Source organism: Nocardia sp. NPDC056952 (genome assembly GCF_042674185.1).
Classification (GTDB): Bacteria; Actinomycetota; Actinomycetes; order Mycobacteriales; family Mycobacteriaceae; genus Nocardia.
Genome location: NZ_JBHURA010000002.1, coordinates 57,672 through 111,601, shown reverse-complemented (window position 1 = coordinate 111,601; position 53,930 = coordinate 57,672). Strand labels below are relative to the sequence as shown.

Here is a 53,930-nt window from a genome sequence, read left to right as displayed (position 1 = left end):
ACCTGCGTAGACAGCAGGTAAACGGAGATAAATTCCCGCAGAGCGAGAAGTCGGTTCGGCGCGTCTGGCGACAAGGATCTGCCGGTGGAGTTGCCGCAGGCCACGGTGCGGCATTCCTGATCCTCGCAAGTTCGGTGCGCGGCGATCTGCAGGGCGACAGCCTATTTCCTGTCGATCGGGCTGAATTCAATGGTTGACGTCGCCGCAGCGGACCGGTCGTGTTCACCCGGCCACCCCCGCTGGCCACCGGTGATCGTTGCCGGCATCGCTGTGCCGCCCGTATTCCGACTGGCCGCCCGGACCCGTCCTACTACTCGGTGCCCGGCATGGGACGTTGCATCAGGCACCGTTCACCGAACCACAGAAATGGCAGACGATGGCACCGAACCCACTGCACCTGGGTGTCGCGCTCGACGGCGCGGGCTGGCACCCGGCCGCCTGGCGAGCACCGAACTCGCGGCCCACCGAATTGTTCAGCGCCCGATACTGGGCCGACCTTGTCGGCACCGCCGAGCGTGGTCTGCTCGACTTCGTCACGATCGAGGACAGCCTGCGTGTGCCCGGTCCGCTGCACACCCGCGACGACGAGGCCGTAGACCAGGTCCGCGCCCGTCTCGACGCACATCTCATCGCCGCGACGCTCGCGCCGACCACCCACCACATCGGTCTCATCCCCACGGTGACGACCACCCACACCGAACCGTTCCACGTCTCCACCGCCATCGCCACCCTGGACTACACCTCCCGTGGCCGCGCGGGCTGGCAGGTTCGAGTCTCGGCCGGTGCCGAGGAAGCCCAGCACTTCGGGCGCCGCGAGATCACCGACCCGACACCCGCCGAGTTCGCCGACATCATCGCGACCGGCAATCTCCCCGTACACGCCGAAGCACTGTTCGAGGAGGCCACCGACGCCGTCGAGGTGGTGCGGCGACTGTGGGACAGCTGGGAGGACGGCGCCGAGATCCGCGACGTCGCCACCCGCCGCTTCATCGACCGCGACAAACTGCACTACATCGACTTCGAAGGCCGCTTCTTCAGTGTCCGCGGTCCCGCCATCACCCCGCGCCCACCGCAAGGTCAGCCGGTGGTCACAGCACTCGGCCACGCCGAGCGTGTCTACGAATTCGCTGCCGCGGCAGCCGATCTCGTCTTCGTCACACCCACACGCGAGCACGGACCGGCGGAGATTCTGCGACAGGTCGCGACCGCCGCCGCGACCAGGGTGGGCGAACCGCTGCGGGTCTACGCCGACGTGGTCGTCTTCCTCGACACCGACGAGGACACCGGCGCGCAACGCCTGTCCCGGCTCAACGACCAGTCCGGTGCCGAATTCACTTCCGACGCGGCCATTTTCACCGGCAGCGCCGAGGAGCTCGCCGATCTGCTCGCCGACTGGGATGCCCAGGGTGTCGACGGGTTCCGGCTGCGTCCCGGTGTCGCGGTCGATGACCTGGCCGCGATCGCGGGCCGACTCGTGCCCGCCCTGCAGCATCGCGGATTGTTCCGCACCAGCTATCTCGAGGCTTCCCTGCGCGGACTGCTCGGCCTGTCGACCACCGTGCCCAACCGTTACGCCAGAGTGTGAGGTCCCACCGATGAGTACACCCCGCAAGCAGGTCATCCTCGGCGCCTACCTCGGCGGCGTCAACCATCACACCGCCTGGTGGCACCCGCAGGCGGGCAGCCAGATCGATTTCAGCTCCTTCGAACACACCGCGCGCACCGCCGAACGGGGCAAGTTCGACTTCTTCTTCCTCGCCGAAGGTCTCATCCTGCGTGAACGCGCGGGCCAGATCTTCGACCAGGACATCATCGGCCGTCCCGACACCTTCGGCGTGCTGGCCGCCATCGCCTCGGTCACCGAGCACCTCGGCCTCGCGGGCACCATCAACGCGACGTTCAACGAGCCCTACGAACTCGCCCGGCAGTTCGCCACTCTCGATCACCTCTCCGGCGGGCGCGCCGCCTGGAACGTGGTCACTTCCTTCGACGCGTTCACCGGACAGAACTTCCGGCGTGGCGGCTTCCTCGACCCGGCCGACCGGTACGTGCGGGCCGAGGAGACATTGAATGCTGTTCGAGCCCTGTGGGATTCGTGGAACGTCGACGATATCGCCGCCGACAAGGACAGCGGGCGATTCCTGGCCCGGCCCGATGCCGGTGCGTTCGAGTTCCGTGGTCGGCAGTTCGACATCTCCGGCCGGTTCACGGTGCCGCGCAGCCCGCAGGGCAGGCCGGTGATCCTGCAAGCCGGCGTCTCACCACAGGGACGCGATTTCGCCGCTGCCAATGCCGACGCCATCTTCTCCCCCTACGGCAAGCTTCCCGAAGCCGCGGACTTCTATCGCGACATCAAGGCTCGCGCGGTAGCGGCCGGGCGCTCGCCCGACGACATCAAAATCCTGCCGTCGGCGAGTTTCGTCCTCGGCGACACCGAAGCCGAGGCGATCGAGAAGTACCACGCCATCCGCAACGAACAGGTCACCGGACAGACCGCGCTGATCCTGCTCGAACAGATCTGGAACCGCGACCTGTCCGGCTACGACCCGGAGGGCCCGATCCCCGATATCGAGCCCGATCCCGATGCGGCACCGTTCATCCAGGGCCGCGCCTTCCTGCACCAGGACCGTTTCGCCACGGTCGAACGGTTGCGCGAGGTCTCCGAGGCCAAGAAGCTGACCCTGCGCGAAACGGTGATCGACCAGTTCGAGCGCGGTCCGATCGTCGGAACACCGGCCCGGGTCGCGGAGAAGATCGACGATTTCGTCAGCAGCGATGGCTCCGATGGTTTCATCCTCGGTTCCCACCTCGTCCCGACCGGCCTGGACGAATTCGTCGACCGCGTGGTCCCGCTGCTCCAAGACCGCGGCGCCCTCCGCACCGAGTACACCGGAACCACCCTGCGAGACAACCTCGGCCTGCCCGACCTCCGATCGGCCACCGTATCCGTCGATGCCTGAGTGATGGTGCTGCTGTGGGCATCTCGTGCCGGTGCCCACAGCAGACCGCCCGCACCTGGCCGCGATCTCACGGATCCGCGGCGTCCCCTGGGTCCTAACAGCACTGGCCGCCGGCGCGGTACTCGTCCTTGCCGCGCCGGATAGGACTACGACACAGGCCTTAGGGTGCCGAGCAGGCGGCAGCGTCCAAAGCGCGCGAGCCTTCCTGGTAGCGGTCATCCATCAGATCCTGGTTGAGGGCGATCGTCATGGCACGGCCTGTGGTGAGGACTACGCCGTCATAGGTCACCATGCCCGAGAGACCGCCGGTATGGCCCCAGAGCTCGTTGCCGCACGACATGGTGATTCGCGCCAGGCCGAGACCGTAGGCCCATTTGCTGTCCACTCCGGTTGGCCGGACGTTCTTCATCTCCGCCAATTGCGCGGGCGGGAGCAGCTTTCCGTCCAACAGGGCGAGGAAGAAGTGGTTCAGGTCCGCGCCGGAGGCGACCATCGCACCGGCCGCGCCGGCCCACGATACGTTCTGGCTGGTGTAGTCGACTCGTACGCCACCAATTTCGGTGTACCCCTTCGGATGTGGGCCACGGATGTCGACTTCATCAGAACTCGGATAATAGGTGTTCTGCAAGCCGAGGGGCTCGATGATGCGGTGAGTGACCTCAGCGCCCACCAGGTTTCCGGTGATCTGCTCGATCACCATGCCGGCGATGGCGTAGTTCGTGTTGGAGTATGCCCATCGCGCACCAGGCTCGAAATCGGCGGGCGCGGTGAGCGCGTTGCGGACCACTTGGGCGATATCCGTTATCCCCCACCGGACTTGCTCGGTGAGGCCCGCGACCTGGCCCGGCTTGGGCGGCGCCCCGAACTCGGCCGCATATTCGGGCAGTCCACTGGTGTGCTGCAACAGGTTTCGGATCGTGATCCGATTGCCGTCGATGCCCGGCCCGTGCACCGCCCCCGGCAGATACCGTTCCACCGGCGCATCCAACTCGACCTTGCCCTCAGCCACCAACTGCAGCATCACGGTGGCGACGAACGGCTTGGTGTTACTGGCAATCCGGAGCCGATCGTCGTCGGAAAACGGCCTGCCGGTATCCAGGTCGGCCACACCTGCGGTGACTGTCCAGGTATGCCCGCTATCGGTGATCACCGCCTGAGCCCCCGGATAGCCCTGGCGCACCGCACTGTTCAGCGCGTCCGTGATCTCTGCCCGCCCCGCTTCCGTGGCACCGGGCGAAGTATCCACGCCGCACGACGTGGCTATCAAGACCGTCATCCCCAGCATCGCAAGTTTCATCCGCATCCCATGAAACTAGGGAGAACGCCCTGCCACGAGAAGCCTGCCGACTCCCCAAAACCCGGTAGTGCTGACACTACTGCCGCTGACTACGCGCACTGAGATCCCAAGGTGGAACCCAACACCACCAGATAGTCGCACCCGATACCCAAGTCATTGCTTGATCTCAGAGCACTTCCCCCGCCGGGCGCGACGGGGACAATTCTGGAATGCCCGAGTTGATGTCGGCAGTAGTCGATTCCGCTGCGTTCGCCACCGATCAGCCCACGCTCACCGCGGCCGATGGGCTGTCACCAGCAACGGAGAAGTCGTCGGACGCATCGGATTGCGTTCGACCGGATCGAGCTCACCCACTCGGTCCACAATCTGCCATCGTGCCGGGTCGCAGCCAAATGCGGATTCCCCTTCGAGGGCACACTGCGTGGAGCCGGCCGCCACAGTGACGGCCGCCATGACATGCACCTCCACGCCCGACTTCGCACCGACTGATACCCGACCCGGTCAGCGAGAACACGCGAGGGCGGGGCAGGGCTACTCAGTCGAGACAGAACTCGTTGCCCTCGACGTCCTGCATCACCAGACACGACTCGTTGACGCCATCGGCACGCAGTAGTCGCAGGCGCACCGCGCCGAGTGCGATCAGCCGTGCGCATTCGGCTTCGAGTGCGGCGAGGCGCTCCTCACCCACGAGCCCGGTGCCCACCCGCACGTCGATGTGAAGCCTGTTCTTGACGACCTTCCCCTCGGGCACGCGCTGGAAGTACAGGCGCGGGCCCACACCTGAGGGATCGACACATGCCGAGCCGGTGTGCTCGTACCCCAATACCTCGGACCAGAAACGAGCAACACGCTCGGGCTCCGCGCAGTCGAAGGTGACCTGGATCTGTTTAACCGACACCATCGATCCACCATAGAGAGCAAGTCTCGAGTCGTCTCCACTTCGGATCGTCACGCTCACAACACGGGCAGTGCGCGGCCCCAATGACAACTCAGGTTGTCACTCTTGGCAGACTGAGTTTCCGTCGTCGAAGTCGCGCCGATCGTTGACAACTTCAGTTGTCAACGGCCTGGCAGTTGGCCACCGTTTGCGGGCCGCCTGTCGGCTGATCCCGACCAGTCGGCCCACATCACCGTAGGACGCGCCGCCGGCCAGCGCGATCCTGGCGCACTCGTCGACCCGTTCAGCAGCAGCCCGACGAGCGGCGTCCGCTTCGGCCAGCGCCGCCAGGGCCGCGCCCGGCTCTTTCGGCTCCGGCGGCAAACCATCCATCACCAGCGGGCGCAGGCACGGTCCGACCAACTCGACCAACCGTTCCGCCGGCGCATCGGATACCCCGGGAATGTGCACCATGTAGCGCGCGACCAGCACTCCGAGCACCAGCGTGCCGATCAACGCGGACCGCCGCTCAGCATCCGGGCCGACCAGCACGCGCGTCCACGGGCTCGTTTCCGGATTCACGATCGCGCAGCGCACGGCATGGGCGGCCTCCGGATGAGTGAGCATCGACCGCAGTACCGGCATCGTCCGGTCGTCCTTGCGGTCCACATCCGCCAAGGCGTGCCGAAGCAGGCGTTCACCGAGTTCCTCCGGCGGGCCTTCCAACGCGTCGTCGAGGGTGATCGGAATGCCCGAGACCGCATCGAACAGCGCGTTCTTCGCACCGAAATGCTGCATCACCAGCGCCGGATCGACATCGGCGCGCTGCGCGACGGCCCGAATCGTGGTCTCGAGGTAACCACGCTCGGCGAAGAGCTCGCGCGCCGCGTCCAGGATCAGTTGCCGGGTCTGGCTGCGCCGCTCGGCCCGGCTGACGGGCGCAGACGCCGCGTCGAGTTCGTGCCCTGTCATCGCAACCTCACTCAACATCTGTAGACGAAATAGGTGGGCGTGCCTATGCTGATCTCAGTCTACAAGCGTAGAGCAGAGGCGCAGTGCCGCGCAGCAGCTCGACCTTTCCCGAATCCTTCGAACGGATGTCGATGACCAGCCGAGATACCCAGCCCGCCACCCGAGCTCACGACGAGACCGCGCAGACCGCGGGCAGACACAACCGCCGCCTGTCGATCGTGTTGGGCATTATCGTGACCTGCCAGCTCATGGTCGCGGTCGACAGCAATGTCGTCAATATCGCCCTGCCCGAAATCCGCTCCGGACTCGACATGTCCGGACCGGCACTCGCCTGGGTGTTCAGTGCCTACTCACTGGCCTACGGTGGCCTGCTGCTGCTGGGCGGCCGGGCCGGCGACCTTCTCGGCAGGCGCCGGATGTTCATCTGGGGACTCGGCCTTGTCGTCGCCGCCTCGATCCTCGGTGGCGTCGCGCCCGATGAGAGCTTGCTGATCGCCGCGCGGGCGCTGCAAGGCGTCGGCTTCGCGTTCGCGAGCCCCGCCGCCCTGTCGATGATCGCCGCCACCTTCGCCGATGGGCCCGAACGCACGCGCGCGCTCGGGGTGTTCTCCATGGTCACCGGATTCGGTATCACGCTCGGCTTGATCCTCGGCGGCATCCTCACCACCCTGAGTTGGCGTCTGGTGTTCTTCGTCAATGTGCCGATCGGCGTGCTGACCATCGTGCTCGCGCTGCGCTACCTGACCGAAACCGAGCGCCACACGGGCACATTCGATCTGCTAGGGGCGATCTTGTCCACGCTCGGCATGGTCGGTGTCGTCTACGGGCTGACTCACGGGTCCGACGGTTGGGCCGAGCCGGTCACCGTGGTACCGACCGTTGTCGGCATCGTGATCATCGCGGCGTTCGTCCGCGCCGAACGGCGCGCCGATCACCCGATCATGCCGTTGCGGCTGCTCGGCGATCCGGTTCGGGCCGGCGCCTACCTCACATTCGTTCTGCTGATGGCGGCCATGGCGGGCACCTACATCCTGCTCTCGCTCTACATCCAGGAAGCGCTCGGTTTCAGCCCGCTGATCGCCGGAATCGCCTTCCTTCCCATGGCTTCGGTCCAGTTCGCCGTGGCGAAGGCGGCGCCGAGACTGATCGCCCGATTCGGCCGCAAGCAGGTATTGCTCACCGGGGTGGTCCTGATGATGCTGGAAGCGATCTGGCTGACCACCACCCATGAAACGACCAACTACTTCACCGGCGTTCTCGGCCCCTTCGTTCTGCTCGGCGCCGGTCTGAGCCTGGCCTTCGTCACGCTGAACATGACCGTGCTCGGCGGACTCGAGCCTCGCGACATGGGCGCCGCGTCCGGGCTGCTCCAAGCGACCCAGCAGCTGGGACTTTCGCTGGGCGTGGCCATTCTGACCACCATCTATCAGTCGGCCCGAGCCGAACGGGCCCAGGAAAACACCGGGGCCGCGGATATCCTCGCGCACGGCATGTCCAGCGCCGTGATCGCTGCCGTGATCTTCACGGCGGCGGCCCTGCTGATCAGCCTGTTCGTTGTCAAGGTACCCGAGCAGGCGGTCGCGGCCTGACGTCCGTTCGGCCCCTGCGGACGTAGTTCGACAGCGACCAGACGAAGTGCTTGCTCCCGCACCTGACCCGCGACCGTAATTGTTGCGGGTGAATGCCGATTGCCGCCTCTCGTCGGACCGCGCCTTGTTAAGAGGAATCCACTCCGGTAAACTCTGAGCAACCCACGAAATGCGGATACTGCACCCCCGCAGACAATTTCGCTGGGCATGTGATCCTCGATGATGCACCGCGACACCGAGCAAACAGTCGCGCACGAATAGAACCCCTCATCGCGACGATATCCACCACACGTGGTCCACGGACAGACGATTCGAAAAGTAGAAGTTTCCGACAGGACCTGCTTCCATTCAACCGCGTCGAGTGGGCGGTCCTCAGTATCACCGAGGAGTCGATCATGACCGGCAACCCGTCACCGGTATACAACGCCCCCGAGGAAGAGCCCTTCCAGCGGGAGGCGGTCGCCGAGGGCATATCCATCGCCGCCGCGTTCATGCTTGTCATTTTGGCGGCGGTCTCCATTCTGCAGGGCATCTCCGCGATCGCGGACGACAAGTTGTATGTCGCCGGAATCGAATACGTCTACGAGTTCGACACCACGACGTGGGGCTGGATCCATGTCGTGCTGGGCGCCGTCGCGCTGATCTGTGGCGTCGGACTCGCGATCGGATCGACATGGGGTCGGTACGGCGCGCTGGGGATCGCCGCACTGGTCATCGTCGCGAACTTCATGTCCCTGCCGTACTACCCGGCATGGTCCATCGTGATCATCGCGCTGAGTGTCGTGATCATCTGGGCTGTCTCCACCTGGCGACCCGAACGCTGAGTCCTCGTCGGATCTCTCCCCGATAGCTCGTCTACCGGTGGGCGCGACGCCGACCAGGAGGAACGATGGCGTCCCTGTCGATCGACCGACGCGATCGGTCACACCGCAACGATCTGCGCGCGTTCACCGTCGGCGTCGAGGAAGAGTTCGTGCTGATCGACCCCGCCACCGGGCGCCCTTGCCTGACCAACACCACCGTCGCGGCCGCCGGGACCGACGTCGAATTGCAGCTGGAACTCTCGCGATGCCAGATCGAAACCTGCACTCCCGTCTGCGCGAGCATCGAGGCAGTACACCGCGAGGTTCGGCGAGCCAGAGTCACGATCATCGACGCCGCGGCTCGCTCCGGCTCGCTTCCGCTGGCGGTGGGGGTACCGATCTGGGGGCCGCCTGCCGGTTCCATCACCGACACGCCGAGATACCAGCGCATAGCCGAACACTTCAAGGCACTGGCCGACCAGGTGACCTGTGGTTGCCATGTCCATGTCTGTGTTCCCGAGCGCGACCTCGCGGTGCAGGTCAGCAATCACCTGCGTCGTTGGCTGCCCGCGCTGTTGGCGTTGACAGCGAATTCCCCGATCGCCGAGGGCACCGATACCGGGCACGCCAGTTGGCGCCACATGGTGTGGGCGCGGTGGCCCAGTGCCGGCCCACCACCGTATTTCCAGTCGGCAGCGCACTACGACGACATCGTCGCGGGACTCGCCGAAGACGGGCAGATCCTCGACCCGGCGATGGTCTATTGGGATGTCCGATTGTCGGCTCACCTGCCGACGATCGAGATCCGGATCAGCGACGTGCCCGCGACCGTCGCGGAAACGACATTGTTGGCGAGTCTGATACGGGCCCTCGTTATCACCTCGGTCGCCGCCATCGGCCGTGGGCACCTCGCCGATCCGATCGCCCGGACGCACCTGCGCTCGGCATGCCGCTACGCGGCCCGCCACGGGCTCTCCAGCCCACGATTCCCCACGACCATCGTGGGTCGGCACGATACCCGCCACGCCCTGACCCAATTGCTCTGCCACGTCCGTTCCGCCCTGGAGGAATCCGGTGACTACGAATTCACCCGCGATGCGTTGGCGGCAGTGCTCACCAGCGGCAACGGCGCCGTCCGGCAACGCGGTGCACTACGGGCAGGCGGCCTGGCGAACGTCTTCGCTGTGCTCGCACGACTGACCGTCGAAGGGTGCGAATAGACCGGCGATTCCCAGCGGAGCAGATGACACGACCGGCGAGTTGAGAGCGAGCAGGCGGGTGGATGATGCGCGACGACAATGAATCTGTGCAGATCGATCAGGTGATCGAACGCTTGATCGCCCGTTTCCCGGCAGAGTCACCGGCGGGGATCGAGCTCCTGGTTCGCCGTATTCATGAGCGATTCGCCGACGCCCGTGTCCGCGATTTCGTTCCGCTGCTCGTCGAGAAGGCCGCTGTGCAAACTGTCGGCGTCTACCCGATCGAGGTCACCGGTGAGGACCCGCACAGCTCCGAGGCGATGGCCACGATCTAGCGCGGTTTCACAGATCTCGATTCGCCGGCTCAGACCGGCGAAATGGGCTCGAACCCCAGGAGTTCATCCGCCCCGGCCCGCACGATTCCGGCACACGATTCGGGAACTTCGTTCCACGCGCCGGGAAGGTCGCGCAGCGGTTCGGAAACCACGAAACGGGTGTGGTCGCCGAGACGGTGCAGCACTTCCACCTCGGGGTGCAGTGCGCGCAACTGAGCGATCTTCGTCGAGAAGAACAGCGATCTCGACTGACGTTCGCTGGAGTAGCGGAAGACCCACAGTGACTGTCCATCGGTCGTCGCGACCGTCATCTGGACCGGATTCTCCACCTGGTGCGCGCGACCTACGTCTTCGACGAATCCGACCGCGCGGGCGACCGCGCCGAGTGGATCTTCGGTGAGACCGAAGGTCAACGCCAGATAGAACAGTGTTTCCGAATCCGTCGATCCTTCGAGGTCGGGAAACAACGCCGGGTCGATCGCGGTGACCAAGTCACGGCGGACCTCGCGAAAGCCACGCAGTGCTCCGTTGTGCATCCACAGCCACCGACCGTGCCGGAACGGATGGCAGTTACTGCGCTGTACCGGCGTCCCGGTCGAGGCGCGAATATGGGCGAACAACAACGGCGTACGGATCTGACCGGAGACCTCACGCAGATTTCGGTCGTTCCACGCCGGTTCGATGCTCTTGAACACCGCGGGTTCTGCACCCTCCCCATACCAGCCGATACCGAAACCGTCACCGTTGGTCGTCGTGGCTCCGAGTCGGGAATGCAAACTCTGGTCGATCAACGAGTGCCGCGGCGTGAACAACAGTTCTTCCGCGAGGATCGGCTCCCCCACGTACGCCATCCATCTGCACATATATCCATTCAAGCAGACCGGATCGCCGATGTTAAGGAGTCGAATCCGACAGCAGTTTCGAATTCACCGCAATGAATTTCGTCTCCGCCAGTGCCCGATTGTGGCTGCCGGCCCGCTACCGGTGGAGTCTCGGCGCTACGCGCGTGACCGATGCTGTCGGCGAAGACCGCTTCCGGGTATTCCGCGATCCCGCAGGTCATACGTTCTGCCTCGGGTGGGGAATTACGGCGGGCGATACCTGAGCGATCGCTCGAGTTCGGAGACGCTGGAGCGCGCGACAAGCGCGTGGTGACGACACTCTTCTCACCAGATCGACACTTCCGATCGCCGGACAGCGATTGGGCTCCGTCGCCGGGGGTAGGCGCACCGTATGACCACCACCGTGACAGGAGACCAGCGCCGATGATCGATATGCACCGTGTCGCCGAACTACCGAATACCGTTGTCCGCACCACCTTCCAGACCGGGGCTCGGTTGCGGCACGCACGGGTGTTCCACCCGCGCGGTGTCCGCCTCGCGGGCCGATTCCGTGCCACCAGCGCCTACGAGCCCTGGTTCGGACCCGGCGACCGCGCGGTCATCGCCCGGCAATCGAAAGGCATCGGCAGCCCCGGCGGCGTGCCCGACGTACTCGGGCTGGCTTTCCGGGTCCTCGATCGCGACGAACGTCCCTGGGACTTCGCGCTGGCGACCACCGGTCGCAGTGCGATGGGCCGGTTCGTCATCACCCCCGCACGCGCCTGGGCCACGGCCCGTTTCGGCACGCTGCTGCCCTACCGATTCGCCGACGCGTCACCGGTCTGGCTCTTCGCCGAACCGCTCGACACCGACGACCTGCCGAACACAGCGTCCCTGCGGGCCCTCGACGACCACCTCGACGACCGGGTGCTCCGGTTCTCGATCACCGCCGATGGCATCGGCCGCCCACCCGAAACCGTCGGCGAACTCGATCTACGGCGAGCCGAGCCGGGCGAATACCGCACCGACTTCTTCGATCCGATCCTCAACCATCCTGCCGACGTCACCTTGATGCCTCAGGTGGTGAACTGGCTGCGCGAAAACGCCTACACCGGAAGCCGCCGCGGCCGCACCGACGACGGCGCCCAGCCCGCGATCTGATCGGCGAGCCGGTCACGTCAGCTCGGACGTGAATAGAAGTGGATTGTGGCGAACTGAGAGTCCCGAACGATCGTCACCCCGGGGTAGTCGGGGCTGATGTCGCCATAGGGCGCGCTGGCGAACAGTTCGATTGCGTTCGCGCAATCGAACTTCCAGTCCTTGCGCTCGGTCGTCGGCTGGAATCCCAGGCGCTTGGTCAGCTCGGCGCAGGTAATCTTCTGCAGCGGTTGGGTATACGTCGAATCAGTGTACATCGCCCGGTAGTCCGGGAAATGTTCCGCTGGTGCGACATAGCTGCCCGCGTAGCCGCACATCCCCGCCAACGGCGGGCACCCGAATCGGCGCATGCTGACCAACTCGAACGAGTCAGGTATCCAGATACTTCGCCGTTCCATGACCCGTCGCGCCTCCTCGGCGGAGAGGTCCTTGTCCAGTTTCGGTATGACAACGGAGGCGGCGCACCCCCACAAGAGCGCTCCACACGTCACGAGCGTGAGGACGGACCAGAACCACCGTAAATTCGGGCTTTTCGACACGACCTTCTCGCTTGTCAGTGGGCACGTAGCCGGTTCGAGGCGGGAAAGTACTCGAAGGTGCCCTGGGCGCCGATCGCGACCAGCATACGTCGCTGCGGGGTCGGACCGTCGGCTCGCAAATCGCCTTGCCCGGCTCGGTGTTGCCAGTCGACGTGGCGCGAGCGGCACAGCGTCGCTCGGCCACGCCGACCGGCATGCCGCTCGGGCGCTGCGCAGTCAGCCACCGAGCATCAGTGATTCGCAGTCGGGGTCTCGCCGGATCGGCGTCGTCGCACGTCAGGCCGCCAGGGCCTCGACCGGTACGCCATCGACCTCGTTGTCGACATCCAAGGAGCCGACCACCACCCCGAGGGTCGCGAACCCAGCGCATGTTAGAACTGGACATATGCCGCATACGAGTCCTGTTGCCGCCTGGAAGACCCTCCGCGAGGGAAACGATCGCTTCGTCGAAGGACGACTGCAGCATCCCAACCAAGGCGCAGCGAACCGAACCGAACTCACCACCGGGCAGCACCCGTCCGCGATCCTGTTCGGGTGCGGCGACTCCCGAGTCGCCGCCGAGATCATCTTCGACCGCGGCCTCGGCGACATGTTCGTCGTGCGCACAGCCGGCCATGTCGTCGACGGCTCCGTGCTCGGATCGATCGAATACGGTGTCGAGGTCCTGAACGTTCCACTGATCGTCGTCCTCGGGCACGACAGCTGCGGTGCGGTCCGCGCGACGATCGACGCCCTCGATTCCGGCGCCGTGCCCGGTGGATTCATTCGAAGTGTCGTCGAACGAGTCACCCCGTCGATCCTGCTGGGCCGCCGCGAAGGACTGAGCTCCGTCGACGAACTCGAAGCACGGCACGTGGAGGAGACCGGCCTGTTGCTGACGCAACGGTCGAGCGCCATCGCCGAGAAGATCCAGGCCGGAAAACTCGCCATCGCGTGTGTCACCTACAACCTTTCCGAGGGAAGGGTCCAACTGAACCGGGTGATCGGCAACATCGGCGAACTCGAGTAACCGCGGCGGTCCGCGTCGGATCCGCTACGGCGGCAACGTCTCTCAGTGCGGATCAACCGCCGCCGCTCGCAACCGAGTCAGCCGATGAAGCGGGCCGAAGGCGATGCCCACGATCACGCTCGCGGTCCGAAGAACTCGGCTCGGGCGGCGGCGATACGTGCCTGGGCCTGGGCGGCGCCTTGGAAACTGACCACGGCCGATCCGCCGCCGGCGAGCCCCAGAGCGATGAGGCCACCGATCACCGAGAGGAGATTCGGCTCGGGGAGGATCCCCGTGTCGCTGGTGGGTCGGACCTCGTGGGCGGGAACCGCCGCACCGCCGCCGGGCGCGGGCGCGGCGGGCGGATCCCCTGCTCCGGCGGGGGCCGGTGACCGGGGTGACTCTCCGGCTCCGTTGGGAGCTGATCCGGCCGGCGGTGCGGCGCCGCCACCGCCCGGTGAGTCGCTGCCCGGTGCACCGCCGGGTTCGGCGGTGTCGGGCTGGGCGCTCTCGGACTCGGGGCTTGCACGGGGCGCCGGGGCTTCGGGGGCGGATTCTGGGGCAGGCGCCCACGGTTCGGGTGCATTACCGGGGTTCGCGTTGCTGCCCTGGTTTCCGCCGCCGTTTCCCTGGTTGCCGTTACCGCTGCCGGGGTTCTGATTCCCGTTGTTGCCCTGGTTTCCGCCGCCGTTTCCCTGGTTGCCGTTACCGCTGCCGGGATTCTGATTCCCGTTGTTGCCCTGGTTACCGCCACCATTTCCCTGGTTGCCGTTACCGCTGCCCGGGTCCGAATTCCCGTTGTTGCCGCCGTTGCCGTGGTCTCCCGGACCTGCGACCAACCGAAGAGTGTCGCCGTCGGCGAATCCGTTACCGCCGGGAACCTCGGTGAAGCCCAGTCCCTCGGTGACGCCGATCTTGTCCCTGGGGACGACGGTCGGCTCACCAGCCGCAAGCCCGCCGAAGCCGAGCAGCCCCAGAGCGCCCACCGCCCCTGCCACCACGGCTGTCCGTCTCATCCGACCGACTGTCACGCGCCTCCGACCTGTCCTCGATAGCCCTGCTCCCACCATTGCGGTCGCATCCGGCTCCCCCCGCGTTACGCATCGCCGCGCCCGAGCACCGGCAACCCGGCGGATCACACAGTTCGAGGGAACCGCGTGAGTCAGGGAGGTCCCTGATGTGGAATCAGGGCTGTCGCCGGATGTCGTCGCCTCCGAGCCTGCCTACTGTCGACAGCAGAACTTCAGAAAAAGGGCGCTCCATGCGAAAACTTACCGCGGCACTCGCAGCCACCACCCTGTATGCGGCACTGGCGACCTTGGTGTTCTGCACCATGATCGCCGAAACCGTCTTCTTGTACCCGAACTACTTTCACGACATTCCGGCGTCATTGATCGTGGCCGACGAATTCACCGCCGTCGTCTCGGTCGGCAGCGTGATGCGTCCGCTGGGCGCTGCGCTGATGCTGACCGGCGTGGTCGCTGTCGCAGCCACTCTGTGGTCGAAGACATCACGAATCTGGACGCTTGCCTCGATGCTGTCGCTGGTCTCCGGACTGTTCCTGCTCTCAGCGCTGTACTTGTGGCCGCGGTGGACGGTTCTGTTCGATGATCGCGCGTTGTATACCGTCGACGAATTGCACCGCACGGCCCACGAAATCGGGGTCGCGCACTCGGTGCGTGTGGTGCTGGGAGCACTCACCGCGTTGTTCGCTGTCGTCGCGGCACTGCGGGTCTACCGCGACCGGATTCTGCAGGCTCAGTGCCAGCGCTCGGAATCGTGATGTCGAAGTGACCGGCCCCGATGACTCGATTCCCGGTGACCCGTCGATTCGTGGGATTCCGCAGGCCGGTGCCAGGCGTACGATCAGCGAACAACATGAGGCGGGGGCTTGCAGCGCGAGGTGATGTCGCATGTTCGATACCGATGTTCTGATCGTCGGCGCAGGTCCGGTGGGCTCGGCCGCCGCCGTCGAGGTGGTCCGGCGCGGCGTCCGGTGCCGGATCATCGACGCGCAATCCGATCCGCCGCGGTACGCGAAAGCGGTCGGCGTCCAGCCCCGCACGCTGGAACTGTTCGAGGCGATGGGCATCCTGCGCGAGGTCCTCGACGCCGCGATCCTGTTGCGCGGCCAGATCGTGTACGTCAACGGCGCCGAGACCGACCGCATGGATCTGGCGCTGCCCTCCGAGATTCCTTTCGGGTTTCTCGGACTCCCCCAATACGAGACCGAGCGGATCCTGCGCCAGCACCTGGAATCGCTGGGCACCCGAGTTGAGCGTGGAGTTCGGCTCGTCGGGTTCACCCAGGACGAGGACGGCGTCGCCGCCGTGCTCGCCGGACCCGAGGGCGAGCACACGGTGCGGGCACGGTATCTGGTCGGCTGCGACGGTGCGCACAGCACCGTCCGCAAGACGCTGGGCCTGACGTTCGAGGGCGCGGCCTTCGCCGAGCAGTACATGCTCGGCGATGTCGAGCTGGATTGGTCACAACCGCACGGCTACACCGTGCGGTCGATGCACCAGACCAACGGCGTCACCGACGACGTGCTGGTGTGTGTCCCGCTGCCCGGCCACCACCGCTACCGGGTGTCGATGCGGGTTCCCCCGGAACTGACGTCCGACAACTCCGTCGGCGGCGACAAGGTCGAACACGGACTCGGCACCGGGCCCGGACCTGCACTGGCCGATATTCAGGCGGTGCTCGACCGGCTCGCGCCCCAACCGACGACTGCCTCGCACTTGCGCTGGTCCTCGGTGTTCCGGATCAGCCATCGCATCGTCGACTCCTACAGTCGGGGAAGAGTTTTCGTCGCGGGCGATGCCGCCCACATCCACCCGCCCACGGGCGCCCAGGGCATGAACACCGGCATCCAAGACGCCCATAACCTCGCCTGGAAGCTCGCCCTGGCCGTCGCGGAGCTGGCCGCACCGACACTGCTGGCCAGCTACGACGCCGAACGCAGACCGATCGGCGAGGAGGTGGTCGGCCGCACCGTCCGCGACGCCCGCGACGGAATCGGTGCCGGCGAATCGGACCCCGAACGCGTTCTGCTCCGCGAGGCGCAACTCCTGATCGACTATCGCGACAGCCCTATCGTCACCGAATCCCCCAGCGGCGCAACGTCTCCCCTTGCGGGCAGCCGCGCTCCGGACGCGATCGGACTGACCCGGGACGGCGTGACGTCGCCGTTCCGGCTCTTCACCTTGCTCACCGGCCCCGACCACACCGTGCTCTGGTACGTCGGCAACACCTGTGACACAGCCACTCTCACCGAAATCGAACGCCACGTCGACCTGCTTCGAAAACTGACCGACGGCCACCTCGACACCTACCTTGTCGCGAGCCCCCGCGCCACCGTCGACCCGACGATCCTCCCGGTCATCCGTGACAGCGACGGCGACTTCGCCCGGCAGTATCACTGTGCCGCCGGCGCGGCCTACGTCGTCCGCCCCGACGGCTACCTCGGCTGTGCCGCCTCCCCTGCCGCCCCGGACGACCTCATTCGACATTTCGAGTCGACCTTCGCCCCGTCCCCCGAAAGTGTTCTGGGCACCGCCTGATTCGCCAGCCCAGCAACAACATTCGCTCCCATCAGCAAGGACACACGGCTCTTACAGCGGCCCAGATGAGGACAAACCGATGATCCAGTCGAGTACGACGCGAGAGCGGTTTCGAATGCGCGACGCGTCAGCTTCTTCGGGCACTATGCGGGCGAATCAGCCTGTGCCACTGAGGTTATCCAGAGTCCGATCATGTCGGCGGTCTGATCGATCACCGCGTCGCGGTCCATGCCCTCTTCGTCCATCTTGACCGAGCGCAGCGCGGTGGAGAAGCCCGCGTTGAGCACGATGTAGGCCATGGTGTCGACGTCGAGGCCGTGGGTCGGACCCAGCGACTGGATCAGGTAGAGCTTGATGAGCATTCGCAACCGCGGTTCGAATTCGGGGATCCCGCTGCCGTAGAACTGCAGGTCCGCCACCAGGGCGCGCACGAGCGGGCCGTTGGCTACGAGGATTTCGACGCCGACACGGATGATCTCGGCAACCGTATCGCGCCGAGGTTTGTCGGCGACCGACTTGGTGAGCAGCCGAGCGTATTGTTCCTCGGCCTGCACGAACAGGCTGTCGGTGAGTTCCTTGACGATCTCTTCCCGGTCGGTGAAATACCGGTACAGCGTGCCGATGCTCATGCCGGCTTCGGCGGCGATCCGGTTCGTCGAGGTGTTACCGATACCTCGATCTCCGAAGAGCTGAGCGGCCACCTCGAGAATCCGCGCCTTGGTCTCCTTCGCGCGATCCTGCTGAGGGCGTTTGCGCTGTTGATCGGCGTGGGTTGGCATCAGGTAGACCTCGAGAGCAGGTGGAACAACAGTGAGCGAGAACTCACACCGCCATGATCACGAAAACACCGGAATCGGTCAATTACCACCCCGAAATCCGGATGCCGCACTCCTGTTTGCACTTTCGGGCCCCGGGTAGGCCGCCACTGTACGAGTTGCAGCGCCTCGAAGGCGTGCAGCTGCGAACGAATCCAGTCTGTGGCGGCGACGCAGGCAGGCTGGGGAACGGAGTACTCGTGAGCACAGTAGCCGCAACTGTCGATGTAGACGTCCCGATCCGCACCGCCTACAACCAGTGGACGCAGTTCGAGACCTTTCCGCAGTTCATGGAAGGCGTCGAACAGGTCAGTCAAGTCGACGACCGACACACGCACTGGCGCATCCACGTCGGACCGTCGACACGGGAATTCGACGCCACCATCACCGAACAGCACCCGGACGAGCGGGTCGCGTGGAGGTCCGACGATGGACCCAACCACGCCGGGGTGGTCACATTCCACCGTCTCGACGACACCCATACCCGGATCACCGCGCAAATGGATGTCGACCCGGAGGGTTTCGTCGAAACCGCCGCCGACAAGCTGGGCGTGCTCGAACACCGAGTGAACGGCGACATGAAGCGCTTCAAGCAGTTCATCGAGAGCGAGGGCCGCGCAACCGGAGCTTGGCGTGGCGATATCCCGCGCCCCGACGCCGGGATCTGAACCGCGACGCTTTCCGGTGGAGCATGACAGGCCTCTCTGTTGGGCCTCGGGGGTAGGACCGGTAGCCGTGAAGATCGTCCGGCCGCCGACTTCCACCGTGTGATCGGCGACCGCTCGCAGTAGCGGCCCGACCAAGTCACGTCGACAACCACCGCCTGACTGCCGTGCTCGTCGTCGGCGAGCACGGCAGTTCGCGGTGTTGTCGACTTCGACGCCGAACCGGCTCGCGGCCGCCGCATCGACCAGGGCCAGGCGCCCGAGCCGAACCCGTCCTTCCCCCGAGAGACGCCCGCCCCTGGTCGGCGCGGGTCTGGGACTGCTCGGCAAAAGAATGTCACCGACGCCGCACCACCTGTCCCGCGAGAAGCGGTGCAAGGCGTCAAAGAAGACATCGAGATCGTGAAGGACGGGAGTAGACGATGACTGAGCCCAACGACCCGAAGGCTCTCCGCAACGACCGCGAACAGGCACGTCAGGAGCTCAGCGAGACCGTCGCCGAGCTCGCCGACAAGCTGGACGTGCCCGCACGCGCGAAGGACAAGGTCCACGAAACGGCCGAGGTGGCCAAAGAGCGGGTCACCGCCGCGAAATTTCAGACGCTCGCCGCCGGTGACCAGGCGCGGGACAAGGCAGAGCAGGCACAAGCCGTTGCCAAGGAGAAGACCCTGCAGGCAGCTGAGAAGATAGAGTCCTCCGTTCCCGAGCCGCTGGCCGAACGAGGCAAGCAGGCAGCGGGGGTGGCGCGCCGGAACCCGGTGCCGGTAGCTGCCGGCGCAGTATCCGCGGCGGCACTGATCTGGTGGCTCGCACGGAGACGGCGGTCATGAAGACGCTGTACCGTGCGGGTGCAACCGGCTACAAGTCCCTGACCGGAACCTGGCCCGGCAATTAGGCGCGAGCCCGAGCTCAGAAGCTTCGGGCGTATCGTCGGCTTCGAGGTCAGGTGAGGCGCGATGCTCCGCAGCAGGAATCAGAGCTCTTCGGTATTCCGCAATGCTTCGGCTACCGCTTCGAGCCGCCACTGAGCCCGGCTGGATAATCCGGCGGCGCACGTACACAGCCTGCGCAGACCCCGGTCTTGGAGGTGGGCGACAAGCTGGTTGTCGTGCGACACCATCGCCGCAGCGGTCTCGATATCACCATTTTCCGGAGTTCTGACGAGCTGCTGAGCTGGACCAGAAATCGGCATGAGCGGTCTCCTCGTGTCCCGCACGGCAAGGCCACCGGCGCGGCGAAAGTTCTTCTGTTGGGGTGCACACGGAATTCCCTTCTCCGACAACATCAAACAGCCAGAAATCGACCCGAGATCACAAACTTCGGGCTATTTTCCGGCGCGTGGACACCCCGTTGGGCACTGCCGCCGCGCCTCGAGCGCAAGCAGTGTTCGTCACCGCACCCGGCTACGAACGCACGGTCACAACGACAGCGACGACGCCAGGCGGCGGAAATCCGTGCCGGGTGCAAAGCGCCGACGCCGACGCGATCAGCGCGAAGACACGGCGGCCAGCAAATACTTGACTGATTCCAGAAAACGCGCAAAACTGCTGGTGTGCCCACGGACGCGGAGTTCCAGCAGATGCTGCGGGGAGTTTCTGTGCGGGTGACAGCACCGCGCGTGGCGGTGCTGAGCGCCGTGCACGCCCACCCGCACTCCGACACGGATTCGATCATCCGTGCCGTTCGGTCCCGCCTGTCCGCGGTCTCGCATCAGGCCGTCTACGACACCTTGCGCACGCTCACCACTGCCGGACTGCTCCGATGCATCCAGCCTCGCGGCCTGCTGGCCCGCTACGAGGCGCGAGTAGGTGACAATCACCACCACCTGATCTGCCGAACGTGTGGCGCGATCGCCGACGTCGACTGCGCGGTCGGCGAAGCACCCTGCCTGACTGCCTCCGACGACTTCGGCTTCGTGATCGACGAGGCCGAAGTCATCTACTGGGGTCTGTGCCCCGAATGCGCGAACTCCGCGCCCAGCGAACACAACTCCGCTCCCAGCCTGTAAGACCCGTCCAGGAAGGAATATCGTGACCTCCGATAGCCGCCCACCCGCTCCTGACGCCGAAACTCTCAGCAACAGCGAGAGCGAGAACCCGGCGATCCCCTCGCCCACCGCGGACACCGACCACCGCCCCCACTCCAACAAGGACTGGTGGCCCGAACAGATCGACGTCTCGGTTCTGCACGCCCACTCGTCCAAGTCCAACCCGCTGGGCGAGGACTTCGACTACGCCGCAGCATTCGCCGAGCTCGACGTCGACGCCCTCAAAGCCGATATCGCCGCGGTCCTGACCGACTCCCAGGACTGGTGGCCCGCCGACTACGGCAACTACGGTGGCCTGTTCATCCGCATGAGCTGGCACGCGGCCGGCACCTACCGCATCGCCGACGGACGCGGCGGCGGCGGTCAGGGCGCCCAGCGTTTCGCCCCGCTCAACAGCTGGCCCGACAACGCCAACCTCGACAAGGCTCGTCGGCTGCTGTGGCCGGTCAAGCAGAAGTACGGCGACAGCATCTCCTGGGCCGACCTGCTCGTTTTCACCGGCAACGTCGCGCTCGAGTCCATGGGTTTCCAGACGTTCGGCTTCGGCTTCGGCCGACCCGATATCTGGGAGCCCGAGGAAGTGTTCTGGGGCCCGGAGGACACCTGGCTCGGCGACGAACGCTACAGCGGCGACCGTGAACTGTCGGGCCCGCTGGGCGCGGTCCAGATGGGCCTGATCTATGTGAACCCGGAAGGGCCCAACGGCAGGCCCGATCCGGTGGCAGCGGCACGCGATATCCGCGAGACCTTCGCTCGGATGGCGATGAACGATGAGGAGACCGCCGCCCTGATCGTCGGTGGCCACAGCTTCGGCAAGACCCACGGTGCGGGCGATCCGAGTCTGGTTGGCGCCGAGCCCGAGGCCGCGCCGCTCGAGCAGCAGGGTCTGGGCTGGAAGAGCACGCACGGCACGGGCAAGGGCAAAGACGCCATCACCAGCGGCCTGGAGGTCGTGTGGACGGCCACCCCGACCCAGTGGAGCAACGGGTTCTTGCAGAACCTCTACGGGTTCGACTGGGAACTCACCAAGAGCCCCGCCGGGGCCTGGCAGTGGAAGCCGAAGGACGGTGCGGGCGAAGGCCTTATCCCTGATCCGTTCGGTGGGCCCGCGCGCACCCCGACGATGCTGACCACCGATCTGGCCCTGCGCGAAGACCCGATCTACGGGGAGATCACCCGGCGGTGGCTCGAGCACCCCGAGGAGCTGTCCGAGGCGTTCGCCAAGGCCTGGTACAAACTCCTGCACCGCGATATGGGTCCGCTCAGCCGCTATCTCGGCCCGTGGGTGCCCGAGGCGCAGCTGTGGCAGGACCCGGTTCCCGCTGTCGACCACGCACTCATCGACGAACAGGACATCGCCGCGCTGAAGAACACAGTGCTCGCGTCCGGTCTGTCGGTCACGCAACTGGTCAAGACGGCGTGGGCCTCGGCCGCGAGTTTCCGCAGCACCGACAAGCGCGGCGGCGCGAACGGCGCCCGGATCCGGCTCGAACCACAGCGCGGCTGGGACGTCAACGAACCCGCCGAGCTGGCGAAGGTGTTGCCGGTTCTCGAGCAGATCCAGCGAGATTTCAACGCCGCTGCCACCGGTGGCAAGGCGGTGTCGCTGGCCGACCTGATCATCCTGGGCGGTTCGGCGGCGATCGAGAAGGCAGCCGGCGACGCCGGTCATCAGATCACCGTGCCGTTCTCGCCGGGGCGCACCGACGCCACGCAGGAGAACACCGATGTCGACACCTTCGATGTGCTCGAGCCGCGGGCAGACGGGTTCCGCAACTATGTGCGTCCCGGCGAGAAGGCTCCGCTCGAGCGTCTGCTCCTGGACCGCGCCTACATGCTCGACGTGACAGCGCCGCAGCTGACGGTGCTGATCGGCGGCCTGCGCGCGCTCGGCGCCAACTACGGGGGCAGCGCACACGGTGTCTTCACCGACCGGCCGGGCGTGCTGTCGAACGACTTCTTCGTGAATCTGCTCGATCAGAGCACGGAGTGGAAGCCCTCGGAGTCGGCGGAGAACGTCTATGACGGTGTCGACCGGCGGACCGGCGAGAAGCGATGGACGGCCACCGCCAACGATCTCGTCTTCGGCTCGCACTCGGTGCTTCGCGCGGTGGCCGAGGTGTATGCGCAGAACACAGCGGGAGCGAAGTTCGTGAACGATTTCGTCGACGCCTGGGTCAAGGTGGTCGACAACGATCGGTTCGATCTGCGCTGACCTGTCGACCCGCCGACGATCGCACGTCGGTGCCCACGATCGAGCCGACCGGGTGTCCCGGTCGGCTCGATTCGTATCGAGCGCCTACTTGCCGAATTTCTGCTTCACCGCGTCTACGGCATCGCCGACGGTCGACTTCACCTCGTCGACCGCGCGCTTGACGCCCGCTCGAGCTGGTCGGCCTTGCCCTCGGCACGCAGTTCCTCGTCGCCGACCGCGCGACACCCCGAAAGCGGCACGGGACCGAGAACGAGACGACGATCACCCATAATTCGCCGTGACGATGTCCTGCGCGTCGGTGTCCATCACAGGAACAGCGGAGGAGGTGCCGTGTGACTACGACGTCACCCGCGACCGAGGCGGAGCTGGATGACGCGACCCTGGCAGGTCGGGCGCGTGACGGCGATGTCCGCGCATACGAGCAGCTGGTGCTGCGCTACCAAGGACCGATGTTTCGCCTGGCCGCCAAGATGCTCGCCGACCGCGCCGAGGCCGAGGACGTCACCCAGGAGGTTTTCCTCAAAGCCTGGCGAACGATCGCTCGGCTACAGGACGACGGCGCCTTCGCGGGATGGCTGTACCGGATGACGACCAACCGGTGTCTCAACGTCATCCGGGCCCGTCGCCCCGCCGCCGAGGTCGACCCCGAAACGACGGCCTCGACTCATCCTGACACCCGCCCCGACCACGCGACCGAGGTGAGCAGTCAGATGGCAGCGCTGACCGACGCGCTGCAACTGCTCACGCCCGAACAGCGGGCCTGCTGGCTGTTGCGTGAAGTGCACGGCCGCTCCTATGACGAAATCGCCGAGATCGTCGGCGCCAACAGCACAGCGGTGCGCGGGCGGATCGCCCGCGCCCGAGCCCAACTGGCAGAGGTGATGAAGCCATGGCGGTGACCCCCAGCACCGACAACGACTACCTGCTCCCGTGCGGACGCGGGCTCGAACAGGTGTGGGAGCGGCTCGACGACGGTGATATCGACCGGCACGAGTCGTCGTGCCCACACTGCGCCGCGGCCAGGGAAAGCCTGCTGACGTTGCGGACCGCCACCCGAGAACTCATCGAAGAACCCGACCCGCCGCCGCCGGATCTGTTCGGACGCATCATGTCCGCCGTGCGCGCCGACGTGCGCCGCGGACGAACCCTCACCCTCGACACTCCGCACCCTGGTGCGGTCCTGGTGAGCGAACAGGCTGTCGCGGTGGTGCTGCGGTTCGCCGCCGACACCGTAGACGGAGTGCGGGCGCGCGGTTGCCGCGTGCAGAGCACCGACATCGACGAGGACGGCGACCAAGTGATCGCGGTGAGCATGACCCTCGCCGTCCGCCACGGCGGGCCGAGCATCGACGAACTGGTCTCGGTGGTGCGCGCGCGAGTGCGCGCCGCGGCGACCGCCCGCGTCGGCGTCGCGCTGAGCGCACTCGACATCACCGTGGTCGACATCTATGAGGAGAACCGGTGACCGGCACCCTGCCCGAGACCGAGCTGGTCGTCGGCGACGCCGTGATCGCCGGTGTCGCCGCCCGGGCGGCGCTGCTGGTGCCGGGCGTGGCGCGGCTCGAGCCCGGGGTGCTCGGCTTGGTCGGGCACCTGGCACGCACCGGCCGCCACCTGTGGATGGGCCAGGAACCGATCCCGTCCGCCGGTGTCCGGATCCGGCGCTCCGGTGGGCTTCTCGGCATCCAGGTCGACCTGGCTCTGACCGCGTCCGGGCAGGTCGGCGACGTGGGCCGGGCGGTGCAGCGAGCAGTCACCCGGGCGGTCGCCGAACACACCGGTGCCGACGTCGACGAGGTGACGGTCTGTGTCCTCGATATCGAACCGGGGCGATCGTGATCAGTGAGTCCGCGTTGATCGACCGGATCGTGGCGGCGATCGACTCCGTTGCCGGGGTGTACCCCGCGGTCCCGATGGTTTTGCAGAACAGCCGGTGGTTGCCGTGGAACGCGGGCAGTGCCGCCGTCGACCTCGATGACACTGTGGTCCAGATCCGGGTCGTCGCCGCGACTCTGCCGCTGAGGCCGCTGCTGCACGAGTTGGACGCCGCGATTCGGCCGTTGCTCGACCAGACCCCGTGGGCCGCTGCGCGATTGCGGGTCCATGTCGTCGATCTGCATACCGACGTGTTCATTTCCGAGAGCGACCCAGATCACGATCCTGGCCCGTGACGAAACGGGGGGCAGGTGTGTCCTACCAGTGTCAGTTCGACAAATGTTGCAGCACAACACAAGCGGGAGTAGCCATGACCAGCACGAGCACCGACACCAGCAAAACCGTCGAGAAGGCGGCCGAGTCGTCCAACCGTAACGGCGCCCTGGTGACCGATCAGGGCACGACCAGCATCGCCGACACTGTGGTCCAGAAGATCGCGGGACTGGCTGCGCGCGAGGTGCGCGGCGTCTACGACCTCGGTGGTGGCACCGCCCGCGCGATCGGCGCGCTGCGCGATCGCATTCCGGGTGCGTCCTCCAGCATCGGCCAGGGTGTGTCGGTCGAGGTGGGCGAGAAGCAGGCCGCCGTCGATCTGGAACTCGTCGTCGACTACGGGGTGGCCATCGCTGAATTGGCGCGCGCGGTACGCCGCAACGTGATCACCGCCATCGAGCAGATGACCGGACTCGAGGTCGTCGAGGTCAACATCAACGTCAACGACGTCTACATCGAGGACGACGCCGATCAGCAGCCGCAGCAGCCGACTCGCGACCGGGTGCAGTGATATGAACGCCACCATGATCTGCCTCGTCATGGGGCTGTCCCTCGGCTTCGCCGCCGCCTTCGGCGGGCTCGGCGCATTCGCGGTCGTGCTGATCTTCGGTGGCCTCGGCCTGCTGATCGGGCGCTGGCTCGACGGTGAGGTCGATCTGTCCGGCCTGCTGCGCTCTGCGCAGGATCGGAGCCGGCGGTGACCGACACCGCCGAGTTGCCCGGCACGACGACGATCGACGAGCGGGTCGTGCGGCGCATCGCCGCACGAGCCGCGACCGAGGTGGACGGAGTGCAGTCGCAGGTGCAGGTGAGCGCCCAGGTGATCGGTACCGGCGCCACTTTGCACGTCCGGTTGCCCATCCGCTACCCACTGCCGATCTCCCGCGTCACCGAGCAGTGTCGCGCGCACCTGATCGCCCGGACCGAGGAGCTGACCGGCATGACAGTGCCGCGAGTCGACATCGAGGTCTCGGCCATGGTGCCGGCACCGCCCGAGAGGAGAGTTCGATGACACGCCGCCCCCGCCGGGTCGTACCGGCCGTCATCGTCGCGCTCCTGCTCGCCGGCGCCGCCGTGCTCGTCGCGGTATCGCTGATCCAGCGACTGACCGGCACACGGGAGTGGGTGTCCTACGACAGTGTCGCCGCCCGGCTCCACGACACATCGTGGGGCAGCGTGTGGGTGCTCAGCGCGGGCATCGTCGTCGTGGTGCTCGGGCTGGCGCTGCTGGCCGCGGCGGCGTTGCCGGGCAAGCCGGTACTGCTCGCGTTGGAACCCGGTGACGGTGTCGACGCCGGCATCGCGCGCCGTAGTCTGCGGGACGCGCTCGCCGACGCCGCGGACGGTGTCGACGGTCTCGACAAGGCTCGGGTCCGATTGCGCCGCAGCAAGATCCATGTCACCGGGCACACCCACCACACCGTGGAGCGGACGGCACAGGAAGTCGGCCAAGCCGTCGCGACACGGTTGGATCGCATCAAGCCCGCCCATGTCCCCCGCCTGCGCACCAGTCTGCGCACGCTCGGTCACGGAGGTGAGCGATGACCAGCGCCAACCGGCCCGCCCGCCTGAATCGGGGTCTGCTCGGACTACTCGGCATCCTGCTCGTCGCGGCGGGCGGACTGCTGATCACCGCGCATTTCGGGGCCTTCGGGCAGGGCTCACGTGAGGCGGCGGTGGTACCCGGTACCGAGGAACCGCCGCGCCTGGTCCTCTACCTCGTGATCGCCGGCGCCGTGGTGCTCGTGCTGGCCGCCTTGCGCTGGCTGGCCGCCCAGTTCACGCGGCTACCCAAGAGTGCTGTGTGGCAGGTCGGGGCGGCGGACGACCTGGGACGCACACAGCTGGTGTCGAACACAGCCGCCGAACCGGTGGCCGTCGATGTCGAGACCTATGCCGGAGTCCGCTCGGCCACCGCCCGGCTCTCCGGCACTGCGCTCGCACCCGAACTGCACCTGCTGGTCACCACCGACCCCACGGCAGATCTGACCGCATTGCGGCGCCGGATCCTCGAGCACGCTGTCGCGCGGCTGCGCACGGCATTGGACCTCGGCGCCATTCCCGTAACGGTCGAATTCCGGATCGCCGATCGCGGGCGTGCGGTACGCGCGCGATAACGCCCGTCAGCTGTCGAGACCCGCATCCAGCGGGTGCGCGAAGGCGTGCGGTTGGCCCGGAGTACCCGCCCCCTCGGCCCCGCGCGTCGTAGGTGAGGCGGCTCCGGAGAACCCCTTCAGCGAAATGCCTTGTGCAGTCGGGAGTTACCGCCCGGCCGCCGAATCTGCCGCAGATTCGCTGGTCGGGGCACGTTATTAAATGTTTCTTGAGAGAGTGCACCGGCTGCGACGACCACGTCTGCCGCCTGATAGCTTGACGGATACGAATATCGGATTCTGCAAAGACCCTCGCGGCGCCGGTGCGGGACCGTGCGCAGGATCAGAACCTTGCTTGTCCGCTGGGTCGACCCGTTCACGCGGATGTGTGCTTGATCAGGAGTTTGCTTTGTCCGGTGCTAGAAATCTGAATTCCGCAATTTCGCAGCAGCGTCAACTCGGGGCAGGCCTGTCCGGTGAGCGCAGGTGAGCGCACCGGATTCGTGGTACCCGGCGCCGGCTCAGCACGGTCCGTTCCTTTCGCCGCAGGAATTGCTCGCCGCGATCAACGGGGGCGCCGATTGTGATCAGCCGCTCGCCCGCTGGGCTCGCACCCTCGGGTCGTTGTATCGGGACTGGCTGGCCGAACCGTCCGCCGTATGGGTCGGTCGCCAGATCGCGGAGGTCGCGCACACCATCGATGTGTGGATCACCGCGCAGCTTCCGCGGCCACGCCCCGGCGCTCCGCGTGGAATCGACACGGTGGGCGGGGTGATCGGCCGAGTCGCCGAAGCCGCCACCTATGCCCACTGGGCGCTCCACAACGCCGAGGACGCCCAGCGGCATCGAGCCTGGCACCATCTGGCCGAGATGCGCGAGGGCTACGAGGACCTGGTGCGGTTGGTCCTGGACGGTTCGGTCAACCTGCCGAAGTCGTGGCCCACTATCAGCTGGCCGGCCGCGGCGACATAGAAATCCGCTCGGTCTCCCCGTTTCGAAGCGACGCGCCAGGGTCGGATCAGTCCGGCGGTTCCTGCGCGTGCTCAGTCGCGGCGATTTCCGGTGCACGTTCGCGGGTAGCCACCCCGCCGTTCTCGCCCTGATCGGTGGGGGCCGGGGCCGGCCGCCCTGACGCCTGCCACGCCCAGCGGTAGCCGAAGGTGTCCGAACAGGTCCCACCAGGACGGAGATGAAGGTCGCCGTGATGGCAAGGTTGGCGATCACGATCGCAGGCTGAACCGCTGCCTCGCGCCAGCGGGCACAGAACCCGCGTGCCTAGATCGCCGTTGTGGCACCCGTCGCGACTACGGTCGCCACCCCTGGCGCGAATCCACCTCCGGCCGGCGACAACGGCCAATCCGTGGCGAGACGAAACCTTGCGCCGATCATCGCGACCGCATTCAGCACCGCGTCTACGCCGTCCCAACCTCTCGCGATCGCGCAGGTTTCGCCGTCGACCCGAAACAGACACAGCATGCCGTCCCCGCCGACAGCCGGGACAGGTCGGCCGATGGCAATCGTGTGCCGGTCGCCGGCATGGGTGATCGTCTGCGTCGCCACAACATCGGCGCCGTCCACTGCATCGGGACGATCACCAGCGGGTGGTACCGGAAAGCCGAGATTCGCCGGCACGACAAACCGCGCCGACGCGCCGCGATTCGCCTGCGCCAGCAAGTCACCGATCTCGAGTAAAGCCCGGTAGAGCGCCGCCAGCGAATCGGGGCCTTCGGTGGTGCGCCGCGTGTCCGCCAGCCGATAGGCGCACTCGACCTTTCCGCCAACCGGTCGCGGCCGACTGACCTCGATTGCCACGATCTGGCCGCCTTCGGTGACGCGCCGGGACAAGATCGGTACCTCGACGGTCTTTCTCACAACGCCTCCCACTCATGGCATCCACGCGGGACGCCGCGGATTTTCCTAGCGCAGTAGTACTGAGGCGGATATGACTCAGCCGCGCAGAGATCGGTGCTCGAATCGACGCCAGATCCGGGTGGGCTGCAGCCACATGCGAAGTCCCCACGAGCCCAACAGAGCCGAAAGGAACATGTGCAGGCAAAAGGCGATGACGACGAGCTCTGCCCCGTAGTCGCGGGTCCACTCCCCCATTGCCGAGGACGCGATGCATCCCGCCGCCACGAGCACGAGCGACACAATGACGGCCAGCGGCGCCAACGGCGCCAACTCGTCGCCGCGTTCCTCCGAGATGGCGCGCGGACCGTCGCGATGCTCCTGTAGCGCGAACCGATTATCGAAGTGAGCTCTGATGTAGACCATGAATCCTCCCACCCGGCTACCCCAGCCGGACCATTTCTCTTATGCGCCCGTTCATTCCCCCTATAACGACGATGAGCTCACCCGAGATTTGCGGTCGCCGCAATCGGTGCCGCGATCTCGATGACCCATAGAGTGCCAGATGGTGGAAGTCGATGGAAGCAGAAACCGAAATTCCCTCGCCTCGCGAATGGCCGTTATTTATCGGTGACAATTGGCCGTTCTCCCTGATACCAGGTCACACGCGGCAAGCAGGCGCTTCACGCATCGGGCAGGCAAGAATTTCACCGGCGTAGTTTATGCAATCGTGACAAATGTCGGCACGACACGACTTCGAGCAGCTTGTCATGCTATTTGCTTCCCGATGGAATCCCGAGTCCGAATCACACTCGGCACTTCCAGCATGAATTGCCATTCACTTGCGTTGCCACTTGCACACCGGCACACCTCGAACACAATCCACCGACCCGAGGCAGTGATAGCGGCCAGGCATCGACATCCGCGCCGACCCCGAGAGAACAGCACCGAACAAATGCGTGCACGGACAGTCAATTGCGCCCCGTCGGGGTTTCGACCTCGTCGACATCCTTGTCGAAACGTAGACCTCGCCAACTCGGATGCCGCAACCGGCCGTCGCCGGTCCATTCCGTGAACGCCACTTCCCCGACCAGTTTCGGCTGCACCCACGAGACCCCGTCCGGGGTACGGCCGATGCCCGATATCGGCGGATCGGTGCGGTGCAGCGGTGCGAGCTGTTCGAAGAGGTCGGCGAGCATCGCGGTCGTGAATCCGGTGCCCACACTGCCGGCGTATTCCAGGCTGCCGCGATCATCGGGCACGGCGACCAGCAAGGATCCGATCTGCCCGGCACGGCGACCGGCGCCCTTCTTCCAGCCGATCAGCACGACCTCTTGGTGAGTGACATTCTTGACCTTTGTCCAGGCGGGGCTGCGCTGCCCGGGCAGGTACCAGCTGTTGCGACGCTTACAGATGATGCCTTCCAACCCGAGTTCCTGCGAGACCGCCAGGGCGTCGGCGGCGGGACCGGGGAGCAAATGCGGGACCCGCCAATGCGAGCGGGTCAACCTGAGATGTTCGAGGAGCTCGCGTCGCTGGGCATAGGGCAATTCGATCAGCGACCGGTCGCCGATGTGGAGAAGGTCGAAGATCATGTAAGTCGCCGGAGTCGATTGCGCGAGGGCGCGGATAGTGGCTGGATTGCGCTGATGCATCCGCGGCGCCAATGCCTGGAACGAGGATCGGCCCGCGTGTTCGATCACGATCTCGCCGTCGACCACGAACCCGGGCTCGGCCGGGGCGAGCCCGGACAGCTCGGGCCAGGCGACGGTGATGTCGTTGCCGTTGCGCGACTCGAGCCGCAATTCGTCGTCGATATAGGCAATGGCCCGGACGCCGTCGTATTTCACTTCGTATGCCCAGCGGTCATCGTCGGCAGGTAGATGGCCCGCCGTGGCCAGCATCGCGGCATAGTGCGGCAATCGGGTCATACAGGCCTCGCCATCACCTGATCGATCCCCTGGACACCGTCAGCAAACATTCAGCATAGCTCTGGTGCGTTACGCGCCGATGTCACGACAACCAGCTCGACCACCGTGCGGCCGTCCCGGATCCACTGCCATTGGGGGCAGCGACAGGAGGGCCGCTCGGAGCGGGTCAGCGATCAGGTCGCGGCAGGTGCAGCGGTGATACACCGTCCATGATCTCGGTCCACCACGGCTCGAGCGGGCTGGGCTCGGGCCACCGGATCGTGGTCGGATCGGTCGGTTCGGCTTGTTCTTGTCGTTCGATGGCGTAGTCGATCGGCATCGGTGATCCAGTCGGTGCGCTCAGGGTGGCCGGGTCCGTGACCCGGCCACCGGATTGCAGGGAGGTCGAATTCAGCTCATTCGAAAGGGCTTCGGGGATCGTTCGATACGGATCACCTCACTTTCGGGACAGTACCGGTGACGAACCGGCAAAACGGCTGCTACGAGGTTGTGTGCGCGGCGGAGGGCTGCGCTGAGTGGGCGCGACCGAACCAGCCGCCCCGGTGATCGAGGCAGTCATCGCCGACCACTTTCACGGGCTCAGGCGTTGATCGCCTGGCGTTCGCGGTCGCGGTCGTGGTCGCGGGCGATCTCGATCTTGCGGGGTTTGGCCTTCTCCGCGACCGGGATCGACAGGCGCAGAACTCCGTCGCGGTAGTCGGCGCGGATCTGGTCGGTGTCGAGGCTTTCGCCGAGGAACAGCTGTCGGCTGAACACTCCGCGCGGACGCTCCGCGGCGATCATCGACCGATTCACGTCGAGGCCGGGCCGGGACGCGCGCACGGTCACCACATTGCGCTCGACGTCCAGATCCAGCGAGTCCGGGTCGATTCCGGGCAGATCGAGCTCGACGACGAACTCGTCCCCGTCGCGCCAGGCATCCATCGGCATCGCCGCCGGTTGCGCTGCTGTGCCGAACATCTGCTGGGTCAACCGGTCCAGATCACGGAAAGGATCGGTGCGCATCAACATGGTCGCCACCTCCAACTCACTCCATTCTCGGTAGGATTGTCATCAGATAACCTCTGCCATCTGACATAGATATTTTCTAGCACTCGACCCAGGTGAGTGCAAGTACTGGAGATAAGTAATCTGAGAATGAATGACACCGAATCGAGGTGAGGACACAGATGATCTCCCGGCACGGCTCAGGGCCGCCACCAGCACAGGCGGTGTATGCGATCTCGGTTGCCGCGGAGTTGGCCGGCATCGGGGTCCAGACCCTGCGCCTGTACGAGCAGCACGGCTTGCTCATTCCCGCACGCAGTGCCGGTGGCACCCGTCGTTACAGCGGTGACGATCTGACGCGCCTGCACCGGATTACCACCCTCACCGGCGAGGGGGTCAATCTGACCGCGGTGGCTCGCATCCTCGAACTCGAAGACACTGTCGCGCGCCTGCGCGCGGAACGCGATCGACTACGCGCTAAGCCGAAGTAGACGCCCCTGAGCAGGGCAACTCGCCACGTCCGTCAGCTCAATCGTTCAGTCAGCTCGATGGTGACTTCGTCACCATCGGTCTTTCCGATGCGGCGACGGATCTCGGCGGCGACGGGAAGCTTGTGGGTACCGTCGCCGAGTGCCATGAACGACGAGGTGAACGGGACACCGTCCACCGTTCCCTTCACCTTGACCAGCCCCCGGGTGCCGAAGATCCGCGCGGAGTCGGGCAGTTGCACGCACGTCCACGTGTCACCCTCCCTGACCTTTCCGAGGACAGCGGTGAACGTGATGTCGATCGGTCCCGGTGCGGTGTTCATGAGAGCTCCTGTCGAGGTTCGGGATTCAGACGAACATGCCGAGCACGACACCGCTGACGACCAGCTTGAGAACCCAGTCGGTCATATGCACCAGGGCGGTCGGTATCGGCACGTTCTCGTGGACGACGGCACCGGCGAGGATGGTCACCGGGAGTACCGCCACGATCGCACCTACCGCCGCCCCGGCGGCGATGCCATGCCGATCGCCGGCGACGAGCAGTGTCGCCAGCACCGCCGCGGCCAGCAGCCCACGCAGCACCACGAACAGCATCTGGACCGGCATGCCGATTCCGGGACGCGGGGTACTCGTCCTCGACACCAGCGCGGCGATCGGCGGTGTCGCGTACAGCAGTGCGCTGATGACGAACGAGACGACCGCCGCAACGACGACACCTGCAACTATCATGGCCAGCTCCTTGAGTACGATGCAGTACTCAATTTAGGAGGATGAATAAGTACTGTCAAGTACTAATATGGGGAGCATGACCTCTTCTGCTCGACGCCGCGGCCGACCACCCGGGAAGTCCGGCGCCGAATTACTCACCGTCGCCCGCGAGGTGTTTCTCGAGCGCGGGTTCGCGGGGTCGACGATGGACGAGATCGCCGCACGCGCCGGGATCTCCAAAACATCGCTGTATCGCGAACATCCGTCGAAAGAGGGCCTGTTCGCCGCGGTCGTGGAGCACTGGACCGCCGCCGGGCGTGATGCGATGCGCCCCGCCCTGTCCGAACTCGAGACCGCCGAGGATGTGCGCGAGGGCCTACTCGTCTGGGCACGAACCCTGCTGGCCGGCGTCCTCTCGCCGACCGTGGTGGAGATGCGCCGGCTGGTCACCGCCGAGGCGGCCCGTCTGCCCGAGGTCGGAGCAACGTATCTGCACCAGAGCTGGGTCCGCAATATCGGCGCTCTCGCCACCACACTGCAGGTGCTCGACGCACGCGACATGCTCGCGATCCCCGACCCCCAGACCGCTGCCGAACAGCTCACCTGGCTGGTCGTGGGCGCACCGCTGAACGCCCGAATACTCGATGCCACAGCAGCATCGGCGAACACGCCCGACGCAGCGATAGATCTTTTCCTGGCCGCCTACCGACCGGCCCTGACCGCATCCGAACCCGGCGGTCCGTGATGCGGCCACACGTTCAGGCGAGCGCCTCGTCCGCGAGTGCTCGTGCCGCCTCGTCGGGCGCGTAATTCGCCAGCGCGAGGACAAGGCTTCGGATCCCGGTCCGCGCGGATGGCGGCAAGTGCGCGTGGCGTGCGACATCGAGCTCGTTGGCAATCGTCAGCACCGCGAAATCATGCAGTTCAGCACCCTGGACCAGCGTGCAAGTGCCGGTGAAGCGGTCGATCACCGACAGCGGCTCTCGCCCGAGGTCGCGGTATGTCCGTTCGCGGTCGCACTTGCCGTAGAGATAGACCAGATCCTCGGCGTCGTGCCCGATCACGTTCGCGAGCCGCGGCCGATCGGTCGTCGGCAGGAGCTCGACAGCGAATCCGTCCGTGCCATAGGACGCGTGGCAGATCGCGGCCAGACGGGTTCGCGGCGTGGCGTTCCATTCGACCACGAGGGCATGGACCCGGCGCAGGTGAGCGTGCAGAGTTCCTCCGGGGTGTTCGATCTCTTCGGCACCGAGAACCCGCTGTAGGTCGAATGCGCTCTGAACAGCGTGGGCGGTAGCGAGCCAGGTGCCGGCGTGCTCCGAGACGATGCGCGCGAGCTCGTCGGGAGCCTCCCGGGCGACGAGATGTCCGGCATCCGGCACACAGGTAACCGTGACACGACGATCGGCGAGAAACCGATCCACTTCGGCGTCGGTGAGCGGCGACCGTCCGCCGCGCACGAGCAGCATCGGCGCCTCGGATCCGACGGCCGTCGCATGCAGCGCAGGCCCCGCCGCGAGGCTGTCTTCCACCAGTTCCGTGCGTTGATCGCGAAGACCTATCTCACCGAGCCAGGCGCGTACCCGATCCGGATCGGAATTCGGCACCACATCGACAAGGATCAGACCGGCCACACGACGCGCAATATCCGGTTCGCCGAGGGCGGCGACGGCAGCGAGCCCGCCGACGGAGGCGCCCACCACAACGAGCGGTGCCGGCTCGCGCCGCACCATTTCGGCCACGTCATCGGCAACCGCCCGGAGGACTCTCGCCTCGCCGGTGCTGTCGCCGTGTCCTCGCAGATCGAAGGCGACCGTCCGGAAGCCGGCCGCGGCGATCTGCGATGCGACCGGAGCCCACACGCCGCGATGCTCGCCTCCCGCGTGGAGCAGGAGCACCGTCGGGCCCGCGCCGGTCACGGTGCCGCGCAAGGTGACATCTCCCAGGCTGATGCTCACGTCGGTCATGAGCGAACCGATCGCCGGCAACCGAGGCCACCGCTGTCCGTGAGCACACCGTTCGGTCGCGGATTGTCCTTGCGCACAGCAGGATCAGTCGCATTCATGACGCTCCTCGGCGAACTTCGGGAACGACGTGGTTCCGTCGCAGACTGCGGAATTCGGGTCGACACCCGCCCCGCGTCCTGCGTCCCGATCCGGGACGTATCAGTGACGCGGGGCGGGTTGCCGCCCTGGTCCCACGACCATCATCAGCGACAAACCATCAGCGGGTCAATCCTCGGTGTCCCTTGGCCGACCCCGAGATTCACCACACCGGCAGCCAGAGCTCAGTCCGCGACGACCTCGCTGCGGTCACCGCTCCACAGAGTGTGGAACTTGCCGTCGGCGTCGATGCGCTCGTAGGTGTGTGCGCCGAAGAAGTCACGCTGGCCCTGGGTCAGCGCGGCGGGCAGGCGCTCTGCGCGCAGTGCGTCGTAGTACGACAGCGACGACGCGAACGCCGGGACCGGGATACCGAGCAGGGTGGCGGTGGACACCACGCGCCGCCAGCTGTCGATCGCGGTCTCGATGGCCTCGCGGAAGTACGGCGCGAGGATCAGGCTCGGCAGGGCGGGGTCCTGCTCGTAGGCTTCCTTGATCCGGTTCAGGAACCGGGCCCGGATGATGCAGCCGCCGCGCCAGATCGTCGCCAGATCGCCGGGGTGCAGATCCCAGCCGTACTCGGCGCTGCCCGCGGCGATCTGGTCGAAGCCCTGTGCGTAGGCGACGACCTTGGACGCGTACAGCGCCTGCCGGATGTCCTCGGTGAACTGCTCGACATCGGTGGGCTTGTCGGCGAGCGTGCCCGAGGCGAGACCCACCGCGGCTTTGCGCTGGGCACGCGAACCCGACAGCGCCCTGGCGAAGACCGCCTCCGCGATGCCGGTCACCGGCACACCGAGATCGAGCGCGGACTTGACCGTCCAGCGGCCGGTGCCCTTCTGCTCGGCGGCGTCGACGATCACGTCGACCAGCGGCTTGCCGGTCTTCGCGTCGACCTGCGCGAGCACCTGCGCGGTGATCTCGACCAGGTAGCTCTCCAGGTCCCCGGAATTCCACTGTGTGAACACGTCCGCGATCTGCCCGGCGTCGAAACCGAGCGCGTCACGGAACAGGTTGTAAGCCTCACCGATCAGCTGCATATCGGCGTATTCGATGCCGTTGTGCACCATCTTGACGAAGTGTCCGGAACCGTCGGGGCCGATGTGGGTACAGCACGGCGTGCCGTCGACCTGCGCCGCGATCGACTCGAGCAGCGGGCCGAGCGATTCGTAGGATTCCTTGGGCCCGCCCGGCATGATCGCGGGACCGTTGAGCGCGCCTTCCTCACCACCCGAGATGCCTGCCCCGACGAAGTTGAGGCCACGTTCGGCCATGGCGGCCTCGCGGCGAATCGTGTCGGTGTAGAGGGCGTTGCCGCCGTCGATGATGATGTCGCCCGGCTCCATCACGGCAGCCAGCTCCTCGATGACGGTGTCGGTGGCCTCGCCCGCCTTGACCATGATCAGCACCCGTCGCGGCTTCTCGAGCGCCGCGACGAACTCCTCCACGGTCTCGGTGCGGACGAAGTCGCCGTCACCGCCGTGTTCGGCGAGCAGCGCGTCGGTCTTGGCCACGGAGCGGTTGTGCAGCGCGACGGTGTAGCCGTGCTTGGCGAAGTTGCGGGCGATGTTGCTGCCCATCACTGCCAGGCCGGTGACACCGATGTGCGCACGCGCGGTAGAGGTCGACATTGATCAGCTCTCTTCGTTCGGCGATTCGATGGGTGCGGAAGACGAACTCCTTGGCAGGCAAGTTACTGGGTGCCGGTTCGCCGCCGAACACCTACCACCGTGACCGGGGCTACACGGCGAACCGGGCCCGGCCCGCGTGTCGGCGGTCGCTGCTAGTGTCGGTCGAGTTCTGACACGGGGTGTCTCGCGACCGCGAGGCTGAGAACAGACCCGCTGAACCTGTTCAGGTAATGCTGACGAAGGGATGTCACGGTGTTGCACGCCCACACCACAAATACCGGCCTGTTCACCGATCACCTCTGGGACCGCACCAAGGTCCTGCGGAGCGCGATCGATGAGCTGGAATTCCTGCGGCACCTCGGCGAGGGCACCTTGCCGCTCGAGGTGTTCCGGACCTACATCGAACAGGATTCGCTGTATCTGACCGGGTACTCGAAGGCGCTGGCGATTCTCGCCGCCAAGTCGCCGGACCCGCAGACCGCGGCTTTCTGGGCGACCTCGTCCGCGAACGCCGCCGCTGTCGAGTCGGCCATGCACGACCAGATGCTCACCGGCGGAGCCCTGCCCCCGCGGCAGGGCGAGCCGGAGCATTCCCAGACCTGCCTGGCCTATGTCTCCTACTTGATCGCGGCCGCGGCGACCGAGTCCTACGCGGTCGCGGCGGCGGCCGCGCTGCCCTGTTTCTGGATCTATGCCGACGTGGGACGCGGCCTGGCCGAGAGTGCCGCGAAGGTGATCGCCGCCGACGCCGCCCACCCGTACGCGCAGTGGGTCACCACCTACGGCGCGGAAGAGTTCCAGCAGGCCGCGGCCACGGCGCGATCGCTGGTCGACGCCGCTGCCGAGTCGGCGACCGAGCGTGAGCGGGCGGCGATGGAGAAGGCATTCATCCTCGCCGTGCGCTATGAGCTGATGTTCTGGGACACCGCCCTGCACCCGCAGCCCTGGCCTGCCGCATGAGCGGGCGGCTGCGCCGCGCACTCGCGGTCATGGCAACCACCGTTGCGACCCTGTCGCTGGTCACCGCCTGCGGTTCGGGCGGCGGCTCCGACCAGACCATCCGCTTCGCGCTGGACTGGACGCCCAACACCAATCACTCCGGACTGTACGTCGCATTGCAGCGCGGCTACTTCGCCGACGCCGGCCTGGATGTGCAGGTGCTGCCCTACAACAACACCTCGGTCGACACGGTGGTCGATGCCGGGAACGCCGAATTCGGGATCAGTACCCACAATTCGTCGACGTTCGCCCGCGCCTCGGGTGCTCGCATCCAGTCGGTGCTCGCGCCCCTGCAGCACTGGGCGACCGGGATCGGTGTGCGCGCCGACCGTGCCGACCTCGCGAGCCCGAAGAATCTGGACGGCAAGACCTACGCCGGTTTCGGTGACCCGGGTGAGAAGGAGTCACTCGCGCAGGTCATCCGCAACGACGGCGGCACCGGCGAATTCACCTCCGTCATGCTGGGATCGTCGGCGTACGAGGCCGTCTACTCCGGGAAAGCGGACTTCACCGTCTCGTATCTGGCGTGGGAGGGCATCGAGGCCGAACACCACGGCACTCCGATGAAGTACTTCCGCTACACCGATTTCGGATTCCCCGACTCCTACGCCATCGTGATCGACGCCAACGAAGGCTGGCTCGCCGAGAACCCCGACCGCGCGAAGAAGTTCGTCCAGGCCCTGCAACGGGGCTACCAGTTCGCCGCGGACAACCCGGACGCCGCCGCCCAGGACCTCATCGACGCCAACCCGGGCGCGTTCAACGACGAGAAGCTGGTCTTCGACAGTCAGCGAATGCTGGCCGACCAGTTCATGAAGGACCCGAACGGCCGAGTCGGTACCCAGACCGTGGAGCAGTGGTCAGCGAATTCCCGATTCCTGTACCGCAGCGGCCTGCTCAACGGGCCCGACGGTAAACCACTGACCACCGAGCCCGACTGGTCGACGTATTTCACCGATGACTACCTTGCCAACCCGTGACCGGTCCGTAGACGCGCAAGCCCTGTCCAGCGACCGGGCCGGTCGCTGGACAGGGATCCGGTGGGCGGTGCCATCGATCGTCACGGTGGCGGTCCTCGTGGCCGTGTGGCAGATCTATGTCATCACCAGCGGTGTGCGTCCGCAGGTGCTGCCCTCGCCGGTGCGTGTGGTCGAGCAGGGCTGGGCGCATCGCGACGAGATCGCTACCCACGCGGCCGCCACCTTGCAGGTGACGCTGATCGGTTTCGCGGTCTCGCTGAGCGCGGCATGGATACTGGCGGTGGTCGTCGACTTCTCGCCCTGGCTGCGACGCGCGCTGGTGCCGTTGTTCGTGGCGTCGCAGACCGTGCCGATCGTCGCGATCGCACCGTTGATGATCATCTGGTTCGGGTTCGGTCTCCTGCCGAAGATCCTGGTGGTCGCACTGGTCACCTTCTTCCCGATGGCCATCGGCCTGATCGAAGGGTTCGCCGCGGCAGACCGTGACGCGGGCGCGCTGCTACGCAGTATGGGCGCGTCCCGCGTGCAGGAGTTCCGGTATGTGCGGCTGCCCTCCGCGCTGCCGCGATTCTTCACCTCGTTGCGGATCGCGATCACCTACGCGGTCGTCGGTGCGGTGTTCGCCGAATATGTCGGCGCCAGTGTCGGTCTCGGCATCTACATGAGCCTGCAGAAGAATTCGTTCCGCACCGATCTGGTGCTGGCGGCGGTCTTGGTGACCGCGTTGCTGAGTATCGCGCTCTACCTGACGACGTTCGCGGTCGAGCGCCTGGTCGCGCCGTGGGCGCGCGCGGAGAACAGGAGCCGGCGTGACTGACGCAGCGAGCGACCGGATCGTCGTCGACCAAATCACCAAGTCGTTCCCCCAGCCCGGTCGTGGCAGCCCTGGTCTCGAGGTGTTGGGCGGGGTGTCGTTCACGGTCCGATCGGGCGAGTTCGTCACGGTCATCGGCCCCAGCGGCTGCGGCAAGAGCACGGTGTTCAACATGCTGGCCGGACTCGAATCCCCCGACTCCGGCAACGTCGGCTTCCGTGCGGCCGACGGCGAGGACACCGCGTCGCACTGCGCCTACATGCCGCAGAAAGACCTGCTGTTCCCGTGGCGAACCATCCTCGACAACACCATCCTCGGTTTGCGCGTGCAGGGTGTCCCGAAATCAGAGGCCAGACGCCGCGCTCGCGAACTGTTCCCGGTATTCGGCCTGTCCGGTTTCGAGGATGCCCGCCCGTCCCAGCTGTCGGGCGGGATGCGGCAGCGGGCCGCACTGCTGCGCACCGTCGTCCAGGAGCGCGAGTTGCTGTTGCTCGACGAACCCTTCGGCGCACTCGACTCGCTGACTCGCACCGAGATGCAGGCGTGGTTGCAAGAGGTCTGGCAGCGCTACCGGTGGATGGTCCTGATGATCACCCACGATGTCCGTGAGGCGGTGTACCTGTCGGACCGGGTGATCGTGCTGTCGGCGCGTCCGGCCACCGTGCGCCGCGAACTGCGTATCGATCTGCCGCGCCCGCGCGGGTTGTCCATGATCACCGCCCCTGAATTCGTCGCGCTGGAGGAAGAACTTCTCGCGATCCTGCACGAGGAGTCGCGTCGCTCACTCGAGCAGTCGCTGGGTCGAGCGACGAAACGCCCAGACGACGACCACTAGCGCCAGCGCCAGCAGCGGGGTTCCCATGAGGATCTTGGCGGTGGCCAGCCAACCGGCGGCATCGATGTCGTAGAGCCAGTCCTGGACGAAGTAGCGTGCCGTGAACACCGCGGCGAGGGCGAGGGTGGCGATATCGTGCCCGCGCAGTGACGGGCGGTCCTGCCGCCAGGCGAACTCGTTGCCGTGCAGCATGTTCCACAGCACCCCGGTCAGTGGTCGGCGTGCCAGCAGCGAGACGAGTGCGACAACGGCGCCGGCCAGACTGGCCCAGATGCCGACCAGGAAGAATCCGCCTGCCGACCCGGTCCACGCGGCGACACCACCGGCGACGACGACTCCGACGAGCCCGCCGCTCGCCTGGACGGCCGGCTCACCGCGGACGATCCGACCTCCCATGATCGCCACCGCGACGGTGACGGCGGACCCGATGGCAATCGGTAGTGCCACCAGCGCATTCGCCACGACGAACGCGATGATCGGTATCGCCGTGTAGATCATTCCTGTGGTGCCGCCGAGTTGGTCGACCAGCCGCTGCGTAGGGTCGGCCGTCGATACCCGCGAGGCGGCGGACTCGTCGACGTCGCGGTGGGATTCGGGCTGAATCATCGTGCTCTCCAAGCGGTTGCGCGAAAAGGTGTGTGCTAGGCACAGCTCCAACGTTCGTCGCCGCGAACGTCGGAAGCCAGTGCGCGCCACCACCTTTTCCGATGACACCCTCATGGATGCGACATGACATCTGTCACGACAGCCGGCCCGGGATCGCCCGCGTGCTCAGCGCAGGGGTTCCATCAGGCTCAGCAACCCGAGGTCCTCGGCGAGCGCGCCGTCCTGGCCGAGCGCGGTGAAGTCGGCCTCGACCTCCGACAGGGCGAGCTTGCCCGCACGCACCGCGCGGTAGCGCACATACGACCAGAGGAAGACGTCGAGGTTGTCGAAGCGGGTCCCGCCCTCGAGGACCTCTTCCTCGTGAAACCACACCGCGACCTGACCGGTGGTGAGCACGACGTAGAGGTTGCCGCCGCCGTCTGCCCCGATGGAGAACACGTCCTCGTCGGTCAGTTCGGTCGTGTAGTCCGCATCGAGAATCCCGCAGCCGTTGCCGGCGAAGTCGAAAGCGTAGGACCAGTCGAAGATGTCGAGGAACTGCGGCAGCCGACCGGAACGAACCCGGCGGTCGAAGGCCGCGAGTGCGGCGGCGCCGACCGGAGGCAGTCGTTCGAGAAACGGTTCCACCGAACGAGTTCCGGCGGAGACGACGACAGGTTCGCCGTCACCGAACCAGTGGGCGAGATCGGCATCGAGGCCACGATCGGTATAGCCGACGAGGTCGGCGAGGGTGAGCGTCACGCCGAAATTGTAGAAAACGACATCCGACAGGCGCGATCGCATGTCGCGGTCCGGATGTCGGGTCACTCAGTGTATTTTCGGGACTCGAGCAAGTGGCCCGCCGACTCGTCATCGACGTCGCGCCGCTGCATCTGAGTGCGGCCCGGTTCGGTCTCACCGGACCGGTGAAATACACGATGGGCGCCCGCGATGCCGCCAGGGTCATCCGGGTGCTGCACCCGCGCATCACGGTGCCGGTGAACTACGAAGGCTGGACCCCATTTCAGCGAAAGTAAGGGTGAACTGATCATGTCCTTGTCGACCAACGTTCCGAATCCGCGCCGACGCCGGATGCTGAGCGTCGTGGCAGCCACGATTGTCGCGCTCGGCCCGTTCGTCCCCGCACTCGCGACCGCCGATCCCGGCGAACCCACCCTGGTTCTGGTGCACGGCGCCTTCGCCGACGCCACCAGCTGGGATGGAGTCGCCGCCGAGCTGCGCGGACGCGGCTATCGTGTTGTCACAGTGGACAACCCGCTGCGCGGGCCCCGCAACGACGCGCAGGCGCTGCAGGGCGTGCTCGACTCCATCGACGGCCCGGTTGTGCTCGTCGGGCACTCCTACGGCGGGTCGGTCATCACCAACACCCACGACTCCAAGGTCAAAGCCAACGTCTATATCGCGGCATTCGCCCCGGCACAGGGTGAGTTCGTGCTGGGCCTGATCGACCCGATCCGGTTCCCCGGCAGCCGACTGTTCCCACCCGCACTGCAGGTACGGGTCGTGGACGACGCCACCGGGATCGCGGGCAAGAATGTCGACGGCTACATCGAGGAACCGTACTTCCGCGATATCTTCGCCCAGGACGTCAGCGCCGAGACCGCCGCGAACATGTACGCCCATCAGCACTCGGCGGCATTGAACGCCAATCTGGAACCCTCCGGCGCACCCTCGTGGGCGAGCACACCCAACTGGTACCTGATCTCGGGTGAGGACCGTGTCATCCCCGCAGCCGCGCAACGATTCATGGCTGGGCGTGCCGGGGCCACCACTCGCGAGATCAGCTCCTCGCATGCCTCGTTGGTCTCCCAGCCGATCGCCGTCGCCGACACCATCGCAGACGCCGCGGACTCGGTTCGATAGCCGAGTCCGCCGCACCGGCGACCAGCCGGGCACTTATCTGCGGGCGCGCCGGGTGGTGAGAACTCCAGCGATCCAGCCGACGACGAACATCGCCAGCAGGATCAGCCACATCGGGGAACTGACCGTGATCAAGAGGATCTCGACAGAGACCTTTCCTCTGTTCTCCAACACGAACACGACGGCGAAGATGCTCAACCCGATGGCGACCCATTGGGTTGGTGACACGCGACTCAGCAGGGACCGCTTACCGGCGGCGTCGTTCATCGGAGTCCTCCTTTCGACGGGGTGGCGTTCACTCGGCGCCACGCAGGATCTCTCGTAAACGCTCGGTGTCGGCGACGGTCCAGTCGGCCGGTAACAGGATCGCGGCCCAGGCATCGGCGATGTCGGCCTGGAAGGTGTGGCCGTGCCCGTCCGGCACATCGACCGCGACTGCCATGTCCGCCGACACCTGCAGAAACGTCACCACCGGGATCCAGCGGGTGCTAGGCAGGACATCGCGACCGCGTTCCTCGGTGAGCCAGTCAGGTTTCTGGAACAGCAGTCGCGGGGTCCACCAGGTGATCGGGTCCGAGGCGTGCTGGAGATAGACGACCTTGGGTGCGATCCACACGGCGTCGGGGCGGGCGAGATCCGGTGTGTCAGCGACGAATCGCACAGTGTGCCCGTCCCGGTAGATCGGCAGCCACTGCGGGGAACCCGGGTCTCGTCGTGCGGTGGCATCGCGCCACACCGGATTGGTGGCGGTGGGACCGACGAACAGGACGCCGTCGGTACGGGCCGCCATGTCCTGGATGCCGGAGAACGCCGCCTCACCACCGAAGGACCCGAGGCTCTCCCCGAAAACCACCAGCTTCGGCCGGCGATCGACCGGTAAGAGGTCCCACTCGGCGTGCACCGCCTCGAACAGCGCTTGACCGGCCTGTCGAGCGCGTTCCTGGTCGACGACAAAGGAGAGCCAACTCGGCAGGTAGGAGTACTGCATACTCACCAACACACTGTCACCGTTGGCCAGATACTCCAACGCCGAGGCAGTCGACTCGTTGATCCACCCTGTCCCGGTGGTGGTCGCGACCCCGAGGACCGCTCGTTCGAATCCACCGGCCCGACGCAACTCGGCAACCGCGAGATCTGCTTCGGCTCTGATGGTCTCCGCGGAATCGAGGCCGGTGTAGACGCGAATCGGCTCGCGCGCGGGCTTTCCGCTGAATGCGGCCAGTTCACTCGCGGTGGGACCGTTGGACACGAAGATTCGCCCCTGCCTGCCCAGCGAGTCCCAGCTCACCAGCGAGCCGGGACCACCGGAACGCTCCGCGAGAACGGGCTCCTCGGTATCGGGCGAGCTCTCGTCGTTCACGGCCTTGAACGTCTGGTTGAGCATCGACATCGCCACGTCCGCGACCACGCCGTTGACCGCGGCGACAGCCACCGCGGCCACCACCACACCGCCGAGCACCGCCGCGACGCGCGGCGGCATCACCCGTGCCAAGAGCCCACCGACCCATCGCGACAGCGACCAGCACAGCCGCGCTATCGCGATCAATACCCCGAACACGACTGCGGCGATCACCACGATGATCGGATAGGCGTGCCAGGCAAGTCCGCTCACCCCCATGAGCGAACGCAGATCGCTTTGCCAGTCGGCATACCAGGCCAGCACCGCGACCGATCCGAGGCAGGCCACGAGGCCCAACCCCCACCGCGCCACCGATGGCGCGGGCTCACGCTGTCGTTGCAACATCCACCGCATCAGGGCGGCGACCGCGATGCCGAGTCCGTATCCGAAGGCAGCGGCGGCACCGGTGACGATTCCCTGGAACAACGGACCTCTGGGCAGCAGGGACGGCGTCAGCGACAACCACACCAATACCAACGCTCCCACGGCTCCACCGAAATAGAATCTCCGACCGGTCGGCATCACGGCATCGGATCTGGAATTCATTTGTTCCCCTGTGATTCGACCAACGATCCACCGGCGCACAGAATTCACTGCCGAGCCCGGCGCAGCTCTGTCGCGCAATCAGTCCGACACGAGGACTGGTCCGGGATTCGTTCAGTGGTGTGAATTATACGACCCGGTGATGCCACGACGCGGAATTCGGGCAATCGACACCGATATGTGAGCTGAACACAGGTCACACGTGGTAGCCCCGTCCGGTACAACCACTCGACAGTGCACAATCCTGAGAATGCGCCGCGCATCGAGGTCGACTACCGGAGCATCGGGCCGCGACGATGGTCGCCGAAGATCGGTCCTCTACACGATCGATACCCGCGCCATCGGAAGGTCGCGGCGAATCCCCACAAAGGCGCGCAACCAGCCCGGATAATCCACGACGTCGACATCGAACACCTGCACAGTGAGACTGACCGGTCGTCCCGCCCCTGATTGGCGGAGTCGGATCGGCGGCAGCTCCGAGGTGAACGTCACTTCTCCGGCGTTCCATATCGAACAGAACTCCGGGTACGCACCGAGCTCGTCGAGAAGCTGCTCTGGCCAGTCGGCGTGGCCGAAGGTCCCTATTCGGCCGCGTAATCCGCTCACCGTCGCCTGTGCGACAGTGTCCCAGTCGACGAAGACCTGCCGGGCGATCTCGTTCCCGAACAACCAATGCAGCCCGTTCTCGCCGACGCGCAGCCCGGGCAATATCGACTGCGCGGCGTCGTTGAGCGCCAGGATATTGCCGCGGGCGTCGAAATATCCGGCCACTCCGCCGCGCTGCGCATCGAGTATGCGCAGCGCGTCGTCGCTGATTCGGGCGCGCAGTTGCTCGACCGTGGGGGTCGACGTGATCGGCAGTCCTGCCAGGTCGAACAGGTGCCGTCGCTCGGTCATCGTCAACGCCCGGGCTCGACCCAGGCAGTCGACCAAGGATTCGACGACCGCACGCGCTGGATGATCCCGGTCGCCCCACTCCAGGTGGGTGACATAGCTGGCGCTGACTCCTGCCGAGACGGCCAGTCGCTCGCGTGACATTCGGCGATCGTCACGCAACCACCGCAAAAAGCTGCCGAATGTCGGCAGCGTCAGCAGTTCCGGATCGTGCGACCTGGTCATTTGGTTCACGGCACTCACTCCCGTTCGAGCCTTGCCTACGCCCTGCACGATAGCGACCACAGCACGCTACCGGCCCGGAACACGCAGGTTCGGACCGGTGACAAGGGTGCTTTCCTTTGCCGCACTACCGCGCGTTATGCCGATCGCGCAGGAGCAGCCGGATCCAGGCGTCGGCCAGCCAGTCACGGAAACGCTCTGCCGTCCAATGGCGTTCGCCTACGAGCAGTACCCAGTATTCGGTGGCGTTCATACTCCAGATCACGTCGGCAACCTCGTCGTCGGACAGATCGTCGCGCAGCTGCCCCGTACTGCGCAGGTCTGCTGCGAACTCACGCATATTGACGGCGCGGCGCTCGCTGATCTCAGCCCATATGCGCGCACACGACGCGTCGGTCGTCGCTGCCTCGCGCAGCGCCAGGAAGATCGGCGCGAGGCGTTGCTGAATGGCGGCCAGCGCGTCGGCATAGATCGCGATCTTGTCCTCGGCTGCGTTCGCCTCTCGGATCGCACGAACGTACTCGCGCTGCCGAGCCGGAATCGCATGATCGGTCCCGGAGAGCGCTGTCTCGACCAGTTCTCGGAGCAGTACCGACTTACGTCCGATCGATGCGTAGACCGTGTCGACGGAGACGCCTGCGTGCGTAGCGATCTCGGCCACCGTGGTGGCGGCATAGCCCCGCTCCACGAACAGCGCTCGCGCCGCCGCGAGGATCGCGTGACGCGTATCCGCGGCCTGCGCGGCGCGCCGAGGGGCGTGGTATCGACGCTTGTCTGCCTTGACGTTCTCGTTCATCGGCGCCTATTCTACCAATATTCATCCGATACTGATTCGGGTGAATTCAGAAGGGATCCGGCCATGGTCTACGCCTACATTCAAGATGTCCCTATCGGTGAGGAGCTCTACAACCGGATCATCGAAGGACTGGGTCCGGAACCACTCGACGGCTCGCTGCTACACCTGTGCGTGCGTCGCGACGACGGCGGACTGCGCTATATCGACGTGTGGGAGTCCGAGGCGCATTGCGCTCGCGCCTTCGACGAACGCATCCACCCCGCGGTCGATGCCGCTTTCGCGGGCGTCCGTCCCGGCGAGCCGACGATTCGACACCTCGATATCGTCCACGCGACAGGCTCGCTGCTGGTCGCGAAGGACACGTGACCATCGACTCTGCGCTTTGCGCCCTTCTGCTGCCTGTGCGCTGGCACTAGACGCGCTCGACCCGCATTCGGCTACTACGATCCGTGGACACCTCCGCACCCGAATGAGAAGGATTCCCATGGCGCGCAAAATCATTGTCAGCCTTATCGACGACTTCGACGGCACATCCGAAGCCGACGAGACCGTCACTTTCGGAATCGACGGAGTCGCCTACGAAATCGACCTGTCCGAGACCAACGCCACCAAACTGCGCGAAACGTTCGACCAGTGGCTTCCCTACGCCCGCCGAATCGGCCGCACCAAGACTTCCACCGGTCGACTCTCCGCGAAAACCCCTGCGAGCACACCGATTCGACGCAACGATCTCACCGCGATTCGTGCATGGGCCGGCAGCAACGGCCACACGGTATCGACTCGCGGACGGATCTCCGCAGACATTATCGCCGCATATGACGCAGCGTCTGCATAAAGCAAACTGTTTGTCGTGCTGGGCGTTCGCCGGCTGCGACGGGTGACCCGGGCATAGTCGAACGTCCGGGTCCAACACCGTTTCCCGCTCAGATCTCGGCGAGCACCGCAGCATCCACATACCGTGGATCACGAGCGATCGCGGCGAAACTCGACTCACCCTCGCCGCCAACCGATTCCTCCACGTCGGCCAACCGGACGAGTAGATCGAAGTAGCTCGCTTCAGCCGGCCGCAACTCCGCGATCGTCGCCGTGAGATCGAAATCGGCGGCGAACCGCGCCCGGTCGGGACCCACCAACAGCGTCGCCAGCCACCCACCCGAATCCGCCGCGAACATCGATCCGCTGGTTTCGGCCCAGAACAACACCGCGCTCGGTGCGACCTCGGAGCTCGAGCGCCCCGCCGCGGCGAGCATCACCAGCGCGGTATAGATGTTCGACTCGCAGAATCCGAAGTGCATCAAATACGCCTCGAGCGCTCCCGCCCGATACCTCAGCATGTAGGTCAGCCCACCGGTGTCCTCCCCGAAGCAGTCGGCGAAGTACTCCCGAGGCGTTATCCCCTCCTCGGCCTGCCGCCAATCCGGTGTCTTGCCGTCCCAGAACCACCCGTCATACATCGCGCCGTGATTCTCGATAGTCTCCGGCCCCGGCGCCGGTGTCTTCAACCACTGCTCGAATGCCTGTCGCTCCATGGGAATTCGAGCAGCAACGACAAACGTGTCCGACACAACCGGCTCCTCATCGATCTCGATCGCACCCACCATCGCGGGCCCACGCGCCATCCTAAGATCTCGCACCCGCTACTTCGGCGGCGTTATCACGCCGAGGGCGCCCGCGCAGCCCGGGCTGCGCGACGGGACAGCGCCGCGAACGCATCGCGTAGCGCTGGGGGGCCGACGACCTCGATGTCGGTGTCGAAACGCGCCAGTGCCGCGGCGAGCGCCGCCCATGACCACGAACCGATCGACAGCCTGGTGCGCCCATCGCCCAGCGCCTCCACGATTGCGTCACCGGCGAACGGGGCGACCCGGGTGGCGGGAAGATCGAGGACTACCTCGCCGTTGCACGGCCAGACATCGGCACTCTCAGAGCCTTTGAACCGCGCGGCGAGAAACGCGACGACATCTCCACCTGGCAATTCCCGAGCTGCGAAGCGCGGGCCGTTCGGGATGCGCAAACTCATTCGATCGACGCGAAAGCTTCGCCAGTCCTCGCGCTCGGGATCCCAGCCGATCAGATACCAACGCCCGTTTCGAACCACGAGATGATGGGGTTGAACGCGGCGCGGCGCGCCCGATTCGGCCCCGTTCGCAGACCGCTGATAGTCGAAGCGCACCTCCTCCGCGGATCGAATCGCGGTGCTCAGTTCCACCAGAACCCGGGTGTCGACTTGGACTTCGGCACCGCTCGCGGCGAGCTCGAGCGCGTCGACTCGCGCCCGCAACCTCGCCGGTAGGACTTGTCGCACAGTGGCGAGGGCTCGCGCGGCGCCTTCTTCGATGCCCGCCCCGGTCCCTGCCGCGATGCGCAACGCTACGGCGAGCGCGACAGCTTGCTCGTCGTCGAACAACAGCGGCGGCAGTTCACTGCCTGCCTCCAGCCGGTAACCGCCCTCGGGGCCCTTGATCGCCTGGATGGGATAGCCGAGCTCGCGCAGGCGATCGACGTCGCGGCGCACCGTGCGTCCGCTGACGTCGAGCCGCTCGGCCAGTAGACCTCCTGGCCAGTCCCTGCGGACCTGCAGCAAAGACAGCAGCGAGAGCAGGCGGCGGGAAGTCGCCGTCGAAGACGATGTCGGCATGGTTCCAGATTGCCAGCAGTAGAGGACATTCCCTGTCCGCTACCGATGACAGGGTGGAATTCGTCGCCCCCCGGCGGCACACACCACGCGAAGGGACACTGATCAGACATGACGGTCAACACTGTTGCCCACCTGAACTTCCACGGCCAGGCCCGTGCGGCCCTGGAGTTCTACCAGTCGGTTTTCGAGGGCCGGCTGACCCTCGCCACCTACGCCGACTTCGGCATGCCGACCGAACTGCCCGACGCCGCCAAGGTCGTCTTCGGTGAAATCGTTGCCGACAACGGGTTCCGAGTCATGGCCTATGACGTGCCCGGCCAGGACTCCCCTGCCGCTGCGTCCGCGCCCACCACCCGCCGCGAGAACGGCACGACCATCACCGAGGAGCGGTTCTTCCTTTCGGTGCGCGGCGAGACCGTCGAGGAGGTCGGCGCGCTGTGGGAACGCCTCGCCGAGGGCGCGACGGTGATCGAGGCATTCGGCCCCGCTCAGTGGGCGCCCGCTTTCGGGATGCTCAGTGATCGCTTCGGTGTCACCTGGATTCTCGACGTGGCGGCCGAGTACGTCCCGGCGTGAGCTGCGGTTCGGGGTGCGACCCGGTCCGGTCGTACCCCGAGTCCGCGGACGAGACCGTGGTGCACAGTGATAGGTCCGCGGTGGGATGCGCGGCGAGCAGTGATTCCAGGTGCGTGCGCGACCAGCCACACAGTTCGTGCACGGTCGTGAGCAGGTCGATCCCGGCCGCGGTGAGCGAATAGTCGACGCGGGGGTTGGCGGAGTGGTGGTCGTAGCGGGCGACGATTCCGTCGGCTTCCAACCCACGCAGGGTCTGGGTGAGCATCTTGTAGCTGATGCCTTCGACCGACCGATGCAGCTCGGCGAAACGTCGCTCGCGAGTTCCGATCGCTTCGATGACCGTCAATGCCCACTTCGTCGACAGCGTCGCGAAGATTCGGCGAGCGACAGCGGCCGCCTGCGCTTGCCGCACGGATTCACTGACGACAGCCATGTAGAGCCTCTCACCTCGAAGTGCGTACTTACCCACGACAAACATCGACCGTACCGTCGTGGCGGTGAAGATCCTCAAGACCTACGCCCGACTCTTTGTCACCGACCTCGAGCAAGCGCTTCCCGTCTACGAAAAGCTCGTCGGAACCGCGGCGGATCTGCGCTTCCGCTTCGAACAAGCCGATATCGCAGCGGTCGGGGACTTCCTTGTCATCGCCGGGCCGCACGACGCGGTCAGCGCATACCGCGACACCATCGGACCGGTGATCGTGGACGACCTCGACGCGGCGAGGCAGTTCGTCACCGACATCGGCGGCGAAATCACCAGCGGTCCGATTGTCTCGGCGACAGGTCGGGTGGTGTACGCGCGCCACCCGGACGGCACGAACGTCGAATACGTGCAGTGGGCAGCCGACATCCGCTCGCACGTGCTCGACTGACAGCGGCGGACCGGTCCGGTCGACTCCAGCGCAGAATCCTGTCGCCGCGACAAGTTCTGCGGCGGAAATTCTCCGGAGGATGCAGTGACAGTGACTGTTCGCCGCATCGATACTTGCTTCGACCCGGGTCGCGGGATGGCACCGGCGCCGCCCCCTCCATGCCCGAGCCGCGGCGGTGGTGATGGCCGTCGCGATGAAGACGGCGCCGGAGTGCACGTGCGGTGCCCGCGATGAGATGAGGGACGGTGCGAGTACTCGCGCGGATGGCTGTTGGTCGACCGAAGACCGTGATCGCGGTGATCGCGTTGTTACTCGTTCTCGCAGGTGCGGGTGGCGCTTCGCTGCAGCAGCGATTGTCCGGCGGCGGGTTCTGGAACGCGGATGCCGAATCCGCGCGCGCCGCTCGGGTCTTGGCGGACAAGTACACCACCGGGACACCGAATGTCATTGTGCTGGTAGATGTTCCGACCGCAGCAGGAAACGTCGACACGCCCGCGGTCGCCGCCACCGGTCTACGGCTGACCACCGAGCTCGCCGCGGTGTCCGGTGTGCGTTCGGTGAGCTCGTACTGGTCCACCGGATCAGCGGAATTCCTCCGCACTACCGATCGCGGCAAGGCGCTGGTCGCCGTGGATATTCCCGGTGACGAGATCGTGGTGGACACCGTGGCGTCCCGGCTGATCGACAGCTACCGGGATCGAGACTACGGCGAGCTCCACCTGCGGTTGGGTGGCGCCGCGGTGAGCTATCACGATGTCACCGAACAACTGTCGCATGACATGAAAGTCAGTGAGGCGGTGACGATTCCGATCCTGCTGGTGCTGTTGGTGCTGATCTTCGGCAGTCTGGTCGCCGCGGGGCTGCCGCTGGTACTCGGCGTGGTGTCGATCATCGGCACGTTCGGAATCCTCCGCCTGCTCACCGAGGTCACCCAGGTTTCCAGCTATGCGCTGAATCTGACCACGGTGCTCGGACTCGGTCTCGGCATCGACTACAGCCTGTTCCTGGTCAGCCGATTCAGAGAAGAACGCCACGGCGGCCGCGACGTACCGACCGCGGTGCGGGTGACCGTGCTGACCGCCGGGCGCACAGTGCTGTTCTCCGCCGCCACGATCGTCATCGCGATGCTGGCGATGCTGCTGTTCCCGATGCCGTTCCTGCGTTCCCTGGCCGCGGCCTGCCTGTCGGTGACGCTCTTGGCCGCGCTCGCCACCGTGACGTTGCTGCCTGCTCTGCTCATGTTGTTCGGGCACCGCATCGACTCACTCGACCTGCGTCGCGGCATCCGCCGGCTGCGCGGGCGAGCCGCCCCCGCACCCATGCTGCCCGAGAACGGCTTCTGGTATCGCACCGCGCGGCGAGTCACCGCGCGCCCCTGGGTGTTCGGTGGTGCGGCGTTGCTGGTGGTGGTCTTGCTCGGCGTCCCGTTCGCGGGGCTGCGATTGGGTCTGACCGACGATCGAGCATTGCCGGTGACGGTGGAGAGCCGTCAGGTCGGTGACGTGCTCCGCGCCGAATTCCCGGCGACCTCGGCGGGACGGTTCGATGTGGTCGTCGACGGGCAGATCAGCACGACCGAACTGGCCGAGCTGACACAGCGCATACAGCATCTCTCGCATGTGCGGCTGGTCCGGAGCCAGTCCGGGCCCGAGGGCGCACATCTGACAGTGATCCCCGATATCGACCCGTATTCGCAGGCCGCCGAAACCCTGCTCGATGACATCCGGCGGACCGACTCGCCCGCGCCGCTGCTGGTCGGCGGCGCCACGGCCGAGAACACCGATACCAAATCCGGATTGGCAGGGCGCCTGCCCGTGGTCGTCGCACTCATCGTGGTCGCGATGCTGGTGTTGCTGTTCGCGTTCACCGGCAGCGTGGTGATCCCGTTGAAGGCGGTGCTGCTCAACACATTGAGCTTGTCGGCGACCTTCGGCGCGATGGTCTACATCTTCCAGGACGGGCACCTGAAATGGCTGGTCGGCGATTTCACCGAGATCGGCTATCTGGCCGCGCCCGTGCCGGTGCTCGTCTTCTGCTTGGCCTTCGGGTTGTCGATGGACTACGAGGTGTTCCTGCTGTCACGGATCACCGAGGAGTACCGGACGCGCGGTGTGACGGCCGACGCGGTCGCGTACGGGCTGGAGCGCACCGGCCGCATCGTCACCGCGGCCGCCGCGCTGATGGCGATTGTCTGTGTGGGGCTTGCCTTTTCACAGGTCGCGTTCACCAAGCTGATGGGCGTGGGCTTGACACTGGCGGTACTGATGGACGCGACCGTTGTCCGGGGCGTGTTGGTACCCGCCTTCATGCGCCTGCTGGGCGCCGCGAACTGGTGGGCACCGCCGTTCCTGCGAAGAGTCCACCGTCACATCGCCGTACGTGAGGACTGACCGATCCCCGGCGCGGCGGTTTGGCTCCGGGTGCAATTCTTCGGCTCCGTATTCGTCTCGCAGGACCAAATATCCGGACAATCCGGCGTTTCGCCGGTCGATTTCCGCGATAAGTGACTTCCGTTACCGCACAACAACATTGGCTATCGACCAGCCCGAATGACACAGTGAAACGAGCGCCGTTTGGGCGCACGGACCACTCGTGAATCGCCCGATCAGCCGGGCGAAGACCGCCACCGGACGGAATTCGGATCGCTGCAGCGCCGCGCGATCGAGCACATTTCAGCTCTTCACCTCAGGGGTATATCCATGTCCGTTTCCATGCGCCATCCACTGACTGCCTATCAGCGCGACATCTGGACGATCGTGGAACATTTTCCCGGTCTGCCCAGCTACCTGTCCACTGTGGTCGGCCGCTTCTCCCTCGCCGTCGACGTCGACGTGATGGTCGCCGCGATCGAGCGGACCTGGGCGCGCAACGACGGTCTGCGTTTGCGGTACCGCGTCCTCGACGGTGTTCCCTACCAGGAGCTCTCGTCCGATCCGATGCCGGAGGTCCAGGTCATCGATGTCGGCGCTGCCCCCGATCCGCATGCCGAGGCGCAGCGCCGGATCGAGGTGCTCACTGGTTCGGCGATCGACCTCACCGGGGCGGTGCCCTTCCGGG

At 66.1% G+C, this 53,930-nt stretch carries 65 protein-coding genes and 1 riboswitch (1 of these 66 only partly in view); of the genes, 39 read left to right on the top strand and 26 right to left on the bottom strand.

Annotation, left to right across the window (positions count from 1 at the left end; all coding sequences use genetic code 11):
- Positions 1-376: 376 nt before the first annotated feature.
- On the top strand, positions 377-1,585 hold the full coding sequence (locus tag ACFTS5_RS07705; RefSeq protein ID WP_378628592.1) for an LLM class flavin-dependent oxidoreductase: 1,209 nt from the start codon (positions 377-379) through the stop codon (positions 1,583-1,585).
- A gap of 10 nt (positions 1,586-1,595) precedes the next feature.
- Complete coding sequence (locus ACFTS5_RS07700; RefSeq protein WP_378628591.1) at positions 1,596-2,960, top strand: NtaA/DmoA family FMN-dependent monooxygenase; 1,365 nt, start codon at positions 1,596-1,598, stop codon at positions 2,958-2,960.
- A gap of 160 nt (positions 2,961-3,120) precedes the next feature.
- On the opposite strand, the gene ACFTS5_RS07695 is transcribed toward ACFTS5_RS07700, so the two are convergent.
- The 3 genes from ACFTS5_RS07695 to ACFTS5_RS07685 form a co-directional block, all read right to left on the bottom strand.
- Positions 3,121-4,263, bottom strand: coding sequence for a serine hydrolase domain-containing protein (locus ACFTS5_RS07695; RefSeq protein ID WP_378628589.1), 1,143 nt, complete (start codon positions 4,261-4,263; stop codon positions 3,121-3,123).
- A 529-nt stretch (positions 4,264-4,792) separates the two neighbouring features.
- Positions 4,793-5,158, bottom strand: coding sequence for a VOC family protein (locus ACFTS5_RS07690; protein WP_378628587.1), 366 nt, complete (start codon positions 5,156-5,158; stop codon positions 4,793-4,795).
- 96 nt (positions 5,159-5,254) lie between these two features.
- On the bottom strand, positions 5,255-6,106 hold the full coding sequence (locus tag ACFTS5_RS07685; protein WP_378628585.1) for a TetR/AcrR family transcriptional regulator: 852 nt from the start codon (positions 6,104-6,106) through the stop codon (positions 5,255-5,257).
- Between the two features lie 131 nt (positions 6,107-6,237).
- Between ACFTS5_RS07685 and ACFTS5_RS07680 the strand changes: the two genes are divergently transcribed.
- From ACFTS5_RS07680 to ACFTS5_RS07665, 4 genes are all read left to right on the top strand, one after another.
- A complete protein-coding gene (locus tag ACFTS5_RS07680; RefSeq protein ID WP_378628583.1) occupies positions 6,238-7,695 on the top strand; it encodes an MFS transporter in 1,458 nt (485 codons plus the stop codon).
- Positions 7,696-8,090: 395 nt separating this feature from the next.
- On the top strand, positions 8,091-8,519 hold the full coding sequence (locus ACFTS5_RS07675; RefSeq protein WP_378628582.1) for an acetyltransferase: 429 nt from the start codon (positions 8,091-8,093) through the stop codon (positions 8,517-8,519).
- Positions 8,520-8,584: 65 nt separating this feature from the next.
- Entirely contained in the window at positions 8,585-9,718 is a 1,134-nt protein-coding gene (locus ACFTS5_RS07670) for a glutamate--cysteine ligase (protein WP_378628579.1), read from the top strand.
- A gap of 86 nt (positions 9,719-9,804) precedes the next feature.
- Positions 9,805-10,032, top strand: a complete 228-nt coding sequence (locus ACFTS5_RS07665; RefSeq protein ID WP_378628578.1) for a three-helix bundle dimerization domain-containing protein — start codon at positions 9,805-9,807, stop codon at positions 10,030-10,032.
- Between the two features lie 29 nt (positions 10,033-10,061).
- On the opposite strand, the gene ACFTS5_RS07660 is transcribed toward ACFTS5_RS07665, so the two are convergent.
- Complete coding sequence (locus ACFTS5_RS07660; RefSeq protein WP_378628576.1) at positions 10,062-10,883, bottom strand: class II glutamine amidotransferase; 822 nt, start codon at positions 10,881-10,883, stop codon at positions 10,062-10,064.
- Between the two features lie 83 nt (positions 10,884-10,966).
- Here ACFTS5_RS07660 and ACFTS5_RS07655 point away from each other — a divergent pair, with 83 nt between their 5' ends.
- Entirely contained in the window at positions 10,967-11,137 is a 171-nt protein-coding gene (locus ACFTS5_RS07655; protein WP_378628574.1) for a VOC family protein, read from the top strand.
- 160 nt (positions 11,138-11,297) lie between these two features.
- Positions 11,298-12,014 (top strand): phosphodiesterase, encoded by a 717-nt coding sequence (locus ACFTS5_RS07650; RefSeq protein WP_378628572.1) that lies wholly within the window; start codon positions 11,298-11,300, stop codon positions 12,012-12,014.
- A 17-nt stretch (positions 12,015-12,031) separates the two neighbouring features.
- Here ACFTS5_RS07650 and ACFTS5_RS07645 read toward each other — a convergent pair whose 3' ends face one another.
- Positions 12,032-12,409 carry a hypothetical protein gene (locus ACFTS5_RS07645; RefSeq protein WP_378628571.1) on the bottom strand — a complete coding sequence of 126 codons (378 nt, stop codon included), beginning with the start codon at positions 12,407-12,409 and terminating at the stop codon, positions 12,032-12,034.
- A gap of 526 nt (positions 12,410-12,935) precedes the next feature.
- On the opposite strand from ACFTS5_RS07645, the gene ACFTS5_RS07640 reads away from it, so the two are divergent.
- Positions 12,936-13,559 carry a carbonic anhydrase gene (locus tag ACFTS5_RS07640; protein ID WP_378628569.1) on the top strand — a complete coding sequence of 208 codons (624 nt, stop codon included), beginning with the start codon at positions 12,936-12,938 and terminating at the stop codon, positions 13,557-13,559.
- A 113-nt stretch (positions 13,560-13,672) separates the two neighbouring features.
- On the opposite strand, the gene ACFTS5_RS07635 is transcribed toward ACFTS5_RS07640, so the two are convergent.
- Positions 13,673-14,554: a hypothetical protein gene (locus tag ACFTS5_RS07635; RefSeq protein ID WP_378628567.1), complete on the bottom strand. Its 882-nt coding sequence runs from the start codon at positions 14,552-14,554 to the stop codon at positions 13,673-13,675.
- Between the two features lie 245 nt (positions 14,555-14,799).
- Between ACFTS5_RS07635 and ACFTS5_RS07630 the strand changes: the two genes are divergently transcribed.
- Positions 14,800-15,321 (top strand): hypothetical protein, encoded by a 522-nt coding sequence (locus ACFTS5_RS07630; RefSeq protein WP_378628565.1) that lies wholly within the window; start codon positions 14,800-14,802, stop codon positions 15,319-15,321.
- Positions 15,322-15,451: 130 nt separating this feature from the next.
- Positions 15,452-17,101: an FAD-dependent monooxygenase gene (locus tag ACFTS5_RS07625; protein WP_378628563.1), complete on the top strand. Its 1,650-nt coding sequence runs from the start codon at positions 15,452-15,454 to the stop codon at positions 17,099-17,101.
- 143 nt (positions 17,102-17,244) lie between these two features.
- Here ACFTS5_RS07625 and ACFTS5_RS07620 read toward each other — a convergent pair whose 3' ends face one another.
- Positions 17,245-17,880: a TetR/AcrR family transcriptional regulator gene (locus ACFTS5_RS07620; protein ID WP_378628561.1), complete on the bottom strand. Its 636-nt coding sequence runs from the start codon at positions 17,878-17,880 to the stop codon at positions 17,245-17,247.
- A gap of 236 nt (positions 17,881-18,116) precedes the next feature.
- Here ACFTS5_RS07620 and ACFTS5_RS07615 point away from each other — a divergent pair, with 236 nt between their 5' ends.
- Both ACFTS5_RS07615 and ACFTS5_RS07610 read left to right on the top strand, forming a co-directional pair.
- A complete protein-coding gene (locus ACFTS5_RS07615) occupies positions 18,117-18,584 on the top strand; it encodes an SRPBCC family protein (protein WP_378628559.1) in 468 nt (155 codons plus the stop codon).
- 419 nt (positions 18,585-19,003) lie between these two features.
- The gene (locus ACFTS5_RS07610) at positions 19,004-19,411 is read left to right on the top strand and encodes a DUF3618 domain-containing protein (RefSeq protein WP_378628557.1); all 408 of its coding nucleotides are present in this window, start codon (positions 19,004-19,006) and stop codon (positions 19,409-19,411) included.
- Between the two features lie 143 nt (positions 19,412-19,554).
- On the opposite strand, the gene ACFTS5_RS07605 is transcribed toward ACFTS5_RS07610, so the two are convergent.
- A complete protein-coding gene (locus tag ACFTS5_RS07605) occupies positions 19,555-19,773 on the bottom strand; it encodes a hypothetical protein (RefSeq protein ID WP_378628556.1) in 219 nt (72 codons plus the stop codon).
- Between the two features lie 387 nt (positions 19,774-20,160).
- On the opposite strand from ACFTS5_RS07605, the gene ACFTS5_RS07600 reads away from it, so the two are divergent.
- The 12 genes from ACFTS5_RS07600 to ACFTS5_RS07545 all read left to right on the top strand — a co-directional run bounded on the left by ACFTS5_RS07600 (position 20,161) and on the right by ACFTS5_RS07545 (position 28,116).
- On the top strand, positions 20,161-20,589 hold the full coding sequence (locus ACFTS5_RS07600) for a Fur family transcriptional regulator (protein ID WP_378629990.1): 429 nt from the start codon (positions 20,161-20,163) through the stop codon (positions 20,587-20,589).
- A 22-nt stretch (positions 20,590-20,611) separates the two neighbouring features.
- Positions 20,612-22,843, top strand: coding sequence for a catalase/peroxidase HPI (gene katG, locus ACFTS5_RS07595; protein WP_378628553.1), 2,232 nt, complete (start codon positions 20,612-20,614; stop codon positions 22,841-22,843).
- 332 nt (positions 22,844-23,175) lie between these two features.
- On the top strand, positions 23,176-23,742 hold the full coding sequence (locus tag ACFTS5_RS07590) for an RNA polymerase sigma factor (protein WP_378628550.1): 567 nt from the start codon (positions 23,176-23,178) through the stop codon (positions 23,740-23,742).
- On the top strand, positions 23,733-24,308 hold the full coding sequence (locus tag ACFTS5_RS07585) for an Asp23/Gls24 family envelope stress response protein (protein WP_378628549.1): 576 nt from the start codon (positions 23,733-23,735) through the stop codon (positions 24,306-24,308). The genes ACFTS5_RS07590 and ACFTS5_RS07585 overlap by 10 nt, the downstream gene beginning before the upstream one ends.
- Positions 24,305-24,682, top strand: coding sequence for an Asp23/Gls24 family envelope stress response protein (locus tag ACFTS5_RS07580; RefSeq protein ID WP_378628547.1), 378 nt, complete (start codon positions 24,305-24,307; stop codon positions 24,680-24,682). The genes ACFTS5_RS07585 and ACFTS5_RS07580 overlap by 4 nt, the downstream gene beginning before the upstream one ends.
- Positions 24,679-25,014, top strand: coding sequence for a hypothetical protein (locus ACFTS5_RS07575; protein WP_378628545.1), 336 nt, complete (start codon positions 24,679-24,681; stop codon positions 25,012-25,014). The genes ACFTS5_RS07580 and ACFTS5_RS07575 overlap by 4 nt, the downstream gene beginning before the upstream one ends.
- A gap of 74 nt (positions 25,015-25,088) precedes the next feature.
- Positions 25,089-25,562: an Asp23/Gls24 family envelope stress response protein gene (locus ACFTS5_RS07570; protein WP_378628544.1), complete on the top strand. Its 474-nt coding sequence runs from the start codon at positions 25,089-25,091 to the stop codon at positions 25,560-25,562.
- A gap of 1 nt (position 25,563) precedes the next feature.
- Positions 25,564-25,752, top strand: coding sequence for a hypothetical protein (locus tag ACFTS5_RS07565; RefSeq protein WP_358114335.1), 189 nt, complete (start codon positions 25,564-25,566; stop codon positions 25,750-25,752).
- On the top strand, positions 25,749-26,063 hold the full coding sequence (locus ACFTS5_RS07560; RefSeq protein ID WP_378628541.1) for an Asp23/Gls24 family envelope stress response protein: 315 nt from the start codon (positions 25,749-25,751) through the stop codon (positions 26,061-26,063). Before ACFTS5_RS07565 ends, ACFTS5_RS07560 begins: the two co-directional genes overlap by 4 nt.
- Positions 26,060-26,596 carry a DUF6286 domain-containing protein gene (locus ACFTS5_RS07555; protein WP_378628539.1) on the top strand — a complete coding sequence of 179 codons (537 nt, stop codon included), beginning with the start codon at positions 26,060-26,062 and terminating at the stop codon, positions 26,594-26,596. The genes ACFTS5_RS07560 and ACFTS5_RS07555 overlap by 4 nt, the downstream gene beginning before the upstream one ends.
- Positions 26,593-27,168, top strand: coding sequence for an alkaline shock response membrane anchor protein AmaP (locus ACFTS5_RS07550; RefSeq protein ID WP_378628536.1), 576 nt, complete (start codon positions 26,593-26,595; stop codon positions 27,166-27,168). The genes ACFTS5_RS07555 and ACFTS5_RS07550 overlap by 4 nt, the downstream gene beginning before the upstream one ends.
- Positions 27,169-27,630: 462 nt before the next feature.
- Positions 27,631-28,116 carry a hypothetical protein gene (locus ACFTS5_RS07545; protein WP_378628534.1) on the top strand — a complete coding sequence of 162 codons (486 nt, stop codon included), beginning with the start codon at positions 27,631-27,633 and terminating at the stop codon, positions 28,114-28,116.
- Positions 28,117-28,419: 303 nt separating this feature from the next.
- Here the strand turns inward: ACFTS5_RS07545 and ACFTS5_RS07540 are convergent, their stop codons facing one another.
- The 5 genes from ACFTS5_RS07540 to ACFTS5_RS07520 form a co-directional block, all read right to left on the bottom strand.
- The gene (locus ACFTS5_RS07540; RefSeq protein WP_378628531.1) at positions 28,420-29,016 is read right to left on the bottom strand and encodes a hypothetical protein; all 597 of its coding nucleotides are present in this window, start codon (positions 29,014-29,016) and stop codon (positions 28,420-28,422) included.
- 75 nt (positions 29,017-29,091) lie between these two features.
- On the bottom strand, positions 29,092-29,418 hold the full coding sequence (locus ACFTS5_RS07535) for a hypothetical protein (protein ID WP_378628528.1): 327 nt from the start codon (positions 29,416-29,418) through the stop codon (positions 29,092-29,094).
- Between the two features lie 545 nt (positions 29,419-29,963).
- Complete coding sequence (gene ligD / locus ACFTS5_RS07530) at positions 29,964-30,923, bottom strand: non-homologous end-joining DNA ligase (RefSeq protein ID WP_378628525.1); 960 nt, start codon at positions 30,921-30,923, stop codon at positions 29,964-29,966.
- A 166-nt stretch (positions 30,924-31,089) separates the two neighbouring features.
- Positions 31,090-31,242, bottom strand: coding sequence for a hypothetical protein (locus ACFTS5_RS07525; protein WP_378628523.1), 153 nt, complete (start codon positions 31,240-31,242; stop codon positions 31,090-31,092).
- A gap of 260 nt (positions 31,243-31,502) precedes the next feature.
- Entirely contained in the window at positions 31,503-31,934 is a 432-nt protein-coding gene (locus tag ACFTS5_RS07520) for an Hsp20/alpha crystallin family protein (RefSeq protein ID WP_378628521.1), read from the bottom strand.
- A 158-nt stretch (positions 31,935-32,092) separates the two neighbouring features.
- Here ACFTS5_RS07520 and ACFTS5_RS07515 point away from each other — a divergent pair, with 158 nt between their 5' ends.
- Positions 32,093-32,401, top strand: a complete 309-nt coding sequence (locus tag ACFTS5_RS07515) for a MerR family transcriptional regulator (protein ID WP_378628518.1) — start codon at positions 32,093-32,095, stop codon at positions 32,399-32,401.
- Between the two features lie 32 nt (positions 32,402-32,433).
- On the opposite strand, the gene ACFTS5_RS07510 is transcribed toward ACFTS5_RS07515, so the two are convergent.
- Positions 32,434-32,721: a DUF1905 domain-containing protein gene (locus ACFTS5_RS07510; protein WP_378628516.1), complete on the bottom strand. Its 288-nt coding sequence runs from the start codon at positions 32,719-32,721 to the stop codon at positions 32,434-32,436.
- Positions 32,722-32,746: 25 nt separating this feature from the next.
- Positions 32,747-33,127 carry a DUF1761 family protein gene (locus ACFTS5_RS07505; protein ID WP_378628513.1) on the bottom strand — a complete coding sequence of 127 codons (381 nt, stop codon included), beginning with the start codon at positions 33,125-33,127 and terminating at the stop codon, positions 32,747-32,749.
- Positions 33,128-33,203: 76 nt separating this feature from the next.
- Between ACFTS5_RS07505 and ACFTS5_RS07500 the strand changes: the two genes are divergently transcribed.
- Positions 33,204-33,851 carry a TetR/AcrR family transcriptional regulator gene (locus tag ACFTS5_RS07500; protein ID WP_378628511.1) on the top strand — a complete coding sequence of 216 codons (648 nt, stop codon included), beginning with the start codon at positions 33,204-33,206 and terminating at the stop codon, positions 33,849-33,851.
- 13 nt (positions 33,852-33,864) lie between these two features.
- On the opposite strand, the gene ACFTS5_RS07495 is transcribed toward ACFTS5_RS07500, so the two are convergent.
- On the bottom strand, positions 33,865-35,073 hold the full coding sequence (locus ACFTS5_RS07495; RefSeq protein ID WP_378628509.1) for an alpha/beta fold hydrolase: 1,209 nt from the start codon (positions 35,071-35,073) through the stop codon (positions 33,865-33,867).
- Positions 35,074-35,393: 320 nt separating this feature from the next.
- On the bottom strand, positions 35,394-36,839 hold the full coding sequence (gndA, locus tag ACFTS5_RS07490) for an NADP-dependent phosphogluconate dehydrogenase (protein WP_378628507.1): 1,446 nt from the start codon (positions 36,837-36,839) through the stop codon (positions 35,394-35,396).
- Between the two features lie 165 nt (positions 36,840-37,004).
- A riboswitch (TPP riboswitch) is annotated at positions 37,005-37,101 on the top strand.
- Between gndA and ACFTS5_RS07485 the strand changes: the two genes are divergently transcribed.
- From ACFTS5_RS07485 to ACFTS5_RS07470, 4 genes are all read left to right on the top strand, one after another.
- The gene (locus ACFTS5_RS07485; protein ID WP_378628505.1) at positions 37,092-37,799 is read left to right on the top strand and encodes a TenA family protein; all 708 of its coding nucleotides are present in this window, start codon (positions 37,092-37,094) and stop codon (positions 37,797-37,799) included. Its footprint overlaps the riboswitch before it by 10 nt.
- The gene (locus ACFTS5_RS07480) at positions 37,796-38,818 is read left to right on the top strand and encodes an ABC transporter substrate-binding protein (RefSeq protein WP_378628503.1); all 1,023 of its coding nucleotides are present in this window, start codon (positions 37,796-37,798) and stop codon (positions 38,816-38,818) included. Before ACFTS5_RS07485 ends, ACFTS5_RS07480 begins: the two co-directional genes overlap by 4 nt.
- The gene (locus ACFTS5_RS07475; RefSeq protein ID WP_378628501.1) at positions 38,796-39,635 is read left to right on the top strand and encodes an ABC transporter permease; all 840 of its coding nucleotides are present in this window, start codon (positions 38,796-38,798) and stop codon (positions 39,633-39,635) included. The genes ACFTS5_RS07480 and ACFTS5_RS07475 overlap by 23 nt, the downstream gene beginning before the upstream one ends.
- On the top strand, positions 39,628-40,467 hold the full coding sequence (locus tag ACFTS5_RS07470) for an ABC transporter ATP-binding protein (RefSeq protein WP_378628499.1): 840 nt from the start codon (positions 39,628-39,630) through the stop codon (positions 40,465-40,467). The genes ACFTS5_RS07475 and ACFTS5_RS07470 overlap by 8 nt, the downstream gene beginning before the upstream one ends.
- Here the strand turns inward: ACFTS5_RS07470 and ACFTS5_RS07465 are convergent.
- Together ACFTS5_RS07465 and ACFTS5_RS07460 are read right to left on the bottom strand one after the other, a co-directional pair.
- Entirely contained in the window at positions 40,414-41,073 is a 660-nt protein-coding gene (locus ACFTS5_RS07465; protein WP_378628497.1) for a DUF3159 domain-containing protein, read from the bottom strand. The genes ACFTS5_RS07470 and ACFTS5_RS07465 overlap by 54 nt on opposite strands.
- Positions 41,074-41,238: 165 nt before the next feature.
- Entirely contained in the window at positions 41,239-41,814 is a 576-nt protein-coding gene (locus tag ACFTS5_RS07460; RefSeq protein WP_378628494.1) for a hypothetical protein, read from the bottom strand.
- A gap of 92 nt (positions 41,815-41,906) precedes the next feature.
- On the opposite strand from ACFTS5_RS07460, the gene ACFTS5_RS07455 reads away from it, so the two are divergent.
- Together ACFTS5_RS07455 and ACFTS5_RS07450 are read left to right on the top strand one after the other, a co-directional pair.
- Positions 41,907-42,089 carry a hypothetical protein gene (locus ACFTS5_RS07455; RefSeq protein ID WP_378628492.1) on the top strand — a complete coding sequence of 61 codons (183 nt, stop codon included), beginning with the start codon at positions 41,907-41,909 and terminating at the stop codon, positions 42,087-42,089.
- Between the two features lie 13 nt (positions 42,090-42,102).
- Complete coding sequence (locus ACFTS5_RS07450; protein WP_378628489.1) at positions 42,103-42,936, top strand: alpha/beta fold hydrolase; 834 nt, start codon at positions 42,103-42,105, stop codon at positions 42,934-42,936.
- A gap of 33 nt (positions 42,937-42,969) precedes the next feature.
- On the opposite strand, the gene ACFTS5_RS07445 is transcribed toward ACFTS5_RS07450, so the two are convergent.
- From ACFTS5_RS07445 to ACFTS5_RS07430, 4 genes are all read right to left on the bottom strand, one after another.
- A complete protein-coding gene (locus tag ACFTS5_RS07445) occupies positions 42,970-43,200 on the bottom strand; it encodes a hypothetical protein (RefSeq protein WP_378628487.1) in 231 nt (76 codons plus the stop codon).
- A gap of 28 nt (positions 43,201-43,228) precedes the next feature.
- Entirely contained in the window at positions 43,229-44,818 is a 1,590-nt protein-coding gene (locus tag ACFTS5_RS07440; RefSeq protein ID WP_378628484.1) for an alpha/beta hydrolase, read from the bottom strand.
- A 375-nt stretch (positions 44,819-45,193) separates the two neighbouring features.
- Positions 45,194-45,994 carry a helix-turn-helix domain-containing protein gene (locus ACFTS5_RS07435; protein WP_378628481.1) on the bottom strand — a complete coding sequence of 267 codons (801 nt, stop codon included), beginning with the start codon at positions 45,992-45,994 and terminating at the stop codon, positions 45,194-45,196.
- A gap of 124 nt (positions 45,995-46,118) precedes the next feature.
- Positions 46,119-46,787, bottom strand: a complete 669-nt coding sequence (locus ACFTS5_RS07430; protein WP_378628479.1) for a TetR/AcrR family transcriptional regulator — start codon at positions 46,785-46,787, stop codon at positions 46,119-46,121.
- Positions 46,788-46,850: 63 nt separating this feature from the next.
- Between ACFTS5_RS07430 and ACFTS5_RS07425 the strand changes: the two genes are divergently transcribed.
- A complete protein-coding gene (locus ACFTS5_RS07425) occupies positions 46,851-47,153 on the top strand; it encodes a hypothetical protein (RefSeq protein WP_378628476.1) in 303 nt (100 codons plus the stop codon).
- 118 nt (positions 47,154-47,271) lie between these two features.
- Entirely contained in the window at positions 47,272-47,622 is a 351-nt protein-coding gene (locus ACFTS5_RS07420; RefSeq protein WP_378628474.1) for an Lsr2 family protein, read from the top strand.
- Positions 47,623-47,710: 88 nt separating this feature from the next.
- On the opposite strand, the gene ACFTS5_RS07415 is transcribed toward ACFTS5_RS07420, so the two are convergent.
- Positions 47,711-48,352, bottom strand: a complete 642-nt coding sequence (locus ACFTS5_RS07415) for a hypothetical protein (protein WP_378628472.1) — start codon at positions 48,350-48,352, stop codon at positions 47,711-47,713.
- 89 nt (positions 48,353-48,441) lie between these two features.
- Positions 48,442-49,425, bottom strand: a complete 984-nt coding sequence (locus ACFTS5_RS07410) for a helix-turn-helix transcriptional regulator (RefSeq protein ID WP_378628470.1) — start codon at positions 49,423-49,425, stop codon at positions 48,442-48,444.
- Positions 49,426-49,533: 108 nt separating this feature from the next.
- Here ACFTS5_RS07410 and ACFTS5_RS07405 point away from each other — a divergent pair, with 108 nt between their 5' ends.
- Positions 49,534-50,001, top strand: coding sequence for a VOC family protein (locus ACFTS5_RS07405; RefSeq protein ID WP_378628468.1), 468 nt, complete (start codon positions 49,534-49,536; stop codon positions 49,999-50,001).
- On the opposite strand, the gene ACFTS5_RS07400 is transcribed toward ACFTS5_RS07405, so the two are convergent.
- Positions 49,958-50,434, bottom strand: coding sequence for a winged helix-turn-helix transcriptional regulator (locus tag ACFTS5_RS07400; RefSeq protein WP_378628466.1), 477 nt, complete (start codon positions 50,432-50,434; stop codon positions 49,958-49,960). The two genes, ACFTS5_RS07405 and ACFTS5_RS07400, sit on opposite strands and share 44 nt — an antisense overlap.
- A 64-nt stretch (positions 50,435-50,498) precedes the next feature.
- On the opposite strand from ACFTS5_RS07400, the gene ACFTS5_RS07395 reads away from it, so the two are divergent.
- The 3 genes from ACFTS5_RS07395 to ACFTS5_RS07385 all read left to right on the top strand — a co-directional run.
- Positions 50,499-50,873: a VOC family protein gene (locus ACFTS5_RS07395; protein ID WP_378628463.1), complete on the top strand. Its 375-nt coding sequence runs from the start codon at positions 50,499-50,501 to the stop codon at positions 50,871-50,873.
- 263 nt (positions 50,874-51,136) lie between these two features.
- Positions 51,137-53,263 carry an MMPL family transporter gene (locus tag ACFTS5_RS07390; RefSeq protein ID WP_378628461.1) on the top strand — a complete coding sequence of 709 codons (2,127 nt, stop codon included), beginning with the start codon at positions 51,137-51,139 and terminating at the stop codon, positions 53,261-53,263.
- A gap of 309 nt (positions 53,264-53,572) precedes the next feature.
- Positions 53,573-53,930, top strand: partial view of an amino acid adenylation domain-containing protein gene (locus ACFTS5_RS07385; protein WP_378628458.1) — the start only. The gene runs 6,806 nt beyond the window's last position; 358 of the gene's 7,164 nt are visible here — the first part of the coding sequence; it begins with the start codon at positions 53,573-53,575; its stop codon lies beyond the right edge, outside the window.

Bases quoted from the DNA above. Each gene is read 5' to 3' on its own strand.
- ACFTS5_RS07555 (WP_378628539.1), top strand. From the start codon at position 26,060: ATGACACGCCGCCCCCGCCGGGTCGTACCGGCCGTCATCGTCGCGCTC.
- ACFTS5_RS07500 (WP_378628511.1), top strand. From the start codon at position 33,204: ATGACCTCTTCTGCTCGACGCCGCGGCCGACCACCCGGGAAGTCCGGC.
- ACFTS5_RS07640 (WP_378628569.1), top strand. From the start codon at position 12,936: ATGCCGCATACGAGTCCTGTTGCCGCCTGGAAGACCCTCCGCGAGGGA.
- ACFTS5_RS07620 (WP_378628561.1), bottom strand. From the start codon at position 17,880: ATGCCAACCCACGCCGATCAACAGCGCAAACGCCCTCAGCAGGATCGC.
- ACFTS5_RS07505 (WP_378628513.1), bottom strand. From the start codon at position 33,127: ATGATAGTTGCAGGTGTCGTCGTTGCGGCGGTCGTCTCGTTCGTCATC.
- ACFTS5_RS07535 (WP_378628528.1), bottom strand. From the start codon at position 29,418: ATGGTCTACATCAGAGCTCACTTCGATAATCGGTTCGCGCTACAGGAG.
- ACFTS5_RS07670 (WP_378628579.1), top strand. From the start codon at position 8,585: ATGGCGTCCCTGTCGATCGACCGACGCGATCGGTCACACCGCAACGAT.
- ACFTS5_RS07400 (WP_378628466.1), bottom strand. From the start codon at position 50,434: ATGGCTGTCGTCAGTGAATCCGTGCGGCAAGCGCAGGCGGCCGCTGTC.
- ACFTS5_RS07570 (WP_378628544.1), top strand. From the start codon at position 25,089: ATGACCAGCACGAGCACCGACACCAGCAAAACCGTCGAGAAGGCGGCC.
- ACFTS5_RS07520 (WP_378628521.1), bottom strand. From the start codon at position 31,934: ATGTTGATGCGCACCGATCCTTTCCGTGATCTGGACCGGTTGACCCAG.
- ACFTS5_RS07565 (WP_358114335.1), top strand. From the start codon at position 25,564: ATGAACGCCACCATGATCTGCCTCGTCATGGGGCTGTCCCTCGGCTTC.
- ACFTS5_RS07445 (WP_378628487.1), bottom strand. From the start codon at position 43,200: ATGAACGACGCCGCCGGTAAGCGGTCCCTGCTGAGTCGCGTGTCACCA.
- ACFTS5_RS07690 (WP_378628587.1), bottom strand. From the start codon at position 5,158: ATGGTGTCGGTTAAACAGATCCAGGTCACCTTCGACTGCGCGGAGCCC.
- ACFTS5_RS07645 (WP_378628571.1), bottom strand. From the start codon at position 12,409: ATGGAACGGCGAAGTATCTGGATACCTGACTCGTTCGAGTTGGTCAGC.
- ACFTS5_RS07685 (WP_378628585.1), bottom strand. From the start codon at position 6,106: ATGACAGGGCACGAACTCGACGCGGCGTCTGCGCCCGTCAGCCGGGCC.
- ACFTS5_RS07495 (WP_378628509.1), bottom strand. From the start codon at position 35,073: ATGACCGACGTGAGCATCAGCCTGGGAGATGTCACCTTGCGCGGCACC.
- ACFTS5_RS07635 (WP_378628567.1), bottom strand. From the start codon at position 14,554: ATGAGACGGACAGCCGTGGTGGCAGGGGCGGTGGGCGCTCTGGGGCTG.
- ACFTS5_RS07650 (WP_378628572.1), top strand. From the start codon at position 11,298: ATGATCGATATGCACCGTGTCGCCGAACTACCGAATACCGTTGTCCGC.
- ACFTS5_RS07420 (WP_378628474.1), top strand. From the start codon at position 47,272: ATGGCGCGCAAAATCATTGTCAGCCTTATCGACGACTTCGACGGCACA.
- ACFTS5_RS07630 (WP_378628565.1), top strand. From the start codon at position 14,800: ATGCGAAAACTTACCGCGGCACTCGCAGCCACCACCCTGTATGCGGCA.
- ACFTS5_RS07605 (WP_378628556.1), bottom strand. From the start codon at position 19,773: ATGCCGATTTCTGGTCCAGCTCAGCAGCTCGTCAGAACTCCGGAAAAT.
- ACFTS5_RS07510 (WP_378628516.1), bottom strand. From the start codon at position 32,721: ATGAACACCGCACCGGGACCGATCGACATCACGTTCACCGCTGTCCTC.
- ACFTS5_RS07700 (WP_378628591.1), top strand. From the start codon at position 1,596: ATGAGTACACCCCGCAAGCAGGTCATCCTCGGCGCCTACCTCGGCGGC.
- ACFTS5_RS07655 (WP_378628574.1), top strand. From the start codon at position 10,967: ATGAATTTCGTCTCCGCCAGTGCCCGATTGTGGCTGCCGGCCCGCTAC.
- ACFTS5_RS07430 (WP_378628479.1), bottom strand. From the start codon at position 46,787: ATGAACGAGAACGTCAAGGCAGACAAGCGTCGATACCACGCCCCTCGG.
- ACFTS5_RS07475 (WP_378628501.1), top strand. From the start codon at position 38,796: ATGACTACCTTGCCAACCCGTGACCGGTCCGTAGACGCGCAAGCCCTG.
- ACFTS5_RS07435 (WP_378628481.1), bottom strand. From the start codon at position 45,994: ATGACCAGGTCGCACGATCCGGAACTGCTGACGCTGCCGACATTCGGC.
- ligD (WP_378628525.1), bottom strand. From the start codon at position 30,923: ATGACCCGATTGCCGCACTATGCCGCGATGCTGGCCACGGCGGGCCAT.
- ACFTS5_RS07625 (WP_378628563.1), top strand. From the start codon at position 15,452: ATGTTCGATACCGATGTTCTGATCGTCGGCGCAGGTCCGGTGGGCTCG.
- ACFTS5_RS07660 (WP_378628576.1), bottom strand. From the start codon at position 10,883: ATGGCGTACGTGGGGGAGCCGATCCTCGCGGAAGAACTGTTGTTCACG.
- ACFTS5_RS07405 (WP_378628468.1), top strand. From the start codon at position 49,534: ATGACGGTCAACACTGTTGCCCACCTGAACTTCCACGGCCAGGCCCGT.
- ACFTS5_RS07585 (WP_378628549.1), top strand. From the start codon at position 23,733: ATGGCGGTGACCCCCAGCACCGACAACGACTACCTGCTCCCGTGCGGA.
- gndA (WP_378628507.1), bottom strand. From the start codon at position 36,839: ATGTCGACCTCTACCGCGCGTGCGCACATCGGTGTCACCGGCCTGGCA.
- ACFTS5_RS07425 (WP_378628476.1), top strand. From the start codon at position 46,851: ATGGTCTACGCCTACATTCAAGATGTCCCTATCGGTGAGGAGCTCTAC.
- ACFTS5_RS07675 (WP_378628582.1), top strand. From the start codon at position 8,091: ATGACCGGCAACCCGTCACCGGTATACAACGCCCCCGAGGAAGAGCCC.
- ACFTS5_RS07465 (WP_378628497.1), bottom strand. From the start codon at position 41,073: ATGATTCAGCCCGAATCCCACCGCGACGTCGACGAGTCCGCCGCCTCG.
- ACFTS5_RS07705 (WP_378628592.1), top strand. From the start codon at position 377: ATGGCACCGAACCCACTGCACCTGGGTGTCGCGCTCGACGGCGCGGGC.
- ACFTS5_RS07610 (WP_378628557.1), top strand. From the start codon at position 19,004: ATGACTGAGCCCAACGACCCGAAGGCTCTCCGCAACGACCGCGAACAG.
- ACFTS5_RS07550 (WP_378628536.1), top strand. From the start codon at position 26,593: ATGACCAGCGCCAACCGGCCCGCCCGCCTGAATCGGGGTCTGCTCGGA.
- ACFTS5_RS07410 (WP_378628470.1), bottom strand. From the start codon at position 49,425: ATGCCGACATCGTCTTCGACGGCGACTTCCCGCCGCCTGCTCTCGCTG.
- ACFTS5_RS07390 (WP_378628461.1), top strand. From the start codon at position 51,137: ATGGCTGTTGGTCGACCGAAGACCGTGATCGCGGTGATCGCGTTGTTA.
- ACFTS5_RS07680 (WP_378628583.1), top strand. From the start codon at position 6,238: ATGACCAGCCGAGATACCCAGCCCGCCACCCGAGCTCACGACGAGACC.
- ACFTS5_RS07450 (WP_378628489.1), top strand. From the start codon at position 42,103: ATGTCCTTGTCGACCAACGTTCCGAATCCGCGCCGACGCCGGATGCTG.
- ACFTS5_RS07600 (WP_378629990.1), top strand. From the start codon at position 20,161: ATGCTGCGGGGAGTTTCTGTGCGGGTGACAGCACCGCGCGTGGCGGTG.
- ACFTS5_RS07695 (WP_378628589.1), bottom strand. From the start codon at position 4,263: ATGCGGATGAAACTTGCGATGCTGGGGATGACGGTCTTGATAGCCACG.
- ACFTS5_RS07480 (WP_378628503.1), top strand. From the start codon at position 37,796: ATGAGCGGGCGGCTGCGCCGCGCACTCGCGGTCATGGCAACCACCGTT.
- ACFTS5_RS07515 (WP_378628518.1), top strand. From the start codon at position 32,093: ATGATCTCCCGGCACGGCTCAGGGCCGCCACCAGCACAGGCGGTGTAT.
- ACFTS5_RS07525 (WP_378628523.1), bottom strand. From the start codon at position 31,242: ATGCCGATCGACTACGCCATCGAACGACAAGAACAAGCCGAACCGACC.